Below are 44,579 nucleotides of genomic sequence, written 5' to 3' on the forward strand. Positions count from 1 at the left end.
CCGCCAGCATCCTCGTCATCGGCAATTAGCGACACAAAGCGATCACAGAACACCGCCAAAGAGCGGCAAACTCCACAGGTCAGGCTGCCCACCAGGGGATGGCGGATGCGATGCAGGCTATGACGATGGCGGCTTCGACGGACATGCCGAGCAATCCGTGTCTGCGTTTTTGTGGGTAAGTCCGTTCTGGGGTCATGGATGGACACGATTGGCACCATTAGATACATTAGAAACATTCCGACGAAACCTGCTGGCAATTTGAAAGTATCCGGAGGTTTCAGTGCCGTGAGGTTGGTAGACAGTTTTACGAAAGGTGCTGTTATGCAATTGATTTCAACCGATCCTGACTACAGTGGATACGTCGACGAGGTTCGACGCTACCGAACGGACGCGGCAGGAGTTCTGTACGCGGCGGTCGTACTTGTGGCAAATGGGCGGTGGTACAGCGGGATGGCCGCCGTCGATGTGAGGGCAGATCTGTTGCACACCGTTCGAGCCGCATGAGCGAGGACGGAATGTTCGTCAGTGAGAATACGACCGGAGATGCGGTCGAGCGCGCCTATCGAGCAGCAATCAAGGACGGACTGCTCGAAGAGCACGCATATGCGGTGATTCGGAACGCGCTTCTTTCCAGTCGCCGAGATGATCTGATCTCCGAGCGGCAGTGGCGCGCATTGCAGCTGCGCCTTGAAGGGTTGTGAGCGATGTCAACCACCGAAATCGGCGGCCAACTCGACATTTTCACCGAACTGGCAAGTCTCGCCGCCGACCAGGACGATTCGATCGTGGGGGATGGTGAACAGATGTGATGTCATCTGTTCGACGAGCATGAATCGACGGCGTGAGGGGCGGAAAACATTGAGCAAGAACAGTGATCGGGACGATGATGACTGGACGGTCGGGGAAGTGTTCGAGGCCGGGGCGCGGACGCCGGTGGAGCCGATCTTCGCCGGTTCGGAGGAGTGGGATTCCGCACCCGTGCTGTATTCCCTACCGACCCCGTCTGGTATCGACTTCAACTCACGGACTGCGCAGGCTTTGGAAACGTGGTTCGACGCCACGGTCGGCCCGACTACGGGCGTCGCCTCCTGGTCGACCCCTGGGGCGGACAGTCCTCTCATCCGATCGTACGAGCAGATGCGGTGGGTGATGGCTGTGTCGTCCTTTGCCTTGCTTCTTTCGACGGTGGTTGTTGCCGTGGGTCCGTGGATGCTTCAGGACCTGATGTTATGGCTATTCGTGGCAACGATCGGGTCGGCCAGTGCCGCATGGGCGTGTGACAGCAAAGCAAAAGCCGTGCGACGTGGACAAACGATGAAAACCGCTGGTCGCGACGCCCTCGCTCACGGCCGGATGCGTATCGCGCAGGGAACGCCGAGTCCACCCGAGCTGAAACTGGCCTTGCACGTAGCGCAAACGGCCCATGTCATCGAGGCTTCACCGGCCTTTTCGAGTGGGTATCTGAGCAGTCATCGCCGCCGGATCAATCTTGCCGAAGAAGTCGCAGCCTTGTCCGCTGACGCGGCGGAGTTGTGGAACGTGCGCAAGACTCTCACCAGGAAAGAGGACATACCGGAAGGCAGCGACGCTTCTGCATTGTTGGGCGTACTTGCCGCTCACGAACGTGACTTGATCTCGGTGTGGGACTCGTTGAAAGCGCGCGCGAACGCTCTCGACCGTTACCGCATCAAGGTCGACGAGATGAACGACCGCCTGCGCTACCTCGATCAACTCGAAGCGGCGGCCGTGCACGCGGACCGTATTGTCGCCCTGAAAAATCGCACTGTCGAACATCGACAAGCCGCAGAGGCTACGGACTCGATGAGTGCAGAGCTGGAAGCGGTCCGAGAAGCGATCGACTCCCTGGTCCGAGGTATGGATAAGGACATTGCCGTTCTCGAGGCCCGACCGGCCGACCATGAAAGTGACTGAGGTCACAAGCAAAAATCCGGGGATCTAAGTCTGTTTGAAGCAAAGGAAGGGGCGCATCACTCGTTTCATAGGCAACACTAGAACCATTAGAGGTAACCGGATTCGGTTGCCCAAAATGGAGGTGAGTTGCCTGTGGCACGAAGGCCGCGCAAATCGCGCGAATCCGAGGGACAGCTGAGTCTGGAAAGTTTGTGGGCCGACCCCGATCCAAGACCGTCGACAACGACCGAGAGGAAGAACAATGAGTACCCCGATCTATCTGGAGCAAGTGCGGACCTACTTTCGGAACTATCTGCCGAGTCGGGTCGCGACGCTGGAGGATCCGGAGATTTACTTCGCGGAGCTGGCAGAGGCGATAGCCGAGCAGGTGGCAACAGTGAGCACGCAACTCGAAGTCACCTCACGCCTCCCGGAGGAGAGCTATTTGCAGAGAGTGGGGCGGTTGAACGCGGTGCGGGCTCAGGCCCAGGAGCTGGCGTTGACGGAGATTCTCTATTCGATTCCGCCGGAGACATCCGAGAGCGACGACGTGAGCAACGCGCGGGACGTGGAGTTGGCGACGGCGACAGCGGAATCGAACGAAGTCGATCGCCGGTTGGAGATGGAAGAGGAGTCGGCGGAGGCGATCGATTGGGATCGCAGGTTCCCGCACCTGGTCGAGGAGGTGCGCTGGATGCAGAGCGATCACGGGAACCTCAGCGAGGAGGAGAAGAGGGCGCAGCTCCAGGCGATCTTCGCAGCTCAGGACGCCGCCCGACCGCAGGGCTGACCCAGGAGGTACCGAGAGATCAGACTGCGAGGGCCGCCGACGAGCAGAGCCTTACCGCGGACGCGGTTGATGCGCTCTACGCCGGGGACCTCGATGTCGAGGATTCCGAGGAGATTCGGTTCACCCCGTACACAGAGGTCGGAGCTGATGGCCGACTGAATCGGGTCGACGGGCGCAGTGAGGCGACGAGTTGGCGGCCGCCGCTGGACATGCCGCCGGTTCCGAGCGGTATCCGCGCCCGCATCTCTGCAAATCTCGATGCGATCCGGACTCTGCACCGGATCGAGGAGCACGGTAAGTCGGCGACCGCAGAGGAGCAGCAGATACTTTCGCGCTGGTCGTCGTGGGGTGCGGCTTCGCAGATCTTCGACGATTCTCGCCAGGACTTGCGTGATGACGCGGCCGAGCTGCGCGCGCTGATCGGAGAGCAGGCCTGGCTCGCCGCTCAGCGCACGGTCCTCAACGCGCACTACACCGACCCCGCTATCGTGGCGGCGATCTGGGACCACCTGGGGGACTTGGGTTTCACCGGGGGAGAGGTTCTCGAACCGGGTAGCGGGTCGGGAACGTTCATCGGGTTGGCTCCACGAGCTGCGCGGATGACGGGGGTGGAGTTGGACCCGACGACCGCCCGCATCTCGGCGCAGCTGTACCCGGCGGCGACGATCCGCACGGAATCGTTCGCGGACACACCGCTGCCGGAAGGCACGTTCGACGCGGTAGTCGGCAATGTGCCGTTCTCCGGGGCGAAGTTGCATGATCCGGTACACAACCTGGGCAATCATTCGATGCACAACCACTTCATTCTCAAGTCGTTGGCTCTGGTCAAGCCAGGGGGAATGGTCGCGGTCATCACCTCTGCCTTCACGATGGACGCGCAGAACCCGTCGGCGCGACGTGAGATCGCGGGCAGGGCAGATTTCTTGGGCGCGATCCGATTGCCGACCGGCGCTCACCGCAGAACGGCCGGCACCGACGCTGTGACCGACGTGCTGATTCTGCGTCGCCGCGACGGCATACCTGTCTCGGTGGGAGGGGATTTCGAGCGGACGATCGAGAAGTCAGCGACCCGGGCGGGCATGCTGGACGGGGATGTCCCGGAAGTGGCCACGGTGCGAATGAACGAGTACTTCGAACGTCACCCGGAAATGGTGCTCGGCACGGTGGAAGTCGGTCACGGCATGTATTCCTCCGACACGGTGAAGGTCAATGCCAGTGATCGGGATCTAGTTTCGGATCTGCGCGGCGCATTGGCTCAAGTGGCGGCCCAAGCGCGGGGTGCCGGTGTAGTGCATGCGCCACGCGGCATCAGTGCGGATGAGCGGCGGGTGGCCGCTGTCGTCGGGGGTAGCCCAGCACATTTCCCAGGGCACATCAGTCTCTCTCCGGATGGGGAGTTCCGGCGCCGAACGGTGTACGGGACGGACGAACCACTGACGGTTCCGTCGAGTCAGCAGCGCGAACTTCGGGGCCTTCTCGGTATTCGTGATGCGACCGTGGCGTTGCTCGAAGCGGAGGCCGCCTCTGCGCAGGACAACGAGTCGATCGGTGATCTGCGCTCGGTGTTGAACGCACGGTACGACGCATACGTCGATCGGTACGGGCCGATCAACAGATGTTCATGGCATCCGAGCGGGCGCTTGGACGCGGAAACCGGCGAGCCGGTGTTGTCGGTGCGACGGCCGCCGGTGATGCGAACATTCCGCGAGGATCCGCACCAACCGGCTGTGATGGCACTCGAGGATTACGACGCAACGACGGATACGGCGTCGAAGATGGCGATCATGAGTAGACGTGTCGTCGCTCCACGCACACCCCGCCTCGGTGCCGACACTCCAGCGGACGCGTTGGCGATCTGCTTGGACACCCACGGCCGTATCGATATCGAAGTCGTCGCGCAACTACTCGGTGTCGAGGAGCACAGCGCGCGAGAGCAGTTGCGCGGCCTGGTCTTCGCGGATCCCGAGCAAGGCGGTGCGCTTGTTTCGGCAGCGGAGTATCTGTCCGGTGATGTGCGCGCAAAACTCTCGGCAGCTGAGACGGCGCTCGTCGACGACCCGCATACCTACTCGGAAAACATTGCGCCGCTGTCGGCTGTCATTCCTGAGGACTTGGGTCCGGCTGAGATCGATGCTCGACTGGGTGCGGCGTGGATCGAAGCGGACGATGTGGAGAATTTCCTGCAGGAAGTGCTTGGTGACACCACGATTCTGGTCTCGCGGGGTGTCGGTTCGGAGTGGCGGGTCAATGGCGGTGTCGGTGGTGTCCTTTCCACCGAGGAATTCGGCACGGAGCGGGTGCCGGCACCGAAACTTGCCGAGTACCGGCTACGGCAGAAGGCGATCCGTGTCTACGACCCGGACGAGGACGGAAACTCGCGGATCTTCAACCCGACTGAGACGGATGCGGCCAACGAGAAGGCCGCGCAGCTCGGCGAGAGGTTCTCGGAGTGGGTGTGGGAGAACCCGCGACGGGCTCAGCGATTGGCGGACGAGTACAACCGCCGGTTCAACGGGATCGTGTTGCGGTCGTATCCGACCGAACACATGACCTTGCCGGGACTGACGAAGGATTTCACTCCGCGGCCGCATCAGTTGAGCGCCGTCGCACGGATGGTGGCCGAGCCGAATGTCGGGTTGTTCCACGCTGTGGGCGCGGGCAAGACAGCCGAAATGGCGATGGGGGTGATGGAGTTACGTCGACTCGGTTTGGTGAACAAACCGGCGATGGTCGTACCGAATCACATGCTCGATCAGTTCTCGCGTGAGTTCCTGCAGGCGTATCCGCAGGCGCGTGTTCTCGCTGCGGGCACTGAAGATCTGGCGGGCGACAAGCGGAGCGCTTTCGTCGCCCGTGCCACGACCGGCGACTGGGATGCCATCGTGATGACGCGTGGCAGTTTCGCGCGGCTGGTAGTCAGCAATGAGACCGCGCGCTGGTACCACGACAGGGAGATTGCGCCGAGGCGAGAGTATTTGGCAGCACTCAAACGCAACGGGGGCGCGGGGCGAACGATCAAGCGCACCGAGGATCTGATTCTGAAAGCGGAGGAAAAGCTCAAGAGCAAATTGTCTGGTCCGGTGGATCCGGGAATCACCTTCGAGCAGACCGGGATCGACTACCTCGTCGTCGACGAGCTGCACGACTACAAGAATCTGTCCACGGACACCAACATTCAATCGGCCGCGATCGCCGGTTCTCAGCGTGCGCAAGATCTGCACATGAAGATCGAGTACTTGCGGGACAAGCACAACGGGAGAGCGGTCACCGGAGCAACGGCGACCCCGATCGCGAATTCGATCACCGAGGCATACGTCATGCAGCGGTACCTGCGACCCGATCTGATGGAAGCTGCCGGGATCACGAATTTCGATCAGTGGGCGGGAACATTCGCTTCCACGAAGGCGGAGTTGGAGATGTCGGTGGACGGCAACTCCTGGTCGCTCAAGGAACGGGTATCGGGTTTCCGGAACGTGCCCGAGTTACTGAAGATGTTTCACGTCGCCGCTGATGTGAAGACGGCGGAGGATCTCGACCTTCCCACACCGGCCATCGCGAGGCGGGGCGACGGGCAGCGAGTTCCCGAACTGATTTCCGTCCCGGCAACGCAGGCTCAGCGTGATTTCGTGATCAGTCTCGGTGAACGTGCGGATGCGGTCCGCAAAAAACTTGTCGAGCCGACCGTGGACAACATGCTCAAAATTTCATCGGAAGGGCGCGCAGCGGCGCTGGATCTGCGCTTGCTCACCCGCAAGGCCCACATCGCACAGGAAATAGCCGCAATTGAAGACGGTGACGATCTGTTCGCCGACCCCGGGACGGCGTTGGAGGAGGCACAGGCCGACTCCGGACACAAGATCGGTGCGGCGGCTACGTGGTTACACCGCAATTGGGAGGAGAACAAGGACAACGTCTACATCGGGAAGGACGGCGCTCCGCATCCGCGTCGGGGCGGGTTGCATTTGGTGTTCTGTGATCTGGGAACGCCGGGGGAGGGGTGGAACGTGTACGACGAACTGGCATCGGAGCTCACTACGAAAGGTGTGCCGCGCGAGCAGATCGCGTTCATCCACGACGCCAAGACCGACAAGGCCAAAGCAGCGATGTTCGCTGACGCGAAATCCGGGAAGATCGCGATCTTGGTCGGGTCGACGTCGAAGATGGGGGTGGGGACGAATGTGCAGGACCGGGTTGTCTCGTTGATGCACATCGACTGTCCCTGGCGGCCGGCCGATCTGGAACAGCGAGACGGGCGCGGCGTCCGGCAGGGAAATCAGAACGCTGAAATCAGAATCGGGATCGCCATCACCGAAGGAACATTCGATGCTCGGATGTGGTCGACGCAATCACGGAAAGCCACTTTCATCAATCAGTTCATGAGAGGCAGTCTCGACGTCCGCGAGATCGACGACATCGGAGACGCGGCGATGAACGCGAACGAAGCGGTGGCCATCGCTTCGGGCAATCCGCTGGTGCTGGAAAAGGCGGAAGTTGATGCCGAGGTCGGGAAACTGGAGCGTTTGCGAAGATCTCATCAACGCAGCCAGTCGATGCTGGCGTTGCGTGTCCGCGAATCCGAATACCGGATTCCGGAACTCGAAAAGAGCATCGCCACGTTCACCAGCGCGATCGAACAGCGGGTATCGACTCGGGGTGAGAAGTTCGTGATCGAACTCGACGGGAGCCCGATCGATTCTCGCATCGAGGCCGGCGACGCGATCGCCGCGCGGTTGTATGCGCTCATCGAAGACAGATCATCGCATTGGAAAGAAATCGATGGCGGTCGTATCGGACGGCTGGGCGGCTTCGAGTTGCACGCACGCAATGTGCCGAACGGGCGCAGCGCCGACGCCGCGATCGTGTTTCCAGACATCGACGGTCATACGGTCACGTTCAACGCGGGCACCTTGCGCAACGGTGGTGTCGGTATCGCAGTGAAGCTCGAGAATGCGATCGAGGGAATGGACCGCCGGTTGGCAAATGCCGAACGCGAACTCGCGACCGCAGTCGGAGAGAAGGGACGATCGGAGGCGAGACTCGGGTTGAAATTCGAGCACGAGGAACGGCTGGACGCACTCAAGGTGCGCAAGCGCGCGATCGACATCGAGCTCCGTGGCGATCCGGAACCAGAGGCAGGCGAGGAATCCGAGCCGACCCCGCAGAGCGCTTCGCGTGCCGCCGAGCGCTCACGTCCGGCGCATCTGGACCGAATCGGCGGGCCGTCTCCTGGTGTGGACCGTGACCGCTGAGCGATAGGGGCGCACCACGCGGTCGCGCCCTGAACATGGATCTGGCTCCACCCGAGACATCGGGATGGAGCCAGATCCATTTTTTGTGGATAGTCGCCGGTTGGTTCGTCGTGGTTCCGGTCAGTGGGCAGGGTTGGTGCCCGTAGCGACCGGAGTGGGTGGTGAGGTGGGTGTGGACGGGGAAGCGATGTCCCCCTTGTCCTTGCCTGCTTTTGCTCGTTTGCTCACGGCTGCGAGGGCGGCGGTGGGCTTGAGGTCGATCTTCTCGAGGGCGCTGACTTTCGCGCCGCCTTCACGCGCTGCCTCGTATGCAGCGGCTACCGCATTCTCGGTTGCTTCTTCGCGTGCGATCAGCTCACGTTGACCGCGCTCGCGTGCCTCGCGTGCGAGCTTCCACTCGCCCATCTTCACCGCGAGGTCACCGACGAGAGTTTCGACCGAGTTCTCGACGAGGGCAGCTCGGTACGCCGATGCCGCCTTTTCCGCGGCCGAATTCTTCGATGTGGCCATTTGGTCACCAGTCCTTTCAGTTCGAATGAATCTACTGTATCGAATGGTTCGCCCCGGCGTGAGACGGCGTGTGGGGCTTTTTGAGTGGGAGAGGTTGTGGCGAGTCGCTATGGCTAGAGGTGTTGTCCCCGGCCTGGGTGTCCGGGGCGGCGTTGGGTGCAAACCAGACGCGGAGCGGAGGAATCTGGTTTGTGCCCAATGCCGAGTTCCCCGGTGCACAGGTTGGGGGCAACACGCCAAGTTCGGATCGGCGTTTTCCGCGCGCAGAGTGGTGGTGTTCGCCGCGTAGCGGCGGCCCCGTTGCCCACAGATGGGGATGGCGCATGCCGCTCCTCATGTGGATGCCCGAGATTTTTCCTCTCGCTCCGCTGCGTCTCGGGCACCCACAATCCTCGCGCGCCACCCCCAAGTGTGGACGACGGGATCGGGCGGTCGGCTTCGCAGAATGACGTGGCGGTTAGTGGGTGGCGAACAGAGAAGAGCCGAAGGGCGGGGCTGCCGCGAGGCCGCTTCGCGACCTCTTGCCTGATGAAGAATCGGCGCAGACGCGAGTCGGGTGCGGGGCCGGCGGGGTGCTCGGGTGCGTGGTGATCGCGCGTTATGCATTTCCGCAGGAAGCAGGCAGGTCTGGTGAAAGAGCAGAGCAAGATATTCTAAAACCCAGGGGTTTTAGCTTGCGCCTGCCGCGGGCGTGGTTCAGACTCGAAGGGGTTCGAGGTCTGAGCACCCCGGCGGCGGGGTGGATGTCGCCGGGCGGCCGGCGAGTGAGGTCCAGTCGAGGGTTCGTCTGGACGGTTGAGGAGCTGGGTTGAGCGTGAAGGCGAAGCGAGGTCACCGTTCGCACGGTGTGGTCGTTCGTTCGCGTCGCAAGGAAGCTCTGTTCACTCCGGACGAGTACGCGTTGATCGAGCAGGCTTCGACGATGAGGGGCTTGAAGTCGGGGGCATTCATCGCGGCGTCTGCGGTCGAGACGGCGAAGGCGATGACCACAGGTTCAGGAGAGAACGCTCCGGCGACGGTGCACGAGTTGCGCGGTGTCGCGGCTGAGGTGCGGGAGTTGCGTCGATTGTTGGGGAACGTGGCCGGCAATCTCAACGATGTCGCCCGTCATGCGAATTCGACGGGGCAGCTGGGCGGTAATGCTGATGCTGTCTTGGAGTTCACGCGGCGCACGAACACGAAGATCGATGCCTGGCTGATGGAGCATCTTCGGAGCCTGCGGTGATCGACAAGATCGTGAAGGGTTGGGATGCGAAGGGGTTGGTCCGCTACCTGATGGGGCGGGGCGATCACAACGAGCACACGCGCCCGACGGTGATCGGGGCGTGGCAGTCCGACCCTGGCGCGTTGCAGCCTGATCTGGTGGGGCCGGGAGATTTCGACTTCGATCCGGCGGAGTTCACAGCGTTGCTCGATCACGTGAACGCGACTGCCGAGGCGGCCGAGTTGCCCAGGCGTCAGCCGCAGACAGGTGAGCCGGGGTACACCAAACACGGATACGTGTGGCATTGCTCGCTCAGCCTGTCGGCGGAAGAGGGGAAGCTCTCGCACGCGCAGTGGAACGAGATTGCACGCGATGTGATGGACCGAACCGGGATCGCTCCGGAAGGTGACGCCGGTGGGTGCCGATGGATCGCGGTGCATCACGGTCAGTCCACAGAAGGCAACGATCACATTCACATCGCCGCGGTGTTGGTGCGCCAGGACACGGGTCGTCGCTTCCACCCGAAGAACGATTTCGGAGTGACCCGCACGGTGATGCGGGATTGGGAGGATCGACTCGGTTTGCAGGCGACCGCGATCAACGACGGTTCTGCAGCACCAGCGGCCAGTCGCGGCGAGATCGAGAAAGCGGCGACCCGGATGCGGCAGGGTTACGAGGGGCTGAGCCGGGGAGAAGCCGGTAAGGCCGCGAAGATTCAGTTGCGTCAAGTGGTGACCGAGACCGCCGCGATGAGCGCGGACTCGGAGCAGTTTCTGTCCGAGCTGCGCTCGCAAGGTGTGCTGGTGCACTTGCACCGCAACGACGACGGAAAGATCGACGGATACGCGGTCGCTGATCCCGAGGACCGCGACGCGAAGACCGGCCGCCCGATCTTCTTCGGAGGTAGAAAGTTGGCTCCGGAGCTCTCGTGGGTGAAGTTGTCGGCGCGGTGGTCCGGGGATGCGGCATTGGCGGTACCGGAGACCGGGCGGGCGCATGAGGTGTTGTCCTCGATCGCGGGAGTCGTGCGCGGGAGCGCGGTCGCAGTACGCGGCAGGACCGAGTCGCCAGTGGCGGTGGCGAAGAGCGTGCAGCCGCTGTTGGCGGTATGGGCGAGGGTCGCGGACGGTGCGCAGCGGCGCGGGGAGCTGAGCCGCGCGGCGTGGTCGTTCGATCGGGCAGGACGGATGCCGAAGTCCTTGGAATCACCGCCTGCGGGAGAAATGGCGCGGGCGTTGCGTGCTTCGACTCGTCAGTTGTCGAGAGTAGGACTGGTGTCCGGTCGCGGTATGACCCGTGACGCCGGGCTCGAGTTGGCGTTGGCGTTGTCGGAATTGTTGTTGGAGATCGCGGCGTGGCACGAGGTATCGAAACGCTCGCATCACTGCGCGGCGGCCACCAGGTCGGCTCGTTGCGTGGGACGTTTCGCGGACGAAGCGGGCCGCGGAATGTCGGGTGCTCCGCGCACCACTGCGGCAGTAGTCGACAGTGTTCGTGATCGCGCGCCTTCGCGCGGACGTACACCAAGAGCTCCGGCGTCGAGCACGCCGGAATGGTTGCCGAGGAGAGGGGAAGAGAGGAAGTTGTGATCGCAGGCGCGTGATCCGCCGCGTACAAGTCCACATCGTCGGGAGTCGCCACCCATTGCATGCTGCGAGCTGTGCTCGTGGCACGACCGACGAGTTGGAAAGGGCAGCGATGACTGACCCCACGAACGACAATGTCACCGATCGAGGTTCTACTGTTTTCGCTGTGTCACTGATGTACCGAGCTGTCGACTCGCCGGTCAGTGAACTGCATTCGACACATCCTTCTCTTACCCGAGCTGTGGAGAGTCTTGCCCGCCACGTGCACGCCGCCGCAGTCGATCCGATCGACGACGTGCGTGTGGCCATCGTGGAGGAGCCACACGGGCAAGACGCGGTCGTTGTGTTCGAATACTCAGGTGCAGCGGTGGAGGTGATCCGCGCCTTCGATGCCTTCGCGAGCACAGTCCCTTCATCGTCTAGTCCTGAATCGGTGAAAGTGATCCGTGCATTCGATGCATTCTCAAACACGGAACACTCGGCGACTGCTCCTGCTGCGGCATGGGAACGAGCGGCGCAGACCTTTCTTGCCCCGGCGCCCTCTTCGCCGACAGCGCCGGCGGTCGTATCGGACGGAGAGCAGAGATGAGTGAACACGACGAGGTTCCGACGTTCTCGCTTGGGCGTGGTGACGCGATGCGATGGATGATGGCGATGCGCGCGGGCGCGGATCTGATGCGCACTGTTCGCGAAAGCAGGGGGCGCGCGGCGTTCGAGGACGCGGAGAACGTGGCCCGGATCGAAGCGGTTGCTGCCGAGAACGGATTACGCAAGCTCAGCGCTGACGATACCGAGCAGTGGAATGCGGCGGCAGCGGCCGGCCGTGTCTACGCAGAGCAGCATCCCGAGTCGGGGATGACTGTGCGCATCGCTCCGCTGTCGGGAGGCCGGTACGGAGTGCAGGCGGGATGGGAGGACAACTACACGTCCACGGTGGTCGGTTCAGCCAAGATGGCGGGGGAGCTGAGGTCATGGCTCAACGAGAACAGCAACTACAGCAGCATCGATGACCTCCGCGGCACTGTGGAAGAACTACATCAGCATCAGCTCAACCTTGCGGCGCAGACGGCGCAGGAGCGAGCCACCTTCGAACGCGAAGAATCCCGACGCGTCGAGATAGCACGCTGGTTGCATCAACCCGAACAAGCGCGAGTACGGGCGATGTGGGAAGACACTTCGCATCCGGAGTTTCGCGGCGAGAACGGATTCGAAGAAAGCCGCCGCAAATTCTGGCTCAACGGTGTCTTCCAGCACGCGCAGAAGCACAACGGCGACCTCGCGAAGGCCACAGAGTGGGCACTCGAACACGACAAAGAGTTTTACGGAGACTGGAGGAAAAACGCTCCACGTGTGAACTTCCAGAACTTCGAAGAACCCGAGATGCGCGACGCCGAACGCAACCATGAGCTGGCCTTGATCGGCAGATGGGCGAGCGCCTTTGCCGCGGACAAGGAGTTCGAAGCAGCACAAGCCTGGGCCAGTGAGCACGACCCGGCGCTCTATCAGAACTGGCAGCGGGCACAAGCACAAGCAACTGGTCTGGACGAGACACGGCGCGGAGAGAAGTCGCTCATCGACGCGGTCTCAGTGAGTAAGGAACTCGCGGCAGCGAAAGCGTGGATGAAAAAGGCAGGCAACGAGCAGGTCGCGTTGGACTGGGAGTTCCCGGACGCGCACACCTGGCAGGGCGAGGACGGGGTGCAGGCGCAGTGGCTCCGTGGGCAGTGGCACGCAAGCGAGGCCTACACCGAGGGGTTGCCGGAGGCCGAGCAGATCGAGGAGGCGAACGCCTGGATGGCGTTGCCACGCAACGAGAAGATCGCGGCCGAATTTAATGAGCCGAGCGCACAGACGTGGGAGGACTTCCGGGAGGAATGGCTACGCGGCCGGTGGCGCGATGCGCAGGCGGAGGCTGCGCAGGACGCGCCGCCTCCGCCGACCCTGGCGGATCGCCTCGAGGGACGCGTCGATCAGTCGATCCTCGAGGACAAGAGGTGGGCGACGGCCGAGCGGCAGTTCACCGCGTTGGTGCGCGATGGTGCCGACCCGGACCGGCTCGCGGATGTCGTCGCCGGGATCACCTTCAACGAGAAGATCCGCTCTCCCAGCGCGTTCGCCTCGTGGAACATGCGGGAGGCGGCGACGAAGGGCCGTGTCTCGCAGAAGAGTGAGGACGAAGCCAAACGCGAGGTCGCGGAGGAATGGCTCGCGCAGGCGCAACCCGGCCATCCACTCGATCGGGCGCGGGCAGCGTTGCTCGTGGGCCAGATCGACGAATCGTTCGACGCCAAACTCGCCGAACATTATCCGGGTCTGCTCGACGGAGACCGTATGCGTGAGCAGGCGAACACCCAGGCGGCGCGCCACGACGGAAACGCCGACGCCGCCGAAAGCGAGGCACAGCGCATCGAGTACGCCGAAGCAGACGAGCGTGGACGAACCCGGTCCCGGGCGGCCGATAGCGCACCTGCTCACGACGATTCGCGGTCATCGAGCGATCAGTACGGGGAAGTCGTCGATCTCGACAAGACCCACGGCGGGTGGGACGAGGACATTCCGTTGCCCGATGAACCGGAACCTGACGAGCCGATCTACGACCACGATGTCGGGTCCGAGCGAAGCACCGAGATCCCGTTCTCGCAGGCGACGGCCGAGGAGTCGGAGCGGGCGTTTCCACTCGACGAGGTCGGTGACGGCCGCACCATCGCCGATGCGCGCGCGGAACGGTCGTACGCGGCCGGGGAGCGAAGCGCTGCGAGAGAGGAACGGGCGCAAGGCGAGGCTGCACAGGTACAGCCCACCGAGGCAGCGGCCAGAGCTGCTGGCCCGTTGACGCCACCGACCGGCATCAAACCCACGCATCGCCGGGGACCGCGTAAACCACCGGGGACAGCGCCGTCGACGGCAGCGAGAGTGGCCAAACGCGCGCTGTAGTCAGGTGATCAGGGGTCGGCGCGTTGTCATGACGCGTCGACTTTCTGTATGTGAGGGGATGGTCCTCTTCACCGGATCCAGTTCAGTACCCCATACGAGTCCAAGTTCCCCATCGCATGCGCGACGATGGCCGGCCACAACGACCGAGTTTTCAGGACCAGGGGGAAGAACACCAGCCCGAGCGTGGCGGCCGAGAGTACATTCCACGCACCGAATTCCGCGTGTGAGAAGCCGAACAGCGCAACACTGACGACGACGTACCAGCGCATGACCCCACCGAGAAGTGCTGCGCGAAGTCGCCGGTCACGGACGTGATCGCGAAACTGCCACAACGACAGTCCCAGCCCGCGAAAGAGGATCTCCTCGGCGATCACGTGGGCAACAATCGTCAGCGTCATCCACGCCACCGGAACGCCCGCATACCAGTCGTTGCGGTTCTCACCAGTGATCTCCGTGGAGATGCCCGTTACCGACCGCAGTAGCGGATCCAGCACCGTAGTGCTCAGGTAAGTGAGCGCGATCGGAATCCCCACGCCGAGTACCCCCGCCTGAGCGACTCGATAACGAGGCCAGATGCGAGGCAGCGCGAAAATCCCCGGCGGGGGAATCTCATGCAGGAATTCTCGGCGGTGTTCGGGAAAGAACGTGACGCCGGGGAGGAGAACCAGATACAAGAACACCAGGGCGATCGGCACCGCGCTGGCCGCCAACCAGGGATTAACCGGTTGCTGTCCCGCCCCGGTCAGAACCATCGCGCACATCAATCCGGCAAACAGGACGGCTACAGACCGCCACACGACCACTCCGAGTGGCAAAGACGATGAGGCAGGACTGTGCAGGACATCGATGCGAGTCACCGACATATTGGACCATCCCGCTACGACGCAGAGTTAGGTCTGCGACCTCTCCTAACTCCTGGTTCGTGTCTCCTGACCTGCTGATTCGTGTGGTCAGGCTCTCTGCGACGACATCTGTACCAAAGCTGCACTACTGACGTACCCTCGGAGGTATGACAGATGTACGCCACAGGGAGCCGCAGGACGAGAAGGTGCTCGCACAAGTAGCTGCCGGCCCGTCGATCGACGATGCCCAGGCTCAGGCGCTTCTGGACAAGCACATGAGCCGCTGGTCGACACTGCTCGATCGCCTCAAATAGTGGCCACGCACTACCTCACCGTTCAACAGCTGATCGACATCAACGCCGCCCAAGAGGGCGGCGTTGGTGTTTCGAGCATGGCCGGGGTGGAGACGAACGCACATCGACCCCAGTCTGGGTTCGGTGACCGCGACACCTTCCCCGATGTGTGGTCGAAAGCAGCGGCCTATCTGCACGGGATCGCCAGCACCCAGTACTTCACGGACGGAAACAAGAGAACCGCCTGGCTTGCGGCCGTGATCTTCCTCGACGCGAACGGAATGGAGTTGCCGTTCGTCGCCGACATCGAGTCCGAAGCGCTGGTGCAAGCGGTGGCGCAGAAGATCTTCGACACCGACGAAAACCCTGACCGCACCGTCGAGATCGCGGCCGAGTGGTTCCGCTCGAAGTGGGAGCACGCCAACGAGTTCGGGCGCAGCGACCGCGTCGACTGGGCAGTCCTCGGAATGGGATTCACCCCGCACGCCGCATCAGATGGGGCGGTTCTCGATGCTGACATGTTGGGAATTGCACTGATCGGAGTAACCGAGGTGCCCGGCGAATTAGAGGTGCATCTCGCAGTGCGCTGTCACTTCACCCCTGTCGACGTCGGTGTTCCGCAGGAATTCGACGTCAAGATCGAGCACTCCCGTACGGACATCGCCAGTATCACGAGCTATCAGTTCCCCCGCGAATTCGGTGTGCCGATGCCAAGTGGTCACGTCCACCACCCGCATGGGTTGATGCCCGTGACCTTCGCCGGGGGGATCAAATTCGATGTTCGAGGTGAAGGTTTGATTCGATTCGTCGTCACTCGCAACGGGCGGTTGCTGACGAAACTGCCGCTGAGCATCAAACTCGTGCCTGAAATCGAAACCATCGCTGGCAACAAGCCTTTGACTGTCCCGGATTGGCAATAGTCCGCGCGCCGCTACTTCGAGTCAGGGCATCCTTCTCCGTTAGGCGGAAAGGTATGCCCGCGCGGACTGGCGGCGCTGATACTTCTCAAGCCAACGAGCAACTCGAACTGAGGCATTGAGAAACTAGGGGTCGGGGCGGATCACAATGTCGGTCGCTTCTCGATTGGTGTCAATGTACTTTTCTCGTTCGTTTCGCCACTGTGCGAGAACGGCTTCGAGCTCAAAGCGGGAACGTGGTTTTGACAAATAGTCGAGCGTCCCGGCAATCCATGGAAAGTAGTGTCGGTGGGCCTGCCGACTTGTCGCGGTTTGAGGAGCGAAGATGTCTTGGAATGCCAATCCTGCACGGTCGTTCGCAATACGGTCCCTTAATCCCTTCTGATCGACCACCGTAGGCGATCGTCCTTTCCTGGATCTGCCGACCTTCGGTGTACGGCGTATGGCCATCTCACTGCGGTGACCGATGGCATCGACCGTTTCTTCTGCAGCGGTGACATCGAGGCCATCAGGCAGCGCCGCCAGCAATTTCGCGGCTTGCTCTTCAAGGGGGCCGAAGCCTCTGTCTCCCGTGATGTACCAGTAGGTCATAGCCGCTGCATGCTCCCACTGAAAGGCCAGCTGTCGTTCCACGCGGGGAAGACGTAGCGCGGCCGAGAAGAAGTGTGTTCGTGTTTCTTTTGCTCGCATCCGGACGGCAGACCATCGTGGATCCTCCGGGTCGATGGCCGCTGTGACATCGCGGACGTCGATCAGCTGCTCGCGCAGGGTCGCTGAGGTAGCGGCAACATCCACACGTAGTGCGTAACGGCTCGGCTTCGAGCGGAGCATCCAGATCATCTAGCTACCTTATCTTTTGGCCGACATCTGTCTTCTTGTGTTTCACGACTTGTCCTTTGCATACCGATGGGCAATGCGGGTGACGTCGCCGAGTTGGTCGAGGAGGACCGCGAAGCAACCCGCTATCAGTGCGACCGGCGCAGCCGCTGCACTGGGCCATGCCACCGCTCGTCGGTTCATCTGTCCGTCTCCGGGGCGGAGGAAGGTTCATCGTCGGAGGGGACGGGGTCCGTCTCTGCCAGCGGGTCGAGGGGTCGGCCTGCGGACTGTCCGAGGTTGATGACCCGCCCGCCCATCGCCTCGATGGCCGCGGTGTAGTTGCCGCCTACGAAGTCGGCCGTAACCGCCGGGCCGCCCGCTGCTCCTACTGCCGTCGCCGACGAGGTAGGGGACGGAATATGTATCGGAAGTGATCTGGTCGAGGAGTGGAGTTCGCGTAAGGCCTGGCCGGCCACCGCCTGGACGAACGGCGGGGCCGTGGAAGGGAGGACGTCGTTGACGTTGACGGGTGGAAGCAGCCACGGGTGCAATCCCCGGGCTCGAAGCGAGGACGTCTCGACGGGGGCGGGGGTCTCAGCCTTAGTGCGAGTGAAGAGGTGTGTCAGTGAGCGAAAGCGAGATGTCATGTCGGAACTCCTTGTCGAAGGTTTCGGGCATCATCAGCGCGAAAGATGTTCTGGTGGTGGGCAGCGAACTCGGACGGGCGGCGACAGGGCGAGCGTTCACCGGTACTACTTCGGGTTCGCGGTGTCGTCGGTGGTCGGCGCGGTGGACGCTTCCGTCATGGCGCCCATGCTCACGCCGGGGAAACATGCGACGGCCCGTTCCCGGCTTGCACAGATGAGGAGGTACACGACGCCCACCGTTGAGAGGACGGTGAACGCGAAGACACCGAACGGCCACTGTCGCTGGAGAGTGAGTGCCGTTGCCGGTGCACGGCTGATCATGTCGGTCAGGAACCAGATCCACACTGCGGCTGCCAGCATCCCGCCGGCCAGACGCAGCAGGTTCCGGGGGCGACTTACCCAGGGTGCGATCTTGCGCCGGTGCCTGTAGGCGCTGATGATCACTGTCGCGGAGAGTACGACGACCGCCGTGCCCCCGGCCCAGGACGACAGAGTCAGGAGGGTCGGCAACAAGCGCACACCGGTCTGTATGTTCGGCAGAGCGGACGGTGATCCGTTGGGGAGGTTCATGATTCGTCCTTGCGGACGGCCGCGATGCGAGTGATGTCCCCGAGTTGGTCGAGGACGACTGCGGAACCATCGTCGGTCACCAGCCAGGGAACGGCTGCGCCTTCGGTCAGTGAGACAACTTCGCCACGGCCCGTCCACTGCGCACGCACGGTGCTGCTACTGGTGACCAGTGACCCGAAGATGTTGCCGGAGGTGGCATTCGACGGTTTCCAGGCAGGGGCGAAGACGGTTTGCTGTGTGCTGGAGTCCGCGAGGACGGGTCCGGCGCTGAGTAACGTACGGTCTTCGGAGACGACGGTCGGGAGCGGGTTGTCTGTGACTGCGGCCGGTACTTCCTTCGCGGCGAGAACTTCTCCGCTGCGGGCATCGTGGAAAGCGACGATCCGATTCTGCGGATTGTCGGTGTTCCACCACGCGGCCACGACACCGCGCACGGAGGACACCGCGTGGGGCGCACCCACCGCTCCACCCGGAGAGGTGACGCTCACTGTGGCCGGAGGCTGGTCACCAGGGCGCAGGATCGACCAGGGTCCTTCTGCGGGAGATACCACGGCAGTGTCGTCGTCGAGAACCTCGTAGACGGCATTGCCCGCCGGGACGGTGAGAGGGGCGACTGCACGATCAGTGGTCAGTATCGCCGGGGCAGCACCTGCATCGGTGACAAGGATTCCTTCGCCGTTGCTGGTCAACGTCGCGGACGGGGTACTTGGAATCGACGTGGGACTCAGGTGCGCACCAGATCCCGCGAGCGGAAGCACCTCGATCGCCGTGCCGGCTTTTGCGGCCACGATCGCCTTGTCCCCGGATCCTCCGACGACGGGGGCGGCGCTCGCAGCTGTCAGCGGTTGCGATTCCCAAACGAGAGCGCCGCCGTTGGCATTGACCGCCCGGAGTGTCGCTTGCGGTGTCAGATACAGAATCCGGTCCCCGGAGGTGACCGGGGCGAAGTCACCGACGGGGGAGATATCCCAGTTCACGTGAGAACTCCAGCCGTCCGGTGCAATCCGAGCAAGATTCGGTAGCGGCGTCGCAGAACTCGCTGGAGCGGTATCGTTTCCGCCGCTGATCACGACCCCGACAATGCCGAAGGTGGCGAGAGCAAGTGCTCCTGCGACGACGTATCGGTTCCGCAATGCGAGGTGCTGCGTCCACCGCGAGCGAGAAGCAGAGGTGGGGGATCGACGCTGTGCTGCAGCAGGATCGATGACCGGACGCCGCAGGCCCCCGTCACGCAAAGCGTTGATGGTGCTGACGCCGCCGTCCGCCCGGTGAACGCGCACAACGGTATCGACACCGCTGGCCTGAGCCTTCTCGGCGATCTCGGAGAGAATCAGACGCAGCGCAGCATCAGGCGGCCCGTCGAGTTGCTGTCCGTCATGGGTGAGAGTTCCGTCTGCGTTGAGATACACGTCCACAATCGCGGGCATAAGTAACGTCCTTAGAAAGTCGAACGCGCCTGGCAGGAGCGCAAAGCCCCTGCCAGGCGCGAGGGTGAAAGTCAGGCCGGGACGAGCCCTGCCTGTACTGCTGCGAGTGCATCGAACACAGGCGTGCTGACCCCTGCCAGTGCGGTGTTCACATCGGCAGCAGCCTGGTCAGCGGCTGCGACGATCTGCTCCCCGCCAGGCTGATCGAGAACGGCCGCACGAACATATCACCAGCAGCCTGCTGGGCTGCAGGAGGAACGTCGGCAACAGCGGTGCGGACGGTCTCGACGACCTCGGTACCACCGGGAACCGATTCCACCTGTGCCACGGTCTGAGCTGTGGCTGCGGTGATTGCCGGTGCGTCGACGACGATCGGTGCCGGTGCCGATGCCGGGGCGGCTGCGGGTTCTTCGGTGAACGGCAACTCGAACTCGATGTCGCCGTTGTTCGTACCTGCACCGAGCGCGGTGGCGGCCGCGAACCCGGTTACGCCGCCAAGCCCTGCCCCGACGACGGCTCCAGCGCCGCCGAGTGTGAGCGCACCGATACCCGCACCGACACCGGCGGCGGGGAGGAACCCGATGGGAGTCAGCACCGGTGCCAAGGGTGCTGCGATCGCAAGTCCGGTGAGAGCTCCTACCCCTGCCAGCGGCGCGCCGACTAGCAGGGCGCCCCCGGCCGCGCCCAACGCTGTCGCTGCCACGGTTGACGCAGCCTTGCGATCGGCCTCACTCTCGATGACACCGGTACTGGTGTAGAAGGTCGCGATCTGTGCGGTCGCTACCGATGCCTGATTGTTGATCTTCTCGGCCTCGGTGGGCGGCACCCAGTACGGGCGCTTGGCGATCGCGTCTCCGAGCCGGATGAAACCTTCCTCGGCCTGGATCGGTACCACTGGTGTGACAGTCGGGTCAGGCAAGTGCAGGGGTCCCTGTTCGGGTTCTGCCGGAGCGGTGTTCTGCGCCGGGACAGACTCCGTGTTCTGCACCGGGGTGGACTGGGTGTTCTGGCTCGGCGCGGGACGCCACTGCTGCGGGTTGTACTCCGGAGCAGGTTCGACGTAGAACGGTCGAGGTGCTGGTGGTTCTTCTACGACCGGAGCAGGTGCCGGTGCTGGTGCCGGTGCCGGTGCGGCCGGGGTGGGTGAGGTCGGTGTCTGGGGGTCGAGGTTCGCCGTATTGGACGGACCCGGGGTCTGGGGGTCCAACTCCGGCGCAGCATTGGCTACTGCTGCGTTGCCGGCAGCGAGCACGACTGCGCTCATTGTGGCTCCCGCGATGACGCGGGCTTTCATCTTCGTTCGCATGAGCTGTTTCTTTCTGTCAAAGCGGAAGGGTGTTGGTGGCTCTGCCACGATCCGGCGGGTCTGCGTCGTCGTGGCCTGTGCGGTTTTCGTTGTGTCGCACCGTCCTCGTCTCACTCACATCGAGTGTATCTAATGAGTGGAGTGTATCGAGTAACTCGATACCTGGCTACCGTGAATGGTCGCCGCGCGATTGCGGCATGCCATCAGGGGGTTCGGATCGAGGGTGCTGATGGCCCCGCTGGGGAGAAGGAACATCAGCACCCTCGTGGGCAGCCGCCGCGCAGGCGGGCGATCTGGGAGTGTGCCTGCGCGGCGGCACGTCATGGGTTCATTCCGGGCCGCCGGCAGGGTTCTCGCTCCACGGTGGGTCGGCGGACGGAAGGAACGGGCTGTTGTTGTGGTGGTCGACCGAACAGCCGTAGAACGGGCCGGTTTCGGAGGAGAGGGCGTTCATGGTCGGGTCGAAGCAGTCGCGGAAGTATGCGGTCATTGCTGCGCCCGGCTCGGTGACAGCCTCGAGCCACGCTCGGCGTAGCGCCCACAGGCGTGTGATGGCTTCGGGGTGTTCGAGCCACCACGGGCACCAGTGAAATCCGTCGCTCGCGCTGCCGACGGTTTTGCGTTGCGCCCAATTGCTGATGTGATCGCCGACCCATGCGTACAGCACCACGACGTCGAGGGGTTCGGGTCCCGGCGGTGGTGCCGGGGCGGGGTCTTCCTCCGGCGTGGCCTGGGCGGCGTCGGAGAACTTCTGCGCCGCGACGGTCAGTTGCTCTTCGAGGTCGTCGAGTCCTTGGACCGCGCGGTTCGCGGTGTCGGCGGTCCGCTCCTGGTTGGTGGCCAGGGTGCTGAACTGGCGGCGCAGGGCCACCAGTTCAGCGGCGAGTTCGGCGACAGGGTCCACGTCGGTCATACCTGCTCGGGCGCAGCGGCTTTGGTGGAGGCTGCATGCAATGCTCGTGCAACAGGATTGTCGTTGCCGAGTTCGGCGATGGCAGCATTGCGCATTTCGGTCGTGGCGATTTTGCTCAACGCAGCGATGTCGCCGGCATCAGGTTCGTTGTACCAGGGGATCAGGTCCATGAGCACAGGCTTGGCGCCGGGACGAATCAGAAGCGCGTTCTCCTTTTTGATGGCCGCGACATCTTCGGGGGGCATGATCGGCTCTCGCACCTTGTGTTCGGAGGTGGAGCCACCACCGCGACCACTCGAATAGGAGTGTTCGGTGATCTTGTGTGTACCGATCAGGCCGGAGAGTTCTTCGGCGAATCCCTTGTCTTGCAGGCCTGCACCGCAGATCTTCACGGTGGCAGCGAGCCACAGGGCCTGGGCGCGGTCGTGGCCCCACACGGCCTGCATCTGGGCTTTGGACTGGAAGATCGCATCGACGCTGATCGACTTCGATCCCAACCACGACGCCAGCTCCGGGAGTTGTTTGATGCGGCAGATGTTGGCGCACTCGTCGAGCACGATCGTGATCGGCGGATCCACACGGCCACCGAGGGCGGAGGAGGTGAGGTTACCGATCTCGAAGATCCGAGTGACCATTGCTGTGAGAAGCGGGCCAGCTGAGCCGGAGCCTTCCTGCGACATCAGGTACAGGGTGGGGACGTTGCCCTCCTCGAACGCGAACAGTGACCACAGATCCAGTTCCTCGATCTCGGCAGCGCCGTCGACGAACTGTTCCCAACTCTGCGGTGGAGTGACCCAGCGCAACGTGTCTTCGTCCTGAATGCATGCCAAGGCTGTGTTCGCTCCGCCGTAGACGCCGCCCTTGGTGGTGTTCGGCAGTTCGAGAACGGTGGTGTACGAGAGAGTCATTCGTTTGAGCCCGTGCGCGCGCAGGATGTCTCGCGGCCGGTCGGAGAATGTGCTGATCCAGATGAGCACATCACGCATCGTGCATCCGGGTTCGATCGCTGCGGCCAGGATCGTCCAGGCGAGAAGATTGCGGGCGGTCGGGGTGAAGAACGCGTCTTCTTTCGACTTGTCACCCCCGCTGGTGTCGTCCATGAACGTATCCGCGAGGGAGACGGCATCCTTGAGTTTGCGGACGTGGCCGAGAATGTTCCACCACCAGGTCTGCGGGACAAATGCGATGTTGCCGGGGTCGAAGGCGTAGACAGGGCCGAGCGCGGCCCGCAGCGCGGACGTCAGAATCCACAGGTCCGGTTTGTTGGAGGTGCTGACCACCGCGCCAGGGGCGGAGAGAATGCGGGGAACAGCGACAGCGGAGGTCTTGTTCGAGCGCGGTCCCATGAAGACGAGCGTGAATTCCTCGAACGACTTGTACAGAATCGTCCGGCCGATCCGGCCGATCACCGACGCCAGTTGCCTCATGTCGACGGACTTGGCGAGCTTGCGCACGTTCGCGTTCGGGACCCCGCCGATCGACGCTCGGAGTTTGACGCCCTTCTCTGCTGCGTCGCGGCCGATCATGTCGCTCAGATTCTCGGTACTACGTAGCTTCGCGTGGGCGCTACTGCGCGGCCAGAACTTGCGGGCCAGCACCGCCAATACGATGAGAACGACCAGAACAGCGACGACGATGACGATCAGCATCCACATCGGGGTTCCGTTGCGGTACATCGTCCGTAGGCGCACCACACCGAGAAACGCGAGGAGCGCGGCGGTGGCCGCGAGCGGGGCGTAGGCGTCGCGGTTCATCGCCGGCCTCCTTTTCCGTAGGTGCCGAGTTCGACGATCGTGGTCGGATGGGCGCATTCGGCAGCGCAGAGGCGCAGCTCTTCGACCAGGGCCGAGGTGATTTCGCGCCACGGCGACGAGACCGGGCGCACCACGTGCACGGTGGCGGCCGCCGACGATGATGCCCCGGCAGGCCCGTGCAGTGTGCCGAACGGTGCGGGTGCGTTCCTGCGGCCGGAACCGGGTCGGGAGAGCGCGTCGAACACCGCGTCGGTTGCCAAAGGGGTCAGCGCCATCTGCATGGTCTCCCACACCGATCCCTGGGTCAGCTCGTCCTGCGCATCGAACGCGAGAACGTCTTCGTAGGCGTCGATTTCGCCCGTTTCACGCAGCGCGTGTGCCGCGTCGGCGGTGTTCTCGGAGCCGACCCACCCGAGAACAGCACCGAACGGCAGACCCGTGCGTGAGGCGGCGAGAAGCATGTTCGCGGTCAGCAGTGATGCCTCAGGGAGGAAGAACGTGGCGAGGCGGTTGTCGAGGACCGGGCGCAACAGATGCTCGGTGATTCTGTCCGCAGCCGGGGCGTCGGTGACCGCGCCGAGCAGATCCCACGAGCATGTGGACCCGACGACGCCGACGGCGTCGGGGTTCCACAACAGATCCGGATCGGACGAGGCGAGGTCGGTGGCCGAGGGCAGATCGTCACTGACGACGAGAACTCTCACAGGTTCCTCCGATGCGACCGAACGAGCATCGCTGTCATGTTGTGCGATAACGGATTTCATGATGATTCCTTTCCTGTGGGAGTGGGATTTCCTACGCTGCATGGTGGCCACCGGATTTGATGTGATCGAACGCGCCGTCGGTGTTGTAGAGCGCGATTTCTTCCGGGTCGAGGGTGACGCTGACGGGCAACCCCATCCGGGATCCGGATTTGATGAGGTACTTGCCACGACCGGGGTGTCGTTGTCCGGGGACCCACGTCGGGGGTGCGGACCAGCGGACGACCATTTCGCGTTCTTTGGAGGTGAACGCGGTGATCGCGTGCAAGCGGTCGACTTCCGCGTCGTCCATGCCGCCGAGCAGTTTGACGCCGTTGCGTGCCGCCATGCCTTTGGCTTTGGCGCGGTCGGACTCGGTAGGCAGAGCTTCGAGGTCGGTGATCGAGTGAGTGGACTGCAAACTGACCACACCGCGGTGCCGGTTCAGGCGTGTGATGCGGTCGGACTTTTCCACCAGACCCGGAGCTGCGCGTAGCGAGCGCCACAACTCGTCCTGGATCTGGAAGACGTTGCGCCGAGACCCGGCGGCCTGGCGACCTTCGATGACGCCGGCCGACCACGTCCAGGCGCAGAGCATCGCGGCCGCGACGACATCGTCTTCGTCGTCCTCGACTGCGGAGAGCGAGAGCGAGAGTGCCGGGCTGCTGGCCCGTGCCTCGAACGAGGACGGGCGGTCGAACATCCCGGAAATAGGGCCGCTGACCAGCAAATCCAAGGTGTTGACGAACTCACGGATTTCGCGGGCGTACTCGAGGTCGGTGTACGCGACCATGATTCTGCGCAGCGGGTCGGGACCGGCTTTGATCACCTCGACCACATCGGGGATCGTGGGGTCGGGAAGACCTGCGCGGTGGTGGCTTTCTTCTGCGATGTCCACGGCTGTGGCCAACAGCAGACGATAGGTCGACGTCAGGGCGGCACCGCCGATGATCGTGACCAGCGATTCGAGCAGAGCCAGTCGTCGACCGCGGGAGATGGAGAGCAGCTGATCTCGTTTGGTTCCGACCGATGACATGATCGCTTCACGCATCGGACCGAGGTCGAGCGGGTTCAACGAGTGCAAGCCGCGCCCGATTCTGAAGACCTCACCGCCCATTTCGTCGACGATGGCGCTGTACTCGTCTTTGAGGTCGCCGGGAATGATGCCGGCGAATCCGTAGGCGACCAGCCCCACCAGCAAGCGTTTGGCAGCGGTGGACTTACCGACACCTGGTTGCCCCTGGACCCAGATTCCGGTGTTGGTGACCAGTCCGTCGACGAGCCACTGAGAGGGGTCCACGCCGATCGGTTCCGCCGTGTGCAGGTGCCGTCCGAACGGGACTCCACGTACTCGCGCGCCTGATGACGCAGGGAACGGATAGATGCCCTTGACCTGAGCGGTGGTGCCCGAGAACAGTTTTCCAGCGTCGACGTTGTGCGCGTAGCCGCCGAACTCGCGCTTGTCTCCGCGAGCGGGCGGTACCGGACCCAGTTCGGTGAACGGCATGAACGGATTGGAATGGGTATAGGCGGGAGCGTCGGGATCGAAGGACTGGGCCTCGATCTCCTCCTTACGCCACGCCGGGACGATACCGAGCTTGGCGAGCCAACGCTCCGCCACACCGGCCTGAGCGGCGGTGCGCTGGTGCTCGCGCACCTCACGATCTTCGAGGCCGATACTCATCGCGTAACTCCCAGCGCCCTGGCCGAGCCGAGGTGTTCGAGAGGGTGTGTCATGTCGTGTCCTTCGAGGAGTGAGGTTTCGGAGGTGTGAGCGTTCGATTTCGCGTGCCGAGGCGCAGGGCGAGAAGGCTCTACCCGAGCCATCTCGTGTTCGCGTTGCGGCTCAGCGCGGATGTCGGATCGATACCGAGACCGAGGGACGCCGCGAACGTCGCTTCCTGTGCGCCGCGCGCTCGGCGGAACCGGAATTTGGTGTTGCCGCACCGTTCTTCGACGTCAGCGCATGCCGCTGCGAGGGTGGCCTCGTTGCGGACTGTGGTGGTGACGTACATCGTGAATTGCCCGAGACCTGCGCCGAGGGATTCTTCCTGAGCTGCCTTGCGGCTGCGGACACGGTCGTCGTGATCGCGCTGTGTCTCGTCCTTTTTCGTCTTGGAGTTGAAGATTCGGCGCAACGTTCCACCGGCGATTTCCTTCTCCACGATTTCCGATGCCTGCGCTGCGCTGAACGGGCGATACACCATCGAGAAGCGGCGGTAGTACTTGCCCGGGGAGACGAGGGGAAGCAGAACATTCTGGCGGACAATGCCATTGGGGACCGAGCGCAGCACCCATGACACCGAATATCCGGAGTCGTGCTTGTAGACGTCGGTCTTCTTGTTGCCGTCGGTGCGAATCGGTCCCGCATCGCGCCACGCGATCAACTCGTCCTCTTCGCTGTCACCTTCAGCGAGGAACATCCGGATGGCGGGGTCGAATGCGGCGCGGATACGGCGGATCAGGAACGGCGTCGTGGCCCTGCCGGTGACCGTTGCCCCGGATGCAGCCAGTGAGGACTCGATGCCGGGGAGCCAGCGCACCACTTCGGCGGCACCTTCGAGAAGTGTCTGCGGTTCCGTGCTCGCTTTGGAGAGGTCGAAGTTGATCGTGACCACGGTGCTCACGTCGGCGGTCGAGGACCGTGATGCCAAGGCCAGGTTGCGCATGATGCGGGTCGCGACCTCGGGGGCGTCGTCCTCGATGCGGTCGAGGACGTACTCGCGCTGGTTCACCCCGCCGGTCGGGGAGGATTCGACAGTGAAGACGATCGAAGAGATCATCGGCCGGTATCCCAGGTCAGCGAGCCAGGCGCCGTATCCGTTCATCCAAGCGATCGCATCAGCTTCGTCGGCGAGAGTGATTCCGACCGGTGAAACCCGCAAGAACGCGGACACGATTCCCGTGCGGCGGTTCCAGACCAAGCACTGTTTGCCACCCAACCCGTCGTCGACGGTGACCGGCTGCAGCGGTGCGAGAACTCCAGGCAGATGATCGTTTCCCGGAACCTCGGTCAGCACGTCGGAGGAGAAAGCGTCGGTATTGGTGGCGTTCCCGCGCCAGCTCTTCCATTCCCACGCCAGATGCCCGACGGCAGTGCGTTCGGATCCACCGAACGGCACCACCGTCAGTGCCAGGACCGGCACCGCGAGAAGAATGAGCCAGACCATCAGCATCAGTGAGAATTGTGAGCTGATTGCGATCGCCATGACTGTGGCGACGATGATCGCTGTGCCTGCGCCACCGATCTTGCCGACTCCGTACCCCCTGATGGGACGGTATCCGCCGAATCCTGGTGCCATGATGTTCTCCGTTCGATAGAGATGAGGGGAAGCCGATGTCGGCTTCGTTGGAGCGGAAAGAGCTTGTGGGGCGGGCGTATCGGGGAGTTACTGCATATCCGGCCCCGTGTCTTGAGACATTTCCGAGGCGGCACCTTCGACGGCGTCGAGAGCTCCGTCGACCGCTTTGAGAGCTGCTCCCGCTGCTAACGTCGCACCGCCCGTCGCGGCGGCTGCCCCGGCTCCACCGGCCGCGGCCGCGCCCTCTCCGGCCCCTGCTGCACCGCCTAGATCCGGGCCGATCGAGCCGGGATCGGAGGGGGTTTGCGGCCCGCTGGCGTCCGGGTTCTCCGTGGTTCCGGGTCCGAGATCGGCGTCCTGTTCCCCGCCGGAGGTGTCGGCTCCGGCTCCGGTTCCGCTACCGGCATCCGAACCGGAACCAGTGGCACCCTTCTCGGCGGGCGCTTCACTGAGACCGCCGCTGTTTCCGGGGCTGGGATCGACTTCGGCAGAAGAGGAATCGGGGCCGGTAGCGTCCATGAAGCTGGACTGCTCGTCACCGCCGGACTTTCCCGAGCCCCCTCCTCCACCCATGTTGTTGGCCAGTGCGGCAGCTCCCAAACCTCCGGCAATTCCGCCAGCGAGCACTGCGCCGGCCCCCGGACCTCCGGCCACTTTTGCTCCGGTGAAGGAGAAGAACGCCATCATCGACGGCAGGGCGATGACGGTCAGAGCGATCACCATCAGCCCGGTGACCAGGGTGGACATGGACTGGTCGGTGCCGATGAGTTTGAAGCCGATCGAGTAGCACATCGCGGCGATCGGCTTGAAAAGCACCAACGCGATACACGCGCCGGCAATTCGGGGGAACCACTGCTTGCCCCAGGTGGTCAACTGTCCGGCCGCGGCGAAGAGGATCAGCGCGTAGAGCACTACGATTCCGGCTTGCCGGATGAAGCCCATCACCCACTGGATGAACGAGAGCAGGGCAGCGAGGAGCCCGAGGAACAGAACACCACCGGGGTTGCCGATGACGGAGGTGCCGAGCATCAATTTGATGCGTTGGCCGAATTCGTTGGCGCCGTCCTCGACCATCTGTTTCGCGAAGTCGTCTCCGGCGTGCAGTGCGCCGGAGAGCACCACCATCGACAGTGAGGAGATCAAAATGTATTTGACTCCGCCGACGAGGATGTCGGCGGCGGGTTCGGTGCGGCGCGAGATCATCATCACGATCGCCATCGACAAGATGCCCGCCATCATGATGAATCCGATGACCTTCTGCACCGGCGCTTTTCCTGCGAGCACGTTCGCGTAGCTGATGTCGATCGACTCGGTTTTGATCCACCAGGTCATCGATTCGACGAGGAAATCTCCGGCGAAGGTTCCTACCGATTCGGCGGCATTGCCGAACGCAGAGTCGGCGGCCTTGTCCAGCATGCGGCCTGGTGTTCCAGCGATGTCGATAGTGGTGTTGACGTCGCTTTCACCGTCGAGGCGCGCCGTGAAGGCGGTGTTGTCCTCTGGGTAGGTGTACGACATGGCGGGGTTCTCTGCGCAGGTGGGGAACTCCGGGTGCTCTTTGCACGAGATGACGCCCTTGGGGTCACGCCAGGTCTTCTGTTCGGCCGTGAGTTCTTCGTAGCTGGTGGGTGGCGTTGCCGGATCGGCCTCTTGCGCGGAGGCGATCGGCGTAGACAGTGCCAGCAAAGCGAACACCGAGAACATCAACAGCACGAGGCGAGTGAGGTAGCGACGGGGCGAAGGTGAAAGGTTCATCGACAGTCCTCAGAAGACGGTGAAGTCGGCAATGGAAGTGGAATTGGGGAGCGAGGGAAGGCCGCTGACAAGTTGGTACTGCCAGTCCTTGCCGTCCCAGAGGACCGCTCGGGCTGTGAAGTCGTAACCGCCGGTGGGGCTTTGGGTCGCGAAGTACATCTGCACGAAAACATCGGAGTAGTGGACGATCTGGAATCCCGCTGGCGCGGTGAACCGTTGCGAGAACTGATCGGCAGTGAGGTTTCGGACGCGGGCCACCTCTTGGCGGACCTGTGTCCGATCCGCTTCCGTGCCTCGAACCTGCGCCGCCATGACTTGCTCGTAGTCGGCACTCGCCGCCAACCGCGTCGAGATCTGCCAGGCCGCGACGACCGCGCCTTGGGGGGTGTGGCTGTATCCGGAAGCGATGGGGCCGGAGACGCGGGCTGGGCCGTCGACCTTGGAGAACGGCAAACGCACGCCGTCGATCAGCTTCCACTCGAGCTTGCCGGGAAGTGCGTTCGTGTCCGGCCCGGTCACTTCACCGCGGGGGGGCGGGGTCGGGGCACTCACGGGGTCGGGACGCGCGATCAGGATCGTGATCAGCGCGAGCACTGCGATCACGGCGGTACCGACGATCACGGGCAGCACCCAACGGGGACGCCGGGAGGCGTTGAATTGGTTGGTGGTCAATGACATCGGTACGTCAACTCCTGAGTCGGCGAGGGAGACGGGTTAGAGGCGGGTGAATGTGGAGAGGTCGGTGGTGTCGGGAAGCTCCGGCGCGCTGCTGGACATGCGGCCGGTGTACTTCCAGTCCCCGCCGGACCACTCCACCGCCGTGCGGGCGATCCGGTAGCTGCCGGTCTGTGTGGGATACGCGAAATAGATGGTTGCGGCAGCGTCGGAGTAGCCACCGACTTTGAACGCCGCAGGTTGCAAGGTGGAGGTGCCCACCGCGTCTGCATCGATACTCGGTTGAGCGCTGCGTGCGGTGAGCAGTTGGCGGCGTTCGTCCTCGCTGACCGACGTCTGCTGATCGACCACAGCCGCGAAATCGGGTGAGAAGATCAGACGCATCGAAATCTGCAGGGCGGCGACGGCCGCGCCTTGCGGGGTGTGGGTGTACCCGGATGCAAGAGCGCCGGAGATGTCGGTTGGCCCGTCCGACGCGCTGAACGGCAACGGGACACCGTCGACCCGCTGCCACGAAATTCCTTGCGGCGGCCGGGTGAGCCAATCCGCATCGGAAGACGAGCGGGCTGGTTCCGGAACCTGAGGAACCAGAGAACCCTTCGCGGCCGTCGAGGCCGGCGACGTCGCTGCTCCGGAGGAAGCGGTCTCGGCCGTGTCACCGCCCTGTGCCGCCACTGGTGGTGGTGGGTTGTCCCCACCGCAGGCGCTCGCCATTACGAATATCACCACCAGGACTGCGACGACGCCGGCGGCGATCATCGCTGGCTCACGCCAGGACTTCTTCGGGGCGAATTGCTTTGTGGTCAAAGGCATATGGTTTCTTCTTTCTCAGCCGGTGAACAGTCGAATGAACGTGTACGCCGCCCCGGAAATGATGGTCGCGACGACAACTGCAGGGAGCCCGTCCACGGCCTTCTTCGCCGCTTCGGAGCGGCCTTTGATACCGATCACCATCAGGGCCGCGACGATCAGAACACCGAGGACTCCGGCGTACCCGGTGAGGGTTTTGAGCCACCCGAGGGTGGTGTCGATGAACGAATCGAGATCCTGGGGTGCTTCGTCGGAGGTACCGCCGAATTCGTCCCAGCGCACTCCCCCGGTCCCCGCATCCTCGCTGGGGTCAGCCTCCGTGGTCGGCGCAGGCTGCTGATGCAGCACCACGGCGTGCTGCGGAACCGGCGTTGCGTGGGCGGGTGCTGCGGAGACGACGAGACCACCGGCGGCAATCATCGTCAGCACCGCTGAGTAGCATCGTCGTCTCCGCATGGTCACTGGAACGCCTGGATCAGACCGGCTGCGCCGCCGCCGAGAACGACTGCGAACAACGCCCATGGCAGGTGTCCGAGAGCGGCTTTCGCGACTTCCGACCGGCCCTTGATGCCGACGACCGCGAGGCCGGCGCAGGCAAGGAAACCGAGCATCGCCAAGATCATGAAACCGGTCTTCGCGTATCCGATCAGATCGTTTCCGCGGTCCCCGAGCTTGCCGGGAAGCGGCTTCGGCGGCGGGTCGGGAACGTCGATCTGGGCCAGGACGTCGACCGTGTGTTGTGCGAGGTAGATCATCATCGGTGGTTGCCTTTCTTGTGTGAGAAGGAGATGAGGCGCGGACAGGCGGGGTGGGGCGGGCTACGACACACGGGCGTGGGGTGGATCGTTGCCCTGCTCGCGGCCGGAAGCCGGAACGCTCGCGTGGGTATCGAGATCAGCGGCGATTTCACTGTCTGAGCGTTCGTACGATTCGAACGGGGCAGGGCGAGAGACCAGTGGCGTGACCGCGTCGAGGATCACACCGCGTTCCTTGCGGGTGGTCAGCGCCCATTTCAGGGGTTTCTGTGCGAATACGTGCTCGACTACGTAGCTCCACGGGTCGTCGCATCCGGCGAGGGCGCTGATCCAGCTGACGCGGGCCACGCCTGGGAGGTTCGGCTCGCACATCTTCAGACGTTGGCGGACCGGCGGGGACCATCCTTCGGGCGAATGCGCCACGACGACCAGGACCGGGCGTACCGGCATCGCCATCGCTGCGCCGATTGCCGCCCGTACTGCCGAAGCGGTCGACTCGGTGACCAGAACGTCGACGACCTGTGAGCCGTCGCCGGCGACGACGCCGACATCGAGGCCACCGATCAGGGTGGCGATCATCGATGTTCCGACTCCCCCGCCGATACCGCCGATGACGGGTTGACGCACGGTGGCGGCGTTCATCGCGGCACCACCTTCGAGACCAGCCACCCTCCGGGCGAATGGCTCAAGACCATCGAGACGACGATGCTGCGATCAGGTAGCGGACCCTGCGCGGTTGCGACCTTCTGCGTGACGGTGAGCAACCGATATGCCGAGGTGGCCGTATCCGGCGGGGCTCCGGTTTCGGATGCGGCCCGAACATCGCCGTCACCGACTGTGAGGACCGCGTTCTGCGCGGTCAGTTCCAGCCAGTCGGAACCGGGACCACTGACCGGCGGGAAGTTCAGAATCGAGTGCCCGAGATCGGATTCCAGAAGAGGTACCGCCCGCACGCGGGCGTCGTAGGCACTCAAATCCACGGTGGTGTCCCAGCTGTACCAGACCTGGGCTACTGCAGCAGCGACCTCGTCGGGATTCTCACTATCGAACGGCGCCAATGGGGGCAGCGCTGTGGGAGCAGGTTGCGGGATGACCGGTGGAGTCGCGGGGACTCGGGAAGTCGTTGCGGTCGGCGTCGTGAAGGGCGTCGACGTCGAGGGTGTGGCGACATCGGTGGGTGAGGGCGAAGTGGACCCGCACGCGACTGCGCTCAATCCGATCGCCGCCACTGCTGTCAGAGTCATGATTGTGGTCGAGAGTTGCGTGTGCTGTGTGGTGTTCATCCGAACCTCCGTACGTACATTTCTTCTCCGGCCCAGCCGGAGAGCGGCATGATCGAGACGACCTCGCCGGACTGTGGTGCGTTGAGGAGCTGGTCTGCTCCGGAAGCGTCCTTGCCGTAATAAATTCCGACGTGGTGGGTACTGCCCCCGGAACCGAAATAGATGAGATCTCCCGGCTGCTTCTGATCGAGCGGAATCTCCTGTCCGCGTGGGTCGTACAGCTGCCCGGGGTTCGAAGTGTCACCGGTGTAGTGCGGCAAGATCAGTTGCCCACCGGATGCTTGCGCCACCGCGTACAAGGTCAGTCCTGAGCAGTCGAAACCGACTTTGTTGAAGTCACCGAGTTGGTCGGCGCGGCCGCCGCCGTCACTGATTCCCTTGGTAGGACCGTTCGCGTCGCCACCACCCCAGGCATAAATCGTTCCCTGCCACTTCAACGCCGCCGCGATCACGTTCTGCCCGAAGGGGCCACCAGGTTTGAACTGCGGACCGTTGGCCCCCGCGCTTCCGATCTGGGTGTACTTCGCGAGCTTCGCCTTCACCCCCGGCGCGTAACCTTCGGTCTCGCCGTTGGTGATGTTCGGGCCGCCGTTGGCGAGCACACAGCCGTAGCCGCAGTTGTAGGCGTTGAGGATGATGTCCGTAAGGTCACCGCTGATCCGTCCCGACGCGATGTCCCTTTTTGCCTGCTCAGCGGTATCGCAGTCGAATTTTCCTTGCGCCATGATCGCGTCCGGAGGATCGAACGGCGAAATTACTCCGTTCCGGTTGGCATCGATGGCGTAGGACGGCCACGTGTAAGGCATGAACTGTGACAAGCCCTGGGCACCTGCCGGCGAAACGGCGGCAGGGTTCCAACCCGACTCCTGTTCGATCTGCGCGGCGATCAGTGGAGGGCTGACTTCCGCGCACATCGAACCGGCTTCGATGACCCACGCCTCGAATTCGGGTGGGACGGTGCCAGTGGCCAATGAGCCTTGGCTGAAATCGGATGACGGCGAGGTGTCTTCGAGCAGCACTGCGATCATGATGATCGGCGCGAGAATGAGCGCGAGAACAGCCGCCACCAGGGTGCCGGTGGACTTCATGAGTTAGTTCCCGGACATCCGAGCTTTGACCGAAGCGACGTACTCGGCGCTTTCACGGTTGAGTCCGCCGGAAGCGTTCGCAGGATCGATACCACCCGCTGCAAGAACACAGCCGTACCCGCAGTTGTAGGAGGCGAGGACGATATCCGTCAGCTCTCCTTTGATGTGACCCGCTGACAGATCAGCGTTCGCCTGTTCCGCTGTCCGGCAGTCCAATTGAGCGAGCGCCATGATCGCATCTGCCGCGTCCAGGGGTGAGCTGACACCGTTGGAGTTCGCATCGACGCCGTGCTCCGCCCATGCTTCCGGCAGGAACTGGGCCAGCCCTTCGGCTCCTGAAACGGATCGGGCACTCGGGTCCCACCCGGAATCCGTGTCAATCTGAGCCGTAATCAACGCGGAATCGATTTCAGGGCACACATTTCCGGCTTTGATGAGCCAGGGGGCGTACTCGTGCGGATTCGAAGAATGAGTGGCAGCGGTGCTGCGCTGATCGACCTGATCGACGGAAGTGGTCAGCCATAGGAATGCAGCGGGTGTGATCACTGCAGCTGCTACGGCACCAGCGATCGCCGCGATCCGGCGAGATGATCTGTCCTTGGTCATGATGAAAGCTCCCCAGCTAGTAAACGAACGAAAAATGTGTCGATCTGGTCGTCCTTGATCCCCCACTCCCATAGGTGATCAAGGACGAAAAGCCAGTTCAGGCGGCTTGCGCCTTAGCGGTAATCCACTTCACGGCCCACTGGGTCGCTGAATCGCCCGCTGCGTCGACGGTGTAGCTGCCGTATGAGCGGTGTGCATCGAGCAACAGGTACGCGGCAACTTCTGTGGCCTGCTGAACCAGTTCTTCCGGATGCGTCAGCGAGACCAACGCATCGAATTCGGGCATGTTGACGACCTTCGCGACGTCGTCGAGCATCGTGGAGGCGAACACCACCCGAGCCAGCTCCATCGGAAGCGTGGCCGGATTTACGGAGGCAGCAACCGTCAACCTGGTGAGCTGCGTGGTGACCGAGGACGCCGCCTTCTTGAGGTCGGCGGGGCTTGCCGAGGCAACATTGCGGACCAGTTCGAGTCCCTTGTTGAGTGCGTAGTCGGGGATGTCCTCCGGTGTCAGATTCAGCAAGGGCACGATCGCGGCGATCGCCTTCGACTTGCCGGACAGCGAGCAGATCGAGTCGTTGGGCGCACAGAAACTCGCGACCCGCTCGGAGAGCACCCCCATACCTTTGTCGCGGGTGCCGAGGACGCCCTGGCCGGTGACGTTGGGGCCGATCATCGTCTCAGCCGTAGGTGCGAGCTTCACCGGATTCGTTGTTGCCGCATCCGCTTCGGGATCAGGGGTCGAGGGGGAACGCGACGGATCGGCGAGCAGGACACCCGCCAGGATGCGCGACGGATCGACAACGCCCTGACGGTTTCCGACTGCGGACAGGAAGTCGCCGGCAATGACGGCGCCTTGCGAGTATCCGAGAATGACGAACTTCGACAAGGGGCACGCCTTGGCGAGCTGTCCGGCGCGAGCCTCCAAAGCTGCTAGACCTTCAGCGCGAGACTCCTTGAGAGTGACCGAGTTTCCCGTCACCACTCCAGCGACGGGGCCCCCGACCTGCGCGACGTACGGGATCTGTTCGGACACAACCCGGATCTCCCGAGCTTTCGCACGAGGTGTCGAAGACGGGGTCGACGGCTTGGACGTCGATGAGGAACCCGAGGAGGTAGTGGGCGAAGCTTTCGTGGTAGTGGTCGTGGTGCTCGTGGAAGGCACGGTCACGACAGATGAAGCGCCAGAGGACAATTCCTGCTCTACCGGACCGGTGATCTGGGCGAGCATCCCCGGCACTGTCTTCCGATCTGCACCCTCATTCGTCTCCCACGTCCCCGGAGCCGCCAGCTGGATGACATCGCCACAATCGCTGGTGTCCACGGACGGGGTTTCAGCCACGGCGAAGGCAGGTGAACCACCTGCCAGAAACATCGCCACGACCGCAGCCACAGCTGCGCTCGTCACCGGCCGCATACGAGTGGAGAACCGAAGTCGGCTCCCCGGTACGTCAGTCGAATTCATAGATACTCGTTCCTTCTTCTCAACCACCACGGGATTCAGCAGAGTCGTGCTGGTCGCGCGACCCCCGAGGGAAAGCGGCCCCAGGTGTGCGCGGGAGTCGCCAAACGCCACCGCACACCTGGGACACGTATTTGGGTCGGACATCCGGCATGCCCAGAAAGCGCAGAGAGACATAGTCATGACTGCTCATCGACGAAGAACCGACGGAAGAATGCTGAAGCCGTCGGGATGCTGGTATGACCCACGGGGCACACACGGAAGAAGCCTGAAACGGCAATGTTCACACAGACGGCACCGGGTGCTCTAGCGGAGCATCGAACTACGCTCGCGAACAAGGGAATACAGCGCGGGGTGGGTGCACCCACCCGCTCTCCGGGCAGGGGGAGCGAGGCGGGTGCTTCACGGACCGCATCATCGAGCAGCACAGGGGTTGCTAGATGAGGGGCCGAGTTTGAGGCGGTAGAGCCGCGCGCAGGTACAACTAGGTGCCCGGTTCCCACGCACGCGGAAGCTTGTACGGTCGCTACCTGGGTTATGCAAGCGGTATGGGTAATTTGAACAGAGCTGTTCCCCATGGATGCCTCCGGCTGGTTGCGGTTTGAACCAGAACGCATAGGCTCGAAGGCCTGCGGTCTGGGCGCCCTAGTGCGTGTCGCACTGCAGGTTGAAAGGGATCCCAGGGGCGGAACGCGACGCCAATCACAAGTCCGCTTCTGGGGTTTTCTGCACGACAAGGACCGGCACGATTCAAATCGGGCCGGTATTCGTCGTGGAGTCGAGTGTCACGAGCAGGCCGAATGCCGCTCTGTCCGTAAGAAATAGTCAAGACGCCTGCCCCTGCCCGGGAGAAATTGGGCACGCCTGAATACGGCTGTGCCACTCGCGTAGTGCTGCATCTGGAACCGACGTCGACAGGATCCAGGAAACCCCCGGGAGGGAGCGCAAAGGCAGCGTATAGCGAACTGCGTGGTATGTGCAACTCCAACACGCTCCAACCCCCCAGTCTTCGGTTCTAGTCCCTCGTGGCCGCCTCGACCATTGCGTACACCGTAGCATGCAACAATGATCCGCACTAGTTGTGGGTATCACTCCAGGGAGGCGCAAGAATGAGCGAGCAAGCAGGCGATCGAACCCCAGGAGTTGATGAAGTGCCATGGAGTGGAGTGCGCGGCTTTCGGGCTGACAAGCTCCGTGAGTTGCGGACCAAAGCGGGATTCACGCCTGACGAGTTTTCGGTCCGTCTTAAAGTGAGCCGCCAGTCCATTTCTCATTGGGAAACAGGCAGATCAGTGCCACCGCCACCAATGCTCAAGCAGATCGCACAGCTCTTGATGGTGTCCATCGTTGTTCTGGTGCCTATACCGGACAACCAGCTGCGTATGGGGGATTTGCGGGTGCGGGCCGGGCTCACGCAGAAGGAGGCGGCTGAGCTCCTCGACTTGTCGTCCTCGACGCTTGCAGAGATTGAAAAAGGCCAGAAGCCGGTCAATGAACAGCGCGTCAAGGCTATTGCGGCGCTCTACAACGTGGAGAAGTCGTTAGTCGTCGCGGCATGGGAGCGCGGTCGAGCGACACGCGAAGCGCGAGCGCAATCCAAGTAAGAAAGTCCGCAACTGCAATCCGGGCCGGTGCACTGATTGGGATCGAAACCCAGCCCTCTACGGCGTGTCGGGTGCAGTGCGAGACGCATTACTGGCACTGTGGGTGGCGAAGCTGTCACAGCATGCAGTTGTGGGCGAGAGGAGAAGGTGAGATGCCGGCCATCAGTAAAGGTGAGCGTGAGCGCTTGACGACTCGGGTCCCGGCCGCTGTACATGCCGAACTGGAACGCCGGCGGTTAGCGGCCGGCGTGAGTTCCGAGAGTCAGTACTTGGCGGATCTACTCTCGATCTTGACCGGCCACAAGGAGCTTGTCGTGGAACTTGATCAGGAGGTATTGCCACTGACTGCGTAACGGGAACTCTTCTCCCGCAGGAGAATACGAGATAATTTCACACGTTTTGCAGTTGCACGAAACCCCCTAGAAATCGAAAATCCCCCGGCGGGCAGGCCGAGGGTTTCGAAGTGGGTGAGATTCGAGTTTGCCGCTCGTCTCTCGGTCGTGCGATTGCGCTTCCCCGAAGGGACTGTCTTGCGTGACAGGTCTCAGGGTACATCGCGTCCTGATGCAAAATCCATAACCGATTTATCGCGTGTCTCAGCGATGGAGCACACGCCCGCACCCATACAGCGCCCGTACTGCGGCAGCAGCCCTACGCGACGCCGCTACGGAACCGCTCGTACACCGCGCAGAATGCAGGGGCACCTGTACGGGCACCAATGCCATGCCCTTACCCCGATGCTGCTCAAAACGCTCGGCAAGGAAGCCGCATGCCGACGCTATTGCAAGGTCGCACTCGAGCTCGAAGACGGCGCATACGGCGGCATCGCTCGATGGCGAGGCGCCCAACACTGGGTCGAGATCGTCGTTCGGTGCGCGTTCACCACTGAATACACGCGGATTCGACCGATCCTTGTTCAGACCTCTGGCGGGGGAATCAGCCTCAAGTCCCTATTGGCAGTTGCCACCGTCATGGCCGAAGCCGCCGATTTCGACACCGGCCGCAACTCACGCATGACCGTGGAAACCATCGCCGAACGCATCAAGGGCGGCGAACGCACAGTCCAACGAGCACGCCAAGCCCTCAAGCTGCTGCGCGTGGCCACAGAAGTGCTTCGCGGCCGACTCCGCACCAAGGACGAGCGGTATGCCTCATGGAGGTTCAACGACAAGGCCCGCGGCTGGGCCTCCGTATGGGCATTGCACCCGAGCAAGCCTGTGGATAAAACCCGCATCATCGTCGCAGGATCCATACAAATGGCACCCCACCCGCGTAGCGGTCACTTTAAGAGCTTTTCCTCTCGTAGAGAGGTTCTTAATACAAAACGATCTGTGGATAAACGAGCCGCTTCGCGGCGCAAGGGGTCCAAGGTGGAGGCCGAGAAGGCCGAAGGCGTCCGGAAGGGCCTGTTGCTCGCATCCAAATGGCTCAGCAATCCACGAACTCCCGTCTGGGCGCGGCGGCACACCCCCCGAGGATGGGCACCCGCACTGACCGAACTAGCCGCACACGGTTGGACGGCCGCGGATCTCAACGACACGATCGACGCCTGGAGCAAGGCCACGCGGATGGCACCAGCCCCGAAGCACCCCATCGCGTTCATCCGATGGCTCATGAAGCAACAGGATCTCGCCTTCGCGCCACACGTTCTCGCCCAGATAGCCGCTGACCAGCAAAAAGCCGAACGCGAACGACAGGCAGCAGCGTTCGAGGCGGACCGCGGACGGTACGCAACCGCAGCGCCCGCGGACTCCCCCGGCCGCCGGGCTGCGATGGCTGCCGTTCCCAATGCTGCCGCGGTCCGTCGTCGCCGGCAGATCATCGAGCGGCGTGCTGCCGCCGACGCGAGGGCAGAGCTGTGTGCGAAACAACGTGGCGCTGAAAACAATTGGGGTCACGGCCGATGAAAGCATTCAACGTCATTCGGGAGATCCCACTGGCGATGTGTGCTCCGGGCTTTCTGTGGGGTCAGGATCAAAAGACTCCCCGGCGATCACCATTTCGATGAAGGCAAGGACAGGAGCTCCACCCTGGCGAACCACCGAACCTGTGCAATCGACCACGGTCCAACCACCTTCGACGCGGCGGAGGCGAACTCCCGTCACCTCAGCTCGTTCGCGACCTTCGACAAAGATGCTCTGAACAGCTTGGAAGATGCGAACCACATCGTCGGGATGAGGCGTATCGCGATCGTCCACCGTTCCCTTCCACTGGATTCCTGGAGGAGGGTCCGTCATCCACATCATCAACCGAGCCTTGTGCAGATCGAGGACACACATCGGATGCCGATCTTGAAGCGCCGTGACAGCGGACAAGGCCGCAGCGTCGAAGCTGGGTGAGGGATGTTGATCATCCCGAACAACGTGGATAACGCCGGTCCATCGGTCGACCGCTGTACTGCGGCGGGACATAGACGTCCAAAGATGGACTGCACGACCGCCAATCTCGATTGTCGCTGCTCCAGACCACTTATCGAGATTGCCTACATTCAGGACTGCCATCATCATCCCGAAGGCGTCCGGGACATGGATGTATCGCAGGACCTCGGGAAACGTAATGCCGTTTCTGTCTACGAGTTCGCGTCCGCCCATTGCTTCCACGACTTTCTCGCCAGCATGGAACATCCGGCGATTTGCATCAAAAACGTAACCGCTTGCCGCTGGTGGGGCACCGAGTTCTTCACCCTCAGCTGCCACTCCTACCGAGACACCGCAGACCGCATCGTGGGGACCGAGTACCGGTACGACCGCTACCAATGCACCGGAGGGCACCCGAAAAGTGTTCACGTCCCCGCTGCGCCCCGTGCTGGCTGCCGCAGCCAGCACCTTCATCTGTTCCTCACGCCGGAGCCCTGGCCAAAGATCCTTCGAGGCTCGTTGAGCTGAAACCCACGCCTTTGGGACCCCGTCGGACTGGATCACCAGCGGAGGGCCATCGAATGTGGTGTCGAGCAACAACCAAGGCATGGCGGAGAACATAACGGAAAGGTCACACAGATCAGAGCTTTAGCAGGGCTAATTACACCCTGGAAGTATCCATTCCGCGCGATTACACCTAATTGCCCAAACTGACCTGCAAGGTTGCAAGACTCTGTGTGGCCCAGGACTTTTTGAATGACTGATTGTTGGACTCCTCACATAACTTGAGATTTGTGTAACGTTTCATCAGTACGCGAATGGATTCCATCACCTCGCTCGCGGCCAACGCCGCACCGGGACACGAGTGCCTGCCATAACCGAAAACAACGTCCGGACGTCCCTTTCGACCAGGATCCTCGTTAGCCGATCGCAGTGCTAACACCACCGTTTCCCCTCGTGGAATGGAATGTTCACCTACCTGAAGATCCACCAGCGGAAATCGGCGCAACGCATAGTTGACGGGAGCTGCGACTTCGATCGCCTCGTCGACAAGCCTGCTCAGCTCAGCGGTGTTTCCCACAATTGCAAGCACTGGTTCGCGAGGCCGGCGCAGGACATCGGCGAGGACAGCTGAAATCAGCGCTGTCACGTTCTCGAAGCCTCCGATGATGGTGGCGAAAGCCAAGGAGATCAATTCCTCCTCAGTGAGTTTGTCAGTTCCATCCCGCGCCGCGATCCAATCGGAAAGCAGGTCAGGCCCAGGATTCCGCCGCTTGCCCTCGACAGCGGCCATTACGAGCATCAACATCTGCCCTAGGGAGTCCCGAATCCCTGCACCGGCCTCCGATGTATCAATACGGAACATCGGTCGCGCGGCTGCCTGGAAAGCTGGCAATTGATCCTCTGGCAGACCCAGCAACCGCCCGATCACCAGCGCCGGAAAGGGCTCGCACCAGTCCTCGACCAAGTCGATCCAGCCGGAATCCGGAAGCGTCGCGACAAGCTCCTCAGCAGTTTTTCGAACGACTTCTCTTTGCGCCGGAAGTCGGCGGGCAGAAAATGCAGATTGCGCGAGGCTCCGCACCCGGCGATGTCGAGCGCCATCCATATTGAGCAAATTCGCGTCTAGCGCGGGCGGGAGGCTTTGTCCGAGGAAACCTGTTGACGAGTCCGCCTTGTCGGCCGACATCAAATTGTCTGCAAGGAGGCGAGTCACCTGGTTGTACCCCCCAACTATCCACACAGGCGAGCCGTCTGGGTAGTGGGATCGATGCACCCCACCTGAATCGGAGCGCAACCAATGATGCACCGTGGAAACGTCAGGGTTCCCGGAAGCAAACGGGCACATGCCAGAACTCATACCGTTCAGTCTGCCAAGGAAGGTTGCACAGTGCCTCAACCAGAAGATGAACGAATGGTGCAAATAGCGAAGTCCGGTCAGCTCACCGTCTGCATTGATGTCCTGGCGCAAGCGTTCTCCGACGATCCCTTGATGGCTTACATCTGGCCAGACGCAACGAGACGCCGCGCGGCTTTATATCGGTGGTTCGCTATCTCGATTCGAGGCCATCATTTTCATTCAGGTCGAGTCGATTTCACCGGGACGTCAGTGAAAGGCATCGAGGCCGTTGCAGTCTGGGATTCCCCTGGCCAATGGCAGACATCTGCGACATCCACGGTGAGGTCTTTCCCGAAATTGCTGTCGGCGTTGCGTACGAGGATTCCCGCCGCACTTCACGTTCGCAAAACGCTCGACGCGCACCATCCTGACAGGCCTCACTGGTATCTGTCCAACATCGGCACATTGTCATCGGCCCGAGGACAAGGGCTTGCTGGCGCACTACTAGAGCACCAACTTGCAGAATGCGATCGCACTGAAACGCCCGCCTATCTTGTTTGCACGATGGATCGCAATATCGGCCTCTACGAACATTTCGGGTTTACCGTCACCGAAGAGTTTTCGCTTGAGCCCGCCACTCCCCTATGGAGTATGTGGAGGGAACCCGCGCACCAGCGGTGATCAACCTAGCTGTCGGGAACGCCCGGAGTTTCACACGACCAAGCCCGCAGCATGCAACAGCCCGCGTTTCCGCTCATCCATCACAGCTCTACCCCGGCGGAGGGCGAAGATGGAGTGACAGTTTTGGGGCCGTCACGGCGCAATGTCCGCCTGCGATCGTTCGATACGCAGCTGTAGAACACGGCCCGATGCATGCAAACGGCGAACGGTCGGTCAGAGGTTCCACCGGAAACTAGTTTTTTCGAACTTTGCGCTCTCAAAGTTTCGTCCCCGGGAGAAGCGTGATTGCCCTCGTTTTTTGAGCAGAGCCTGGAGCTATCCTGGCGTCCTGATCTCCCCGACCAAGCCTTGTGAAGCACTTGAACAGGCATTTTGCATACGTAGATGCGGATGTCCGTATCTACGGAGATCCGCTTAGGGTGGCGACCGAAACGTGGTACAAGTCGGGTATTCACCCCCGCGGCAGCTGGGCCCGCGCAAGCGGGGGCGAGGTGCGGGCTCAGGGACTGAGATGCCTCACTTCGATTTTGCACAGATACGTAGACGCGGCGATGCGGAAATACGGAAATGCGATTATGCGGAAAGTCGTGTACGCTGAAATACGCGTCTCCGCATCTACGGAATAGCGGAGAGGCGCATTTCCGTATTTCAGTGTCTCCGTAGTGATGTGTCACACCATCCGTCTTTGATTTCGACGACTTGAACGCAGCACTTCGGGAATGGTTCGGGGGTCTGCTGCAACCACTCGGAAGGAGTGCAAATGCTTGTATTCACAGTCACGAACCTCAAAGGAGGTTCGACCAAGACCACGACGGCGGCCTACCTGCTGCACGCACTGCACGAGGCCGGCCTGAACGTGTTGGGCGTGGACGCGGACGGCGAGAACGAATCGCTCCTGAACTGGCAAACCCTGGGGGATTGGCCCTTTCCGGTGATCGGAATGCCGGTGAACAACCTGCACAAGCAGCTGCCCGGCATCGCCAACAACAAATACGACGCTGTCGTTATCGATACGCCGCCGATGAAGGAGCAGCGGGGAATCGTGCTCTCGTCGATGCGAATTGCAACCCACGTCATTTGCCCTCTCGCGCCCACCACCATGGAATTCAGCAGGTTGCCCGCAGTTCGGGAACTGCTCGAAGAGGCAAGTGATTTGCGAGGCGACGGAGCAGCAGACCCGATCTTTGCGGTGCTTCTCACTCGCACCATTCCGAACGCCAGTTCGACCGAAGTGTTCCGCGAAATGATCACTGAGGCGGGCGATCGCGTGCTTAAGGCGACAGTAGGCCGGCGAGAACAGTTCGCGCAGGCATTCGGTCTCCCGATCGACAATGCAGCAAACACCGCCTACGGCGATGCAGTAGAAGAGCTCTTGGAAATCGGAAACGAGGATGCGGCATGAGTAACGCCAAGGACCGGATTCGCGCAAGCGCCGAGAGGGCGCAAAGTGCAGCGAAAAGGGTTCCCGAACCAACACCTGGCGTGACCGATGAACGGGAACAGCCCGTTGCGGTGGAAGACGCTCAGGCTGCACCGAGAAAACGCGAGCAAAACGTCGTTCCTCCCTTGCAACGGAGTGTGCGCAAAAACGTGGACTTGTCACCGGACCAGAACGACAGGCTCGGAGACTGGCAGCGCGCCGCAGCCAGAGACTTGGGAGTTGCTCGAGTGACTGCCCAGGAGATTCTTGTCGTTTTGGTTGAACGTCTATTGGCTGACGAAACCCTCAGTAACCGGGTGAAACGTGACGTTCTCGCTCGACGCTGACCCATCTGCGTATTTACGCATATCCGTAGATGCGGATATACGTTAAAGCTGAAAGGAGCCCCACCGGGAGGCAACCCGGCGAGGCCCCAGACCGGGAACCCGTGGAAGACATCTCACGGGGTGTAGGAGTCAAGCCGCGATCGGTAGGGGAGGTGGGAATGCGTGCAGTTCGTCGAAGAGTT

At 62.5% G+C, this 44,579-nt stretch carries 42 protein-coding genes; 16 read left to right on the plus strand and 26 right to left on the minus strand.

What is annotated here, in order from left to right; translation table 11 throughout:
* A partial coding sequence (locus AC1Q6C_RS30360; RefSeq protein ID WP_492667004.1) for a hypothetical protein occupies positions 1 to 206 on the minus strand: 206 nt, incomplete at its 3' end.
* 115 nt (positions 207 to 321) lie between these two features.
* Here AC1Q6C_RS30360 and AC1Q6C_RS30365 point away from each other — a divergent pair.
* The 5 genes from AC1Q6C_RS30365 to AC1Q6C_RS30385 all read left to right on the plus strand — a co-directional run bounded on the left by AC1Q6C_RS30365 (position 322) and on the right by AC1Q6C_RS30385 (position 7,950).
* Positions 322 to 504 carry a hypothetical protein gene (locus AC1Q6C_RS30365; protein ID WP_042925465.1) on the plus strand — a complete coding sequence of 61 codons (183 nt, stop codon included), beginning with the start codon at positions 322 to 324 and terminating at the stop codon, positions 502 to 504.
* Positions 501 to 701, plus strand: coding sequence for a hypothetical protein (locus AC1Q6C_RS30370; RefSeq protein ID WP_042925467.1), 201 nt, complete (start codon positions 501 to 503; stop codon positions 699 to 701). The genes AC1Q6C_RS30365 and AC1Q6C_RS30370 overlap by 4 nt, the downstream gene beginning before the upstream one ends.
* A gap of 157 nt (positions 702 to 858) precedes the next feature.
* On the plus strand, positions 859 to 1,932 hold the full coding sequence (locus AC1Q6C_RS30375) for a hypothetical protein (protein WP_143542586.1): 1,074 nt from the start codon (positions 859 to 861) through the stop codon (positions 1,930 to 1,932).
* A 241-nt stretch (positions 1,933 to 2,173) separates the two neighbouring features.
* Positions 2,174 to 2,701, plus strand: a complete 528-nt coding sequence (locus AC1Q6C_RS30380) for a hypothetical protein (protein WP_054186983.1) — start codon at positions 2,174 to 2,176, stop codon at positions 2,699 to 2,701.
* On the plus strand, positions 2,602 to 7,950 hold the full coding sequence (locus tag AC1Q6C_RS30385; RefSeq protein WP_223304646.1) for a helicase-like domain-containing protein: 5,349 nt from the start codon (positions 2,602 to 2,604) through the stop codon (positions 7,948 to 7,950). The genes AC1Q6C_RS30380 and AC1Q6C_RS30385 overlap by 100 nt, the downstream gene beginning before the upstream one ends.
* A 120-nt stretch (positions 7,951 to 8,070) precedes the next feature.
* Here AC1Q6C_RS30385 and AC1Q6C_RS30390 read toward each other — a convergent pair whose 3' ends face one another.
* Entirely contained in the window at positions 8,071 to 8,460 is a 390-nt protein-coding gene (locus AC1Q6C_RS30390) for a hypothetical protein (protein ID WP_054186981.1), read from the minus strand.
* A gap of 814 nt (positions 8,461 to 9,274) precedes the next feature.
* Here AC1Q6C_RS30390 and AC1Q6C_RS30395 point away from each other — a divergent pair.
* The 3 genes from AC1Q6C_RS30395 (at position 9,275) to AC1Q6C_RS30405 (ending at position 14,184) form a co-directional block, all read left to right on the plus strand.
* Complete coding sequence (locus AC1Q6C_RS30395; protein WP_223304641.1) at positions 9,275 to 9,685, plus strand: MobC domain-containing protein; 411 nt, start codon at positions 9,275 to 9,277, stop codon at positions 9,683 to 9,685.
* A complete protein-coding gene (locus tag AC1Q6C_RS30400) occupies positions 9,682 to 11,253 on the plus strand; it encodes a relaxase/mobilization nuclease domain-containing protein (protein ID WP_042925476.1) in 1,572 nt (523 codons plus the stop codon). The genes AC1Q6C_RS30395 and AC1Q6C_RS30400 overlap by 4 nt, the downstream gene beginning before the upstream one ends.
* A 582-nt stretch (positions 11,254 to 11,835) precedes the next feature.
* On the plus strand, positions 11,836 to 14,184 hold the full coding sequence (locus AC1Q6C_RS30405; protein ID WP_075835957.1) for a hypothetical protein: 2,349 nt from the start codon (positions 11,836 to 11,838) through the stop codon (positions 14,182 to 14,184).
* A 68-nt stretch (positions 14,185 to 14,252) separates the two neighbouring features.
* Here the strand turns inward: AC1Q6C_RS30405 and AC1Q6C_RS30410 are convergent, their stop codons facing one another.
* Positions 14,253 to 15,041, minus strand: a complete 789-nt coding sequence (locus AC1Q6C_RS30410) for a CPBP family intramembrane glutamic endopeptidase (protein WP_492667005.1) — start codon at positions 15,039 to 15,041, stop codon at positions 14,253 to 14,255.
* Positions 15,042 to 15,193: 152 nt separating this feature from the next.
* On the opposite strand from AC1Q6C_RS30410, the gene AC1Q6C_RS30415 reads away from it, so the two are divergent.
* Positions 15,194 to 15,340, plus strand: coding sequence for a hypothetical protein (locus AC1Q6C_RS30415; RefSeq protein ID WP_157092611.1), 147 nt, complete (start codon positions 15,194 to 15,196; stop codon positions 15,338 to 15,340).
* Positions 15,340 to 16,239: a type II toxin-antitoxin system death-on-curing family toxin gene (locus AC1Q6C_RS30420; protein ID WP_054186977.1), complete on the plus strand. Its 900-nt coding sequence runs from the start codon at positions 15,340 to 15,342 to the stop codon at positions 16,237 to 16,239. Before AC1Q6C_RS30415 ends, AC1Q6C_RS30420 begins: the two co-directional genes overlap by 1 nt.
* A 123-nt stretch (positions 16,240 to 16,362) precedes the next feature.
* Here AC1Q6C_RS30420 and AC1Q6C_RS30425 read toward each other — a convergent pair whose 3' ends face one another.
* The 21 genes from AC1Q6C_RS30425 to AC1Q6C_RS30525 form a co-directional block, all read right to left on the minus strand.
* Positions 16,363 to 17,076: a hypothetical protein gene (locus AC1Q6C_RS30425; RefSeq protein ID WP_054186976.1), complete on the minus strand. Its 714-nt coding sequence runs from the start codon at positions 17,074 to 17,076 to the stop codon at positions 16,363 to 16,365.
* A gap of 42 nt (positions 17,077 to 17,118) precedes the next feature.
* On the minus strand, positions 17,119 to 17,256 hold the full coding sequence (locus tag AC1Q6C_RS30430) for a hypothetical protein (RefSeq protein ID WP_157092610.1): 138 nt from the start codon (positions 17,254 to 17,256) through the stop codon (positions 17,119 to 17,121).
* The gene (locus AC1Q6C_RS30435; protein WP_054186975.1) at positions 17,253 to 17,702 is read right to left on the minus strand and encodes a hypothetical protein; all 450 of its coding nucleotides are present in this window, start codon (positions 17,700 to 17,702) and stop codon (positions 17,253 to 17,255) included. Before AC1Q6C_RS30435 ends, AC1Q6C_RS30430 begins: the two co-directional genes overlap by 4 nt.
* A 105-nt stretch (positions 17,703 to 17,807) precedes the next feature.
* The gene (locus AC1Q6C_RS30440) at positions 17,808 to 18,272 is read right to left on the minus strand and encodes a hypothetical protein (RefSeq protein WP_075835959.1); all 465 of its coding nucleotides are present in this window, start codon (positions 18,270 to 18,272) and stop codon (positions 17,808 to 17,810) included.
* A complete protein-coding gene (locus AC1Q6C_RS30445) occupies positions 18,269 to 19,699 on the minus strand; it encodes a hypothetical protein (RefSeq protein ID WP_054186973.1) in 1,431 nt (476 codons plus the stop codon). The genes AC1Q6C_RS30440 and AC1Q6C_RS30445 overlap by 4 nt, the downstream gene beginning before the upstream one ends.
* 148 nt (positions 19,700 to 19,847) lie before the next feature.
* On the minus strand, positions 19,848 to 21,005 hold the full coding sequence (locus AC1Q6C_RS30450; protein ID WP_492667006.1) for a hypothetical protein: 1,158 nt from the start codon (positions 21,003 to 21,005) through the stop codon (positions 19,848 to 19,850).
* A gap of 328 nt (positions 21,006 to 21,333) precedes the next feature.
* Positions 21,334 to 21,918, minus strand: coding sequence for a DUF4913 domain-containing protein (locus AC1Q6C_RS30455; protein ID WP_054186971.1), 585 nt, complete (start codon positions 21,916 to 21,918; stop codon positions 21,334 to 21,336).
* On the minus strand, positions 21,915 to 23,672 hold the full coding sequence (locus AC1Q6C_RS30460) for a type IV secretory system conjugative DNA transfer family protein (protein WP_042925504.1): 1,758 nt from the start codon (positions 23,670 to 23,672) through the stop codon (positions 21,915 to 21,917). The genes AC1Q6C_RS30455 and AC1Q6C_RS30460 overlap by 4 nt, the downstream gene beginning before the upstream one ends.
* Positions 23,669 to 24,436, minus strand: a complete 768-nt coding sequence (locus AC1Q6C_RS30465; RefSeq protein WP_128638051.1) for a hypothetical protein — start codon at positions 24,434 to 24,436, stop codon at positions 23,669 to 23,671. Before AC1Q6C_RS30465 ends, AC1Q6C_RS30460 begins: the two co-directional genes overlap by 4 nt.
* Positions 24,437 to 24,467: 31 nt before the next feature.
* Positions 24,468 to 26,096, minus strand: a complete 1,629-nt coding sequence (locus AC1Q6C_RS30470) for a hypothetical protein (protein WP_051649738.1) — start codon at positions 26,094 to 26,096, stop codon at positions 24,468 to 24,470.
* A gap of 130 nt (positions 26,097 to 26,226) precedes the next feature.
* Entirely contained in the window at positions 26,227 to 27,714 is a 1,488-nt protein-coding gene (locus AC1Q6C_RS30475; RefSeq protein WP_054186969.1) for an SCO6880 family protein, read from the minus strand.
* Positions 27,715 to 27,801: 87 nt separating this feature from the next.
* Positions 27,802 to 29,469, minus strand: a complete 1,668-nt coding sequence (locus AC1Q6C_RS30480; RefSeq protein ID WP_143542587.1) for a hypothetical protein — start codon at positions 29,467 to 29,469, stop codon at positions 27,802 to 27,804.
* A 9-nt stretch (positions 29,470 to 29,478) separates the two neighbouring features.
* The gene (locus AC1Q6C_RS30485; RefSeq protein WP_075835961.1) at positions 29,479 to 30,147 is read right to left on the minus strand and encodes a DUF8175 domain-containg protein; all 669 of its coding nucleotides are present in this window, start codon (positions 30,145 to 30,147) and stop codon (positions 29,479 to 29,481) included.
* A 36-nt stretch (positions 30,148 to 30,183) separates the two neighbouring features.
* Positions 30,184 to 30,957 (minus strand): DUF8175 domain-containg protein, encoded by a 774-nt coding sequence (locus AC1Q6C_RS30490; protein ID WP_054186967.1) that lies wholly within the window; start codon positions 30,955 to 30,957, stop codon positions 30,184 to 30,186.
* Positions 30,958 to 30,972: 15 nt separating this feature from the next.
* On the minus strand, positions 30,973 to 31,383 hold the full coding sequence (locus tag AC1Q6C_RS30495; protein WP_054186966.1) for a hypothetical protein: 411 nt from the start codon (positions 31,381 to 31,383) through the stop codon (positions 30,973 to 30,975).
* A gap of 29 nt (positions 31,384 to 31,412) precedes the next feature.
* Positions 31,413 to 31,712, minus strand: a complete 300-nt coding sequence (locus tag AC1Q6C_RS30500) for a hypothetical protein (RefSeq protein WP_223304642.1) — start codon at positions 31,710 to 31,712, stop codon at positions 31,413 to 31,415.
* Between the two features lie 60 nt (positions 31,713 to 31,772).
* Complete coding sequence (locus AC1Q6C_RS30505) at positions 31,773 to 32,351, minus strand: hypothetical protein (RefSeq protein ID WP_128638054.1); 579 nt, start codon at positions 32,349 to 32,351, stop codon at positions 31,773 to 31,775.
* Positions 32,348 to 32,992: a hypothetical protein gene (locus AC1Q6C_RS30510; RefSeq protein ID WP_042925518.1), complete on the minus strand. Its 645-nt coding sequence runs from the start codon at positions 32,990 to 32,992 to the stop codon at positions 32,348 to 32,350. The genes AC1Q6C_RS30505 and AC1Q6C_RS30510 overlap by 4 nt, the downstream gene beginning before the upstream one ends.
* Positions 32,989 to 34,080, minus strand: coding sequence for a C40 family peptidase (locus AC1Q6C_RS30515; protein ID WP_054186964.1), 1,092 nt, complete (start codon positions 34,078 to 34,080; stop codon positions 32,989 to 32,991). The genes AC1Q6C_RS30510 and AC1Q6C_RS30515 overlap by 4 nt, the downstream gene beginning before the upstream one ends.
* Before the next feature lie 3 nt (positions 34,081 to 34,083).
* A complete protein-coding gene (locus tag AC1Q6C_RS30520) occupies positions 34,084 to 34,686 on the minus strand; it encodes a lytic transglycosylase domain-containing protein (RefSeq protein ID WP_051649742.1) in 603 nt (200 codons plus the stop codon).
* A 97-nt stretch (positions 34,687 to 34,783) separates the two neighbouring features.
* The gene (locus AC1Q6C_RS30525; RefSeq protein ID WP_223304643.1) at positions 34,784 to 36,151 is read right to left on the minus strand and encodes a cutinase family protein; all 1,368 of its coding nucleotides are present in this window, start codon (positions 36,149 to 36,151) and stop codon (positions 34,784 to 34,786) included.
* Positions 36,152 to 37,257: 1,106 nt separating this feature from the next.
* Here AC1Q6C_RS30525 and AC1Q6C_RS30530 point away from each other — a divergent pair.
* The 3 genes from AC1Q6C_RS30530 (at position 37,258) to AC1Q6C_RS30540 (ending at position 39,659) form a co-directional block, all read left to right on the plus strand.
* Positions 37,258 to 37,752, plus strand: coding sequence for a helix-turn-helix domain-containing protein (locus AC1Q6C_RS30530; protein ID WP_075835969.1), 495 nt, complete (start codon positions 37,258 to 37,260; stop codon positions 37,750 to 37,752).
* 152 nt (positions 37,753 to 37,904) lie between these two features.
* Positions 37,905 to 38,105, plus strand: coding sequence for a toxin-antitoxin system (locus tag AC1Q6C_RS30535; RefSeq protein ID WP_143542588.1), 201 nt, complete (start codon positions 37,905 to 37,907; stop codon positions 38,103 to 38,105).
* A gap of 384 nt (positions 38,106 to 38,489) precedes the next feature.
* On the plus strand, positions 38,490 to 39,659 hold the full coding sequence (locus AC1Q6C_RS30540; protein WP_099698440.1) for a replication protein: 1,170 nt from the start codon (positions 38,490 to 38,492) through the stop codon (positions 39,657 to 39,659).
* A 12-nt stretch (positions 39,660 to 39,671) separates the two neighbouring features.
* Here the strand turns inward: AC1Q6C_RS30540 and AC1Q6C_RS30545 are convergent, their stop codons facing one another.
* A complete protein-coding gene (locus AC1Q6C_RS30545; protein WP_143542589.1) occupies positions 39,672 to 40,718 on the minus strand; it encodes a GAF domain-containing protein in 1,047 nt (348 codons plus the stop codon).
* A gap of 88 nt (positions 40,719 to 40,806) precedes the next feature.
* The gene (locus AC1Q6C_RS30550; RefSeq protein WP_492667007.1) at positions 40,807 to 41,826 is read right to left on the minus strand and encodes a cytochrome P450 family protein; all 1,020 of its coding nucleotides are present in this window, start codon (positions 41,824 to 41,826) and stop codon (positions 40,807 to 40,809) included.
* A gap of 174 nt (positions 41,827 to 42,000) precedes the next feature.
* Between AC1Q6C_RS30550 and AC1Q6C_RS30555 the strand changes: the two genes are divergently transcribed.
* The 3 genes from AC1Q6C_RS30555 (at position 42,001) to AC1Q6C_RS30565 (ending at position 44,397) form a co-directional block, all read left to right on the plus strand.
* Complete coding sequence (locus AC1Q6C_RS30555; protein ID WP_223304644.1) at positions 42,001 to 42,630, plus strand: GNAT family N-acetyltransferase; 630 nt, start codon at positions 42,001 to 42,003, stop codon at positions 42,628 to 42,630.
* Between the two features lie 760 nt (positions 42,631 to 43,390).
* Positions 43,391 to 44,032: an AAA family ATPase gene (locus AC1Q6C_RS30560; RefSeq protein ID WP_054186954.1), complete on the plus strand. Its 642-nt coding sequence runs from the start codon at positions 43,391 to 43,393 to the stop codon at positions 44,030 to 44,032.
* Complete coding sequence (locus AC1Q6C_RS30565; protein WP_232318982.1) at positions 44,029 to 44,397, plus strand: hypothetical protein; 369 nt, start codon at positions 44,029 to 44,031, stop codon at positions 44,395 to 44,397. The genes AC1Q6C_RS30560 and AC1Q6C_RS30565 overlap by 4 nt, the downstream gene beginning before the upstream one ends.
* Positions 44,398 to 44,579 lie beyond the last annotated feature (182 nt).

Source organism: Rhodococcus sp. MT28, from assembly GCF_058792695.1.

Coding starts and splice junctions, on each gene's coding strand:
- AC1Q6C_RS30510 (WP_042925518.1), bottom strand. CDS start 32,992: ATGAACACCACACAGCACACGCAACTCTCGACCACAATCATGACTCTG.
- AC1Q6C_RS30440 (WP_075835959.1), bottom strand. CDS start 18,272: ATGAACCTCCCCAACGGATCACCGTCCGCTCTGCCGAACATACAGACC.
- AC1Q6C_RS30500 (WP_223304642.1), bottom strand. CDS start 31,712: ATGATGATCTACCTCGCACAACACACGGTCGACGTCCTGGCCCAGATC.
- AC1Q6C_RS30460 (WP_042925504.1), bottom strand. CDS start 23,672: ATGAACCGCGACGCCTACGCCCCGCTCGCGGCCACCGCCGCGCTCCTC.
- AC1Q6C_RS30505 (WP_128638054.1), bottom strand. CDS start 32,351: ATGAACGCCGCCACCGTGCGTCAACCCGTCATCGGCGGTATCGGCGGG.
- AC1Q6C_RS30480 (WP_143542587.1), bottom strand. CDS start 29,469: ATGAACCTTTCACCTTCGCCCCGTCGCTACCTCACTCGCCTCGTGCTG.
- AC1Q6C_RS30435 (WP_054186975.1), bottom strand. CDS start 17,702: ATGACATCTCGCTTTCGCTCACTGACACACCTCTTCACTCGCACTAAG.
- AC1Q6C_RS30390 (WP_054186981.1), bottom strand. CDS start 8,460: ATGGCCACATCGAAGAATTCGGCCGCGGAAAAGGCGGCATCGGCGTAC.
- AC1Q6C_RS30430 (WP_157092610.1), bottom strand. CDS start 17,256: ATGAACCGACGAGCGGTGGCATGGCCCAGTGCAGCGGCTGCGCCGGTC.
- AC1Q6C_RS30470 (WP_051649738.1), bottom strand. CDS start 26,096: ATGAGTATCGGCCTCGAAGATCGTGAGGTGCGCGAGCACCAGCGCACC.
- AC1Q6C_RS30530 (WP_075835969.1), top strand. CDS start 37,258: ATGAGCGAGCAAGCAGGCGATCGAACCCCAGGAGTTGATGAAGTGCCA.
- AC1Q6C_RS30365 (WP_042925465.1), top strand. CDS start 322: ATGCAATTGATTTCAACCGATCCTGACTACAGTGGATACGTCGACGAG.
- AC1Q6C_RS30405 (WP_075835957.1), top strand. CDS start 11,836: ATGAGTGAACACGACGAGGTTCCGACGTTCTCGCTTGGGCGTGGTGAC.
- AC1Q6C_RS30520 (WP_051649742.1), bottom strand. CDS start 34,686: ATGACCAAGGACAGATCATCTCGCCGGATCGCGGCGATCGCTGGTGCC.
- AC1Q6C_RS30490 (WP_054186967.1), bottom strand. CDS start 30,957: ATGCCTTTGACCACAAAGCAATTCGCCCCGAAGAAGTCCTGGCGTGAG.
- AC1Q6C_RS30425 (WP_054186976.1), bottom strand. CDS start 17,076: ATGATCTGGATGCTCCGCTCGAAGCCGAGCCGTTACGCACTACGTGTG.
- AC1Q6C_RS30445 (WP_054186973.1), bottom strand. CDS start 19,699: ATGCCCGCGATTGTGGACGTGTATCTCAACGCAGACGGAACTCTCACC.
- AC1Q6C_RS30565 (WP_232318982.1), top strand. CDS start 44,029: ATGAGTAACGCCAAGGACCGGATTCGCGCAAGCGCCGAGAGGGCGCAA.
- AC1Q6C_RS30485 (WP_075835961.1), bottom strand. CDS start 30,147: ATGTCATTGACCACCAACCAATTCAACGCCTCCCGGCGTCCCCGTTGG.
- AC1Q6C_RS30515 (WP_054186964.1), bottom strand. CDS start 34,080: ATGAAGTCCACCGGCACCCTGGTGGCGGCTGTTCTCGCGCTCATTCTC.
- AC1Q6C_RS30415 (WP_157092611.1), top strand. CDS start 15,194: ATGACAGATGTACGCCACAGGGAGCCGCAGGACGAGAAGGTGCTCGCA.
- AC1Q6C_RS30370 (WP_042925467.1), top strand. CDS start 501: ATGAGCGAGGACGGAATGTTCGTCAGTGAGAATACGACCGGAGATGCG.
- AC1Q6C_RS30380 (WP_054186983.1), top strand. CDS start 2,174: ATGAGTACCCCGATCTATCTGGAGCAAGTGCGGACCTACTTTCGGAAC.
- AC1Q6C_RS30540 (WP_099698440.1), top strand. CDS start 38,490: ATGCTGCTCAAAACGCTCGGCAAGGAAGCCGCATGCCGACGCTATTGC.
- AC1Q6C_RS30545 (WP_143542589.1), bottom strand. CDS start 40,718: ATGCCTTGGTTGTTGCTCGACACCACATTCGATGGCCCTCCGCTGGTG.
- AC1Q6C_RS30560 (WP_054186954.1), top strand. CDS start 43,391: ATGCTTGTATTCACAGTCACGAACCTCAAAGGAGGTTCGACCAAGACC.
- AC1Q6C_RS30525 (WP_223304643.1), bottom strand. CDS start 36,151: ATGAATTCGACTGACGTACCGGGGAGCCGACTTCGGTTCTCCACTCGT.
- AC1Q6C_RS30465 (WP_128638051.1), bottom strand. CDS start 24,436: ATGAAATCCGTTATCGCACAACATGACAGCGATGCTCGTTCGGTCGCA.
- AC1Q6C_RS30535 (WP_143542588.1), top strand. CDS start 37,905: ATGCCGGCCATCAGTAAAGGTGAGCGTGAGCGCTTGACGACTCGGGTC.
- AC1Q6C_RS30455 (WP_054186971.1), bottom strand. CDS start 21,918: ATGACCGACGTGGACCCTGTCGCCGAACTCGCCGCTGAACTGGTGGCC.
- AC1Q6C_RS30450 (WP_492667006.1), bottom strand. CDS start 21,005: ATGCGAACGAAGATGAAAGCCCGCGTCATCGCGGGAGCCACAATGAGC.
- AC1Q6C_RS30475 (WP_054186969.1), bottom strand. CDS start 27,714: ATGGCACCAGGATTCGGCGGATACCGTCCCATCAGGGGGTACGGAGTC.